The organism is Pseudomonas sp. GM25 (assembly GCF_000282255.1).
Lineage (GTDB): Bacteria > Pseudomonadota > Gammaproteobacteria > Pseudomonadales > Pseudomonadaceae > Aquipseudomonas > Aquipseudomonas aphyarum.
On sequence record NZ_AKJQ01000037.1, the window covers coordinates 57,255 to 113,696 of the forward strand.

Annotated in this window: 53 protein-coding genes (2 of these 53 running past the window's edge); 33 read left to right on the top strand and 20 right to left on the bottom strand. The window is 61.2% G+C overall.

The annotated features are described in order from the left end of the window. The 10 genes from PMI24_RS13365 to PMI24_RS13415 form a co-directional block, all read left to right on the top strand. Window positions 1-667, top strand: partial view of a hybrid sensor histidine kinase/response regulator gene (locus PMI24_RS13365; protein WP_007954681.1) — the 3' end only. It extends 1,628 nt beyond the left edge of the window; the window shows 667 of its 2,295 coding nt (coding positions 1,629-2,295); its start codon lies beyond the left edge, outside the window; it ends in the stop codon at window positions 665-667. Continuing rightward, entirely contained in the window at window positions 664-1,674 is a 1,011-nt protein-coding gene (locus PMI24_RS13370; RefSeq protein ID WP_007954689.1) for a chemotaxis response regulator protein-glutamate methylesterase, read from the top strand. Before PMI24_RS13365 ends, PMI24_RS13370 begins: the two co-directional genes overlap by 4 nt. A 48-nt stretch (window positions 1,675-1,722) precedes the next feature. Beyond that, the gene (locus PMI24_RS13375) at window positions 1,723-2,724 is read left to right on the top strand and encodes a response regulator (RefSeq protein ID WP_007954690.1); all 1,002 of its coding nucleotides are present in this window, start codon (window positions 1,723-1,725) and stop codon (window positions 2,722-2,724) included. 106 nt (window positions 2,725-2,830) lie between these two features. Further along, window positions 2,831-3,926 (top strand): peptide chain release factor 2 gene (gene prfB / locus PMI24_RS13385; protein WP_102621447.1). Its coding sequence is split into 2 segments (ribosomal slippage): window positions 2,831-2,902 and window positions 2,904-3,926, totalling 1,095 coding nucleotides; the frame shifts between segments, so codons are not numbered across the junction. A 69-nt stretch (window positions 3,927-3,995) separates the two neighbouring features. After that, window positions 3,996-5,498, top strand: a complete 1,503-nt coding sequence (gene lysS, locus PMI24_RS13390; protein WP_007954693.1) for a lysine--tRNA ligase — start codon at window positions 3,996-3,998, stop codon at window positions 5,496-5,498. A 118-nt stretch (window positions 5,499-5,616) separates the two neighbouring features. Further along, window positions 5,617-6,321, top strand: a complete 705-nt coding sequence (locus PMI24_RS13395; protein ID WP_045121751.1) for a TetR/AcrR family transcriptional regulator — start codon at window positions 5,617-5,619, stop codon at window positions 6,319-6,321. A 145-nt stretch (window positions 6,322-6,466) separates the two neighbouring features. Further along, window positions 6,467-7,021, top strand: a complete 555-nt coding sequence (locus PMI24_RS13400) for a hypothetical protein (RefSeq protein WP_007954700.1) — start codon at window positions 6,467-6,469, stop codon at window positions 7,019-7,021. Window positions 7,022-7,054: 33 nt separating this feature from the next. Next, window positions 7,055-8,332, top strand: a complete 1,278-nt coding sequence (locus PMI24_RS13405; protein WP_007954701.1) for a flavohemoglobin expression-modulating QEGLA motif protein — start codon at window positions 7,055-7,057, stop codon at window positions 8,330-8,332. 58 nt (window positions 8,333-8,390) lie between these two features. Beyond that, window positions 8,391-9,305 carry an alpha/beta hydrolase gene (locus PMI24_RS13410; protein WP_007954702.1) on the top strand — a complete coding sequence of 305 codons (915 nt, stop codon included), beginning with the start codon at window positions 8,391-8,393 and terminating at the stop codon, window positions 9,303-9,305. Next, entirely contained in the window at window positions 9,302-9,631 is a 330-nt protein-coding gene (locus tag PMI24_RS13415; protein ID WP_007954703.1) for a hypothetical protein, read from the top strand. The genes PMI24_RS13410 and PMI24_RS13415 overlap by 4 nt, the downstream gene beginning before the upstream one ends. A gap of 67 nt (window positions 9,632-9,698) precedes the next feature. Here PMI24_RS13415 and PMI24_RS13420 read toward each other — a convergent pair whose 3' ends face one another. The 3 genes from PMI24_RS13420 to PMI24_RS13430 form a co-directional block, all read right to left on the bottom strand. Beyond that, on the bottom strand, window positions 9,699-10,493 hold the full coding sequence (locus PMI24_RS13420; RefSeq protein ID WP_007954705.1) for an OmpA family protein: 795 nt from the start codon (window positions 10,491-10,493) through the stop codon (window positions 9,699-9,701). Window positions 10,494-10,548: 55 nt separating this feature from the next. Beyond that, on the bottom strand, window positions 10,549-10,953 hold the full coding sequence (locus PMI24_RS13425; RefSeq protein WP_007954708.1) for a DUF4398 domain-containing protein: 405 nt from the start codon (window positions 10,951-10,953) through the stop codon (window positions 10,549-10,551). A gap of 365 nt (window positions 10,954-11,318) precedes the next feature. Then, window positions 11,319-11,663 carry a hypothetical protein gene (locus PMI24_RS13430; protein ID WP_007954711.1) on the bottom strand — a complete coding sequence of 115 codons (345 nt, stop codon included), beginning with the start codon at window positions 11,661-11,663 and terminating at the stop codon, window positions 11,319-11,321. Between the two features lie 214 nt (window positions 11,664-11,877). On the opposite strand from PMI24_RS13430, the gene ppc reads away from it, so the two are divergent. The 7 genes from ppc (at window position 11,878) to PMI24_RS13465 (ending at window position 19,203) form a co-directional block, all read left to right on the top strand. Continuing rightward, window positions 11,878-14,508 carry a phosphoenolpyruvate carboxylase gene (gene ppc / locus PMI24_RS13435; RefSeq protein WP_007954713.1) on the top strand — a complete coding sequence of 877 codons (2,631 nt, stop codon included), beginning with the start codon at window positions 11,878-11,880 and terminating at the stop codon, window positions 14,506-14,508. A gap of 288 nt (window positions 14,509-14,796) precedes the next feature. Further along, window positions 14,797-15,447 (top strand): adenylate kinase, encoded by a 651-nt coding sequence (gene adk / locus PMI24_RS13440; RefSeq protein ID WP_007954716.1) that lies wholly within the window; start codon window positions 14,797-14,799, stop codon window positions 15,445-15,447. 93 nt (window positions 15,448-15,540) lie between these two features. Beyond that, window positions 15,541-16,215, top strand: a complete 675-nt coding sequence (tsaB, locus tag PMI24_RS13445) for a tRNA (adenosine(37)-N6)-threonylcarbamoyltransferase complex dimerization subunit type 1 TsaB (protein ID WP_007954718.1) — start codon at window positions 15,541-15,543, stop codon at window positions 16,213-16,215. A gap of 255 nt (window positions 16,216-16,470) precedes the next feature. Next, complete coding sequence (locus tag PMI24_RS13450; RefSeq protein WP_007954720.1) at window positions 16,471-16,779, top strand: hypothetical protein; 309 nt, start codon at window positions 16,471-16,473, stop codon at window positions 16,777-16,779. Then, window positions 16,779-17,639 carry a DUF72 domain-containing protein gene (locus PMI24_RS13455; protein WP_007954722.1) on the top strand — a complete coding sequence of 287 codons (861 nt, stop codon included), beginning with the start codon at window positions 16,779-16,781 and terminating at the stop codon, window positions 17,637-17,639. Before PMI24_RS13450 ends, PMI24_RS13455 begins: the two co-directional genes overlap by 1 nt. A 32-nt stretch (window positions 17,640-17,671) precedes the next feature. Then, on the top strand, window positions 17,672-18,508 hold the full coding sequence (locus PMI24_RS13460) for an isocitrate lyase/PEP mutase family protein (protein ID WP_007954724.1): 837 nt from the start codon (window positions 17,672-17,674) through the stop codon (window positions 18,506-18,508). A gap of 2 nt (window positions 18,509-18,510) precedes the next feature. Beyond that, a complete protein-coding gene (locus PMI24_RS13465) occupies window positions 18,511-19,203 on the top strand; it encodes an extensin-like domain-containing protein (RefSeq protein WP_007954732.1) in 693 nt (230 codons plus the stop codon). Between the two features lie 4 nt (window positions 19,204-19,207). Here PMI24_RS13465 and PMI24_RS13470 read toward each other — a convergent pair whose 3' ends face one another. Beyond that, the gene (locus PMI24_RS13470; protein WP_007954734.1) at window positions 19,208-19,822 is read right to left on the bottom strand and encodes a hypothetical protein; all 615 of its coding nucleotides are present in this window, start codon (window positions 19,820-19,822) and stop codon (window positions 19,208-19,210) included. A gap of 93 nt (window positions 19,823-19,915) precedes the next feature. Here PMI24_RS13470 and PMI24_RS13475 point away from each other — a divergent pair, with 93 nt between their 5' ends. Then, window positions 19,916-20,698 carry a class I SAM-dependent methyltransferase gene (locus PMI24_RS13475; protein WP_007954738.1) on the top strand — a complete coding sequence of 261 codons (783 nt, stop codon included), beginning with the start codon at window positions 19,916-19,918 and terminating at the stop codon, window positions 20,696-20,698. A gap of 132 nt (window positions 20,699-20,830) precedes the next feature. Here the strand turns inward: PMI24_RS13475 and PMI24_RS13480 are convergent, their stop codons facing one another. Next, window positions 20,831-21,466: a TetR/AcrR family transcriptional regulator gene (locus PMI24_RS13480; protein WP_007954739.1), complete on the bottom strand. Its 636-nt coding sequence runs from the start codon at window positions 21,464-21,466 to the stop codon at window positions 20,831-20,833. A 94-nt stretch (window positions 21,467-21,560) separates the two neighbouring features. Here PMI24_RS13480 and PMI24_RS13485 point away from each other — a divergent pair, with 94 nt between their 5' ends. The 3 genes from PMI24_RS13485 (at window position 21,561) to PMI24_RS13495 (ending at window position 27,390) form a co-directional block, all read left to right on the top strand. Continuing rightward, complete coding sequence (locus PMI24_RS13485; protein WP_007954740.1) at window positions 21,561-22,661, top strand: efflux RND transporter periplasmic adaptor subunit; 1,101 nt, start codon at window positions 21,561-21,563, stop codon at window positions 22,659-22,661. A gap of 6 nt (window positions 22,662-22,667) precedes the next feature. Continuing rightward, window positions 22,668-25,736 carry an efflux RND transporter permease subunit gene (locus PMI24_RS13490; protein WP_007954741.1) on the top strand — a complete coding sequence of 1,023 codons (3,069 nt, stop codon included), beginning with the start codon at window positions 22,668-22,670 and terminating at the stop codon, window positions 25,734-25,736. Window positions 25,737-26,226: 490 nt separating this feature from the next. Further along, on the top strand, window positions 26,227-27,390 hold the full coding sequence (locus PMI24_RS13495; RefSeq protein ID WP_007954742.1) for a Fic family protein: 1,164 nt from the start codon (window positions 26,227-26,229) through the stop codon (window positions 27,388-27,390). Here the strand turns inward: PMI24_RS13495 and PMI24_RS13500 are convergent. The 3 genes from PMI24_RS13500 to plsB are packed head-to-tail and all read right to left on the bottom strand — an operon-like array spanning window position 27,387 to window position 31,054. Beyond that, window positions 27,387-28,076 carry a DUF4197 domain-containing protein gene (locus tag PMI24_RS13500; RefSeq protein ID WP_007954744.1) on the bottom strand — a complete coding sequence of 230 codons (690 nt, stop codon included), beginning with the start codon at window positions 28,074-28,076 and terminating at the stop codon, window positions 27,387-27,389. The two genes, PMI24_RS13495 and PMI24_RS13500, sit on opposite strands and share 4 nt — an antisense overlap. Window positions 28,077-28,099: 23 nt before the next feature. Continuing rightward, window positions 28,100-28,498: a YbaY family lipoprotein gene (locus PMI24_RS13505; protein ID WP_007954746.1), complete on the bottom strand. Its 399-nt coding sequence runs from the start codon at window positions 28,496-28,498 to the stop codon at window positions 28,100-28,102. Window positions 28,499-28,549: 51 nt separating this feature from the next. Then, a complete protein-coding gene (gene plsB / locus PMI24_RS13510) occupies window positions 28,550-31,054 on the bottom strand; it encodes a glycerol-3-phosphate 1-O-acyltransferase PlsB (RefSeq protein ID WP_007954748.1) in 2,505 nt (834 codons plus the stop codon). 237 nt (window positions 31,055-31,291) lie between these two features. On the opposite strand from plsB, the gene PMI24_RS13515 reads away from it, so the two are divergent. Beyond that, window positions 31,292-31,501 carry a cold shock domain-containing protein gene (locus PMI24_RS13515; RefSeq protein ID WP_007954750.1) on the top strand — a complete coding sequence of 70 codons (210 nt, stop codon included), beginning with the start codon at window positions 31,292-31,294 and terminating at the stop codon, window positions 31,499-31,501. 123 nt (window positions 31,502-31,624) lie between these two features. Here the strand turns inward: PMI24_RS13515 and PMI24_RS13520 are convergent, their stop codons facing one another. The 4 genes from PMI24_RS13520 to PMI24_RS13535 form a co-directional block, all read right to left on the bottom strand. Further along, a complete protein-coding gene (locus PMI24_RS13520) occupies window positions 31,625-32,002 on the bottom strand; it encodes a hypothetical protein (RefSeq protein WP_007954752.1) in 378 nt (125 codons plus the stop codon). A gap of 75 nt (window positions 32,003-32,077) precedes the next feature. Beyond that, window positions 32,078-32,887, bottom strand: coding sequence for a putative RNA methyltransferase (locus PMI24_RS13525; RefSeq protein ID WP_007954754.1), 810 nt, complete (start codon window positions 32,885-32,887; stop codon window positions 32,078-32,080). Then, a complete protein-coding gene (gene dapE / locus PMI24_RS13530; protein ID WP_007954755.1) occupies window positions 32,887-34,038 on the bottom strand; it encodes a succinyl-diaminopimelate desuccinylase in 1,152 nt (383 codons plus the stop codon). Before dapE ends, PMI24_RS13525 begins: the two co-directional genes overlap by 1 nt. Before the next feature lie 98 nt (window positions 34,039-34,136). Continuing rightward, window positions 34,137-36,728, bottom strand: coding sequence for a glycosyltransferase (locus PMI24_RS13535; RefSeq protein ID WP_007954757.1), 2,592 nt, complete (start codon window positions 36,726-36,728; stop codon window positions 34,137-34,139). Between the two features lie 274 nt (window positions 36,729-37,002). On the opposite strand from PMI24_RS13535, the gene tcdA reads away from it, so the two are divergent. Then, window positions 37,003-37,821 (top strand): tRNA cyclic N6-threonylcarbamoyladenosine(37) synthase TcdA, encoded by an 819-nt coding sequence (tcdA, locus tag PMI24_RS13540; protein WP_039769652.1) that lies wholly within the window; start codon window positions 37,003-37,005, stop codon window positions 37,819-37,821. 25 nt (window positions 37,822-37,846) lie between these two features. Here the strand turns inward: tcdA and PMI24_RS13545 are convergent, their stop codons facing one another. The 4 genes from PMI24_RS13545 to PMI24_RS13560 form a co-directional block, all read right to left on the bottom strand. Continuing rightward, window positions 37,847-38,251 (bottom strand): SufE family protein, encoded by a 405-nt coding sequence (locus tag PMI24_RS13545; RefSeq protein ID WP_007954760.1) that lies wholly within the window; start codon window positions 38,249-38,251, stop codon window positions 37,847-37,849. Beyond that, the gene (locus PMI24_RS13550) at window positions 38,248-39,453 is read right to left on the bottom strand and encodes an aminotransferase class V-fold PLP-dependent enzyme (RefSeq protein WP_007954761.1); all 1,206 of its coding nucleotides are present in this window, start codon (window positions 39,451-39,453) and stop codon (window positions 38,248-38,250) included. Before PMI24_RS13550 ends, PMI24_RS13545 begins: the two co-directional genes overlap by 4 nt. A gap of 131 nt (window positions 39,454-39,584) precedes the next feature. Then, complete coding sequence (dapD, locus tag PMI24_RS13555; protein ID WP_007954762.1) at window positions 39,585-40,619, bottom strand: 2,3,4,5-tetrahydropyridine-2,6-dicarboxylate N-succinyltransferase; 1,035 nt, start codon at window positions 40,617-40,619, stop codon at window positions 39,585-39,587. A 31-nt stretch (window positions 40,620-40,650) separates the two neighbouring features. Then, complete coding sequence (locus tag PMI24_RS13560; RefSeq protein WP_007954763.1) at window positions 40,651-41,013, bottom strand: ArsC family reductase; 363 nt, start codon at window positions 41,011-41,013, stop codon at window positions 40,651-40,653. A 182-nt stretch (window positions 41,014-41,195) separates the two neighbouring features. Between PMI24_RS13560 and PMI24_RS13565 the strand changes: the two genes are divergently transcribed. Further along, window positions 41,196-42,827 (top strand): Na+/H+ antiporter, encoded by a 1,632-nt coding sequence (locus tag PMI24_RS13565; protein ID WP_007954765.1) that lies wholly within the window; start codon window positions 41,196-41,198, stop codon window positions 42,825-42,827. Window positions 42,828-42,834: 7 nt separating this feature from the next. On the opposite strand, the gene PMI24_RS13570 is transcribed toward PMI24_RS13565, so the two are convergent. The 4 genes from PMI24_RS13570 to map all read right to left on the bottom strand — a co-directional run bounded on the left by PMI24_RS13570 (window position 42,835) and on the right by map (window position 48,498). After that, window positions 42,835-43,563, bottom strand: a complete 729-nt coding sequence (locus tag PMI24_RS13570) for a M12 family metallopeptidase (protein WP_007954766.1) — start codon at window positions 43,561-43,563, stop codon at window positions 42,835-42,837. 166 nt (window positions 43,564-43,729) lie between these two features. Then, complete coding sequence (gene dapC, locus PMI24_RS13575) at window positions 43,730-44,929, bottom strand: succinyldiaminopimelate transaminase (protein WP_007954767.1); 1,200 nt, start codon at window positions 44,927-44,929, stop codon at window positions 43,730-43,732. A gap of 43 nt (window positions 44,930-44,972) precedes the next feature. Continuing rightward, complete coding sequence (locus PMI24_RS13580; RefSeq protein WP_007954768.1) at window positions 44,973-47,675, bottom strand: [protein-PII] uridylyltransferase; 2,703 nt, start codon at window positions 47,673-47,675, stop codon at window positions 44,973-44,975. 40 nt (window positions 47,676-47,715) lie between these two features. Then, window positions 47,716-48,498 carry a type I methionyl aminopeptidase gene (gene map / locus PMI24_RS13585; RefSeq protein ID WP_007954769.1) on the bottom strand — a complete coding sequence of 261 codons (783 nt, stop codon included), beginning with the start codon at window positions 48,496-48,498 and terminating at the stop codon, window positions 47,716-47,718. 374 nt (window positions 48,499-48,872) lie between these two features. On the opposite strand from map, the gene rpsB reads away from it, so the two are divergent. The 9 genes from rpsB to bamA form a co-directional block, all read left to right on the top strand. After that, the gene (gene rpsB, locus PMI24_RS13590; protein ID WP_003222119.1) at window positions 48,873-49,610 is read left to right on the top strand and encodes a 30S ribosomal protein S2; all 738 of its coding nucleotides are present in this window, start codon (window positions 48,873-48,875) and stop codon (window positions 49,608-49,610) included. A 190-nt stretch (window positions 49,611-49,800) separates the two neighbouring features. After that, window positions 49,801-50,664, top strand: a complete 864-nt coding sequence (tsf, locus tag PMI24_RS13595; RefSeq protein WP_007954770.1) for a translation elongation factor Ts — start codon at window positions 49,801-49,803, stop codon at window positions 50,662-50,664. Window positions 50,665-50,875: 211 nt separating this feature from the next. Then, a complete protein-coding gene (pyrH, locus tag PMI24_RS13600; protein ID WP_003222124.1) occupies window positions 50,876-51,619 on the top strand; it encodes a UMP kinase in 744 nt (247 codons plus the stop codon). Beyond that, complete coding sequence (gene frr / locus PMI24_RS13605) at window positions 51,616-52,173, top strand: ribosome recycling factor (protein ID WP_007954771.1); 558 nt, start codon at window positions 51,616-51,618, stop codon at window positions 52,171-52,173. Before pyrH ends, frr begins: the two co-directional genes overlap by 4 nt. Before the next feature lie 14 nt (window positions 52,174-52,187). Further along, on the top strand, window positions 52,188-52,943 hold the full coding sequence (gene uppS / locus PMI24_RS13610; protein WP_007954779.1) for a polyprenyl diphosphate synthase: 756 nt from the start codon (window positions 52,188-52,190) through the stop codon (window positions 52,941-52,943). After that, a complete protein-coding gene (locus PMI24_RS13615) occupies window positions 52,943-53,749 on the top strand; it encodes a phosphatidate cytidylyltransferase (RefSeq protein ID WP_007954781.1) in 807 nt (268 codons plus the stop codon). The genes uppS and PMI24_RS13615 overlap by 1 nt, the downstream gene beginning before the upstream one ends. After that, the gene (ispC, locus tag PMI24_RS13620) at window positions 53,746-54,936 is read left to right on the top strand and encodes a 1-deoxy-D-xylulose-5-phosphate reductoisomerase (RefSeq protein ID WP_007954783.1); all 1,191 of its coding nucleotides are present in this window, start codon (window positions 53,746-53,748) and stop codon (window positions 54,934-54,936) included. The genes PMI24_RS13615 and ispC overlap by 4 nt, the downstream gene beginning before the upstream one ends. A gap of 53 nt (window positions 54,937-54,989) precedes the next feature. Continuing rightward, window positions 54,990-56,342: a sigma E protease regulator RseP gene (gene rseP / locus PMI24_RS13625; RefSeq protein ID WP_007954785.1), complete on the top strand. Its 1,353-nt coding sequence runs from the start codon at window positions 54,990-54,992 to the stop codon at window positions 56,340-56,342. A 74-nt stretch (window positions 56,343-56,416) separates the two neighbouring features. Further along, window positions 56,417-56,442, top strand: partial view of an outer membrane protein assembly factor BamA gene (bamA, locus tag PMI24_RS13630; RefSeq protein WP_007954787.1) — the 5' portion only. It continues 2,350 nt past the right edge of the window; 26 of the gene's 2,376 nt are visible here — the first part of the coding sequence; the start codon lies at window positions 56,417-56,419; its stop codon lies off the right edge, out of view.

Consider the following 56,442-nt stretch of genomic DNA (forward strand, 5'->3'; position numbering starts at 1 on the left):
GGCCAGTCAGAACAGCGGCGATACCCTGAAAGTCGTGGTGATCCGCGAGCGCGATGCAATCTACGGCGTGGCGGTCGAGCGCTTCATCGGCGAGCGCACGCTGGTGGTGCTGCCGCTGGACGAGCGGCTGGGCAAGGTGCAGGACATTTCCGCCGGGGCCTTGCTCGACGATGGCTCGGTGGTGCTGATCGTCGACGTCGAAGACATGCTGCGGTCGGTGGACAAACTGCTCAACACCGGGCGTCTGGAACGCATCGCGCGTCACGGCCATCAGGCCGCAGAAGCGGCGCGCAAACGGATTCTGGTGGTCGACGATTCGCTGACCGTGCGCGAACTGCAACGCAAGCTGCTGCTCAATCGCGGCTACGACGTGGCCGTTGCGGTGGACGGCATGGACGGCTGGAACGCCCTGCGCTCCGAGGATTTCGATCTGCTGATCACCGACATCGATATGCCGCGCATGGACGGCATCGAACTGGTCTCGCTGCTGCGCCGCGACAACCGTCTGCAATCGCTGCCGGTGATGGTGGTGTCGTACAAGGATCGCGAGGAAGACCGGCGCCGTGGACTGGACGCCGGCGCCGACTATTATCTAGCCAAGGCCAGTTTTCATGACGACGCCCTGCTCGACGCGGTGGTTGAGCTCATCGGAGGAGCGCGGGCATGAAGATCGCAATCGTCAATGACATGCCTCTGGCGGTGGAGGCCCTGCGCCGTGCGCTGGCCTTCGAGCCGGCGCATCAGGTGGTGTGGGTCGCCAGCAACGGCGCCGAAGCAGTGCGCCTGTGCGCGGAAAACACTCCGGACCTGATCCTGATGGACCTGATCATGCCGGTGATGGACGGCGTCGAGGCCACCCGCCGGATCATGGCCGAAAGCCCGTGCGCGATCGTCATCGTCACAGTGGACCGCCAGCAGAACGTGCACCGGGTGTTCGAAGCCATGGGCCACGGCGCGCTGGACGTGGTCGACACCCCGGCCATCGGCGGTGGCAATCCTCAGGAAGCGGCGGCACCGCTGCTGCGCAAGATCCTCAACATCGGCTGGTTGATCGGCGAGAAAACCGCCCGCTCGCGCCCCGCACCTGCGACACCACGCAGTACTGCCTCGCGCCAGCGACTGGTGGCGATAGGCTCTTCGGCCGGTGGCCCGGCGGCGCTGGAAGTCTTGCTCAAAGGCCTGCCGCGCCACTTTTCGGCGGCCATCGTGCTGGTGCAGCATGTCGACCAGGTGTTTGCCGCCGGCATGGCCGAATGGCTGGCCAGCGCCAGCGGCCTCGACGTGCGTCTGGCCCGCGAAGGCGAACCGCCGCAGGCCGGCGCGGTGCTGCTGGCCGGCACCAACCACCATATTCGTTTGCTCAAGAACGGCACGCTGGCTTACACCGCCGAGCCGGTCAACGAGATCTACCGCCCCTCGATCGACGTGTTTTTCGAAAGCGTCGCCAACTACTGGAACGGTGACGCAGTAGGGGTTTTATTGACAGGGATGGGACGCGATGGGGCTCAAGGGCTTAAGCTCATGCGCCAACAGGGTTACCTGACCATCGCGCAGGATCAGCAGAGCAGTGCGGTGTACGGCATGCCCAAGGCTGCCGCAGCCATCGACGCGGCCGTAGAAATCCGTCCACTGGAAAAGATAGCGCCACGATTGCTGGAGATTTTCCCCAAATGAACACATCCATCCGCAATCCTGGCCCCCGCAGCACTCAGGTGACCGCCCATGAATGACTTACAGATCGATGACATCAAAACCGACGAGAACGCCGCCATGGTGTTGTTGGTGGACGATCAGGCGATGATCGGCGAAGCCGTGCGCCGTGGGCTGTCGAATGAAGAGAACATCGACTTCCACTTCTGCTCCGACCCGCATCAGGCCGTGGCCCACGCGGTGCGGATCAAGCCGACCGTGATCCTGCAGGATCTGGTGATGCCCGGCCTCGACGGCCTGAGCCTGGTGCGCGAGTACCGTAATCACCCGGCGACCAAGGACATTCCGATCATCGTCCTGTCGACCAAGGAAGACCCGCTGATCAAGAGCGCGGCGTTCTCGGCCGGGGCCAACGATTACCTGGTGAAACTGCCGGACAACATCGAACTGGTGGCGCGCATCCGTTATCACTCGCGCTCCTACATGACGTTGCTGCAACGGGACGCGGCGTACCGCGCGTTGCGGGTCAGCCAGCAGCAATTGCTCGATACCAACCTCGTCCTGCAACGCCTGATGAACTCCGACGGCCTGACCGGATTGTCCAACCGCCGGCACTTCGACGAATACCTGGAGCTGGAATGGCGCCGCTCGCTGCGCGACCAGAGCCAGTTGTCGCTGCTGATGATCGACGTTGATTACTTCAAGTCCTACAACGACACCTTCGGCCACGTCGAAGGCGACGAAGCCTTGCGCAAGGTCGCCACGGCGATCCGTGAGGCCAGTGCCCGGCCGTCCGATCTGCCGGCGCGTTATGGCGGCGAAGAATTTGCGCTGGTGCTGCCCAACACCTCGCCGGGCGGGGCGCGACTGGTGGCGGAAAAGCTGCGCCAGACAGTCGCGGCGCTGAAGATTCCGCACAATGCCCCGGCCGAAGGGGCGAGCCTGACCATCAGCATCGGCCTGGCAACCATGGTGCCGGAGTCGGGCAGCGACTGCCGGTTGCTGATCTCGGCGGCGGACCGTGGCCTGTACCTGGCCAAGAACAACGGGCGCAATCAGGTGGGGATCGAATGAACCATTGGGTTCATTCGCCTCAAGAGCCGCCAGACGGGCTGCCGTGACAGCTTGATTACGTTATACTCGCCGGCTTTCAAAAGTTCGCCAACGAGTGCTGCCCGTCATGGAAATCAACCCGATCCTGAACACCATCAAGGACCTGTCCGAGCGCTCCGAAACTATTCGGGGGTATCTTTGACTACGATCAAAAGCATGAGCGTCTGATCGAAGTCAATCGCGAGCTTGAAGATCCTGCAGTCTGGAACAAACCTGAATATGCCCAGGAACTGGGCCGCGAGCGCGCTGCGCTGGCGCAGATCGTCGACACCCTCGACGAACTGAACGGTGGCCTGGCCGATTGCCGCGAGCTGCTGGACATGGCCGTTGAAGAGAACGACGAGGGCGCGGTCAACGACGTCGTCGAAGTCCTTCAAGGTCTCGAAGAGTCCCTGTCCAAGCTCGAATTCCGCCGTATGTTCAGCCACGAGATGGACCCGAACAACGCCTACCTGGACATCCAGGCCGGTTCCGGCGGCACCGAAGCCCAGGACTGGGCCAACATCCTGCTGCGCATGTACCTGCGCTGGGCCGACAAACGCGGTTTCGACGCGACCATCATGGAACTGTCGGCCGGTGAAGTCGCCGGGATCAAGGGTGCGACCGTGCACATCAAGGGCGAATACGCCTTTGGCTGGCTGCGTACCGAGATCGGCGTGCACCGTCTGGTGCGCAAGAGCCCGTTCGACTCCGGCAACCGTCGCCACACTTCGTTCTCCGCGGTTTTCGTCTCGCCAGAGATCGACGACAAGGTGGAAATCGAAATCAACCCGGCAGACTTGCGGATCGACACCTATCGTTCCTCCGGTGCCGGTGGTCAGCACGTAAACACCACCGACTCGGCCGTACGTATCACCCACGTACCGACCAACACCGTGGTGAGCTGCCAGAACGAACGTTCCCAGCACGCCAACAAGGACACCGCCATGAAAATGCTGCGGGCCAAGTTGTACGAGCAGGAAATGCAGAAGCGCAATGCGGCGTCCCAGGCGCTGGAAGACACCAAGTCGGATATCGGCTGGGGTCACCAGATCCGTTCGTACGTGCTCGATGCGTCGCGGATCAAGGATCTGCGCACCAACATCGAACGCAGTGACTGCGACAAGGTGCTCGACGGCGACATCGACGAATACCTGGAAGCCAGCCTGAAATCGGGCCTGTAAGCTTTCACCCGACCTCAAGTCCCCCGTCATCGGCGGGGGCAACGAACCTGTGATGGAATATTTAAAGACATGAGCGACCAACAACTCGACCCGCAAGCCCTGCAACAGGAAGAAAACTCCCTGATCGCCCTGCGCAAGGAAAAGCTTGCTGCCGAGCGCGCCAAGGGCAATGCCTTCCCGAACGACTTCCGCCGCGAAAACTACTGCGAAGCACTGCAGAAACAGTACGCGGACAAGACCAAGGAAGAGCTGGCAGAGGCTGCGATCCCGGTCAAGGTTGCAGGTCGCATCATGCTCAACCGTGGCTCGTTCATGGTGATCCAGGACATGACCGGTCGCATCCAGGTCTACGTCAACCGCAAGACCCTGTCCGAAGAAACCCTGGCCGCGGTGAAAACCTGGGACATGGGCGACATCATCGCCGCCGAAGGCACCCTGGCCCGTTCCGGCAAGGGCGACCTGTACGTCGAGATGACCAGCGTGCGCCTGCTGACCAAATCCCTGCGCCCGCTGCCGGACAAGCACCACGGCCTGACCGACACCGAACAGCGCTACCGTCAGCGCTACGTTGACCTGATCGTCAACGAAGACGTGCGCCAGACCTTCCGCGTCCGTTCGCAAGTGATCGCGCACATCCGCAGCTTCCTGATGAAGCGCGACTTCCTCGAAGTCGAAACGCCGATGCTGCAGACCATTCCTGGCGGCGCCGCGGCCAAGCCGTTCGAAACCCACCACAACGCGCTGGACATGGAAATGTTCCTGCGTATCGCGCCGGAGCTGTACCTCAAGCGTCTGGTGGTTGGTGGCTTCGAAAAAGTGTTCGAGATCAACCGCAACTTCCGTAACGAAGGCGTTTCGACTCGTCACAACCCTGAATTCACCATGTTGGAGTTCTACCAGGCTTACGCCGACTACGAAGACAACATGGACCTGACCGAAGAGCTGTTCCGCGAACTGGCGCAGCTGGTTCTGGGCAGCACCGACGTGCCGTACGGCGACAAGGTGTTCCACTTCGGCGAGCCGTTCGTGCGCCTGTCGGTGTTCGACTCGATCCTCAAGTACAACCCTGAGCTGACCGCCGATGACCTGAACGACATCGACAAGGCGCGCGCCATCGCCAAGAAGGCCGGCGCCAAGGTGCTGGGCTTCGAAGGTCTGGGCAAGCTGCAGGTGATGATTTTCGAAGAACTGGTCGAGCACAAGCTGGAACAGCCGCACTTCATTACCCAGTACCCGTTCGAAGTGTCGCCGCTGGCCCGTCGCAACGACGACAACCCGAACGTCACCGACCGCTTCGAGCTGTTCATCGGCGGCCGTGAAATCGCCAACGCCTACTCCGAGCTGAACGACGCGGAAGACCAGGCCGAGCGCTTCATGGCCCAGGTGGCCGACAAGGACGCCGGCGACGACGAAGCCATGCACTACGACGCCGACTTCGTTCGTGCGCTGGAGTACGGCATGCCGCCAACGGCCGGTGAAGGTATCGGCATCGATCGTCTGGTGATGCTGCTGACCAACTCCCCGTCGATCCGCGACGTGATCCTGTTCCCGCACATGCGGCCACAAGCGTAAGTGTTTCAATAAAAAAGCCGCCTGAAATGGGCGGCTTTTTATTGCCTGTCTGGTACAAACGTATCAAATGGTTAATTTTGAAGAAAACAACAGAGGTATGCCTGTCGTGATCGGTGCAATGGCTCAAGAGGGTGCAGCGGGAATCGCCACTGCGGTCGCTGAAAGTGTTCAGTACCAGGGCCGCAAGGCCAGCCGGCAGGGCAGTGAACAGCGTCGACAGGACATTCTCGATGCGGCGATGCGCATTGTCGTGCGCGACGGCGTACGCGCCGTGCGTCACCGTGCGGTGGCGGCCGAGGCCGGTGTGCCGCTGTCGGCCACCACGTATTACTTCAAGGACATCGATGACCTGCTCACCGATACCTTCGCCCAGTACGTCGAACGCAGTGCGGCCTACATGGCCAAGCTGTGGATCAACAACGAAGGCCTGCTGCGCGAGATGGTGGTCAGCGGCGACGGCAGCCCGGAGTCGCGTTCGCAACTGGCCGACGATATCGCCCGGTTGATGGCCGACTACGTGCACCGGCAACTGGTCAACCGTCGCGAGCATTTGATGGCTGAACAGGCGTTCCGTCAGGAAGCACTGCTCAACCCGCGTCTGGCGGTATTAGTGCGCTCCCATCAGCAGATTCTGTTGCAAGGCACCTGCCAGTTGTTCCAGGTATTGGGCTCGCGCGAGCCGCAGCAGGATGCCAAGGTGTTGACGGCGATTATCGGACGGATGGAATATCAGGGCCTGCTCAACGACGCCGAGCCTTTGGCCGAAGAGGACATGCTCGGCATTCTGACGCGCTATATGCACCTGGTACTCGCGTCGGTGTAATTCTCGACCCTGATCGTTCCCACGCTCTGCGTGGGAATGCCGCCATGGACGCTCCGCGTCCAATGTGACGCAGAGCGTCACTGTATGCATTCCCACGCGGAGCGTAGGAACGATCAGAAGAAACGGGTGTTCTAGGGAGTGTCGAATGAAAGCCTGGCGTGGCGTGCTGATCGCCTTGTCGTTCCTGCTGCTCAGCGGTTGTCTGGTGACCTTTCGCGAACCGCTGCCTGCCAGTGAACCGGCGCCCAAGGGCCTGCTCGGCAAATGGTCGAGCACCAATGCCTGGGGCGAGCCGATGAATCTGGAGCTGACGCGTCTGGGCAACGACCGCTATCAGGCGGTTGCGTACTTCAAAGCCAAACCCCGCGAGCGTGAAGCCTATCCGTTCACAGTGTCGCGCCACGGCAACCGCTGGTACCTGTCGGCGAAGGTGCCGGCGCGATACGGCGGGCACTTCACCATTGCCGGTTTCGAGATCACCGACAAGCGCGAACTGGTGATCTACAACCTCGACCTCGAACAGATCAACCAGGCCATCGCCCAGAAGACCCTCGACGGCCAGGGCTTCCAGACCGATGACGGCGACGGCGTGCAGGTCGACAGCCCGCTTGAAAAGGTCTTTGCTTACCTCGACGACCCGGCCAATTCCGACGTTTTCGTCGAAGCGGCGCGCTATCAGCATCAGGCCAAAGCCAAATAATTCAGTTCGTCACGTTTTCTACAGGAGTTTCGGGTGGACGATTACCAGCAGACGATACGCATTCTGTCCGATCGCATAGTGCTGGCGCAGACGCCGATCCGCGTGCTCGACGCGGTCAAGTGGGACGAGAACATCCGCAAGGGGTTCCTCAAGGCCAAGGGCAAGGAATTGCCGGCGGTGGATCGCGACTACTACCTCAACCGGCCGCTGTCCTTTGATTCGAGCAAGGTGAAGCTGGAATTCCAGAACATCGAACGGGACATCACCCGTCAGCTCGGCCAGTTCAACCCGGTTGGCCAGATCATGCGCCGCATGTGCAAGGAATACCGGATGGTGGTACGCATGCTCGAAGCGCGCGGCACCGAAGATTTCGGTCTGATTTCCCAAGAGCTGTACGGCGCCGCGTCCGATGCGTTCCACGCCGGTGACCCGACCCTGGCCGACCTTGGCCTGATGATGTCGGATTACCTGAACAACATCGACGGCCGTGGCGACCTGAAGGACGAACCGAAGATCCTCACCGCCAAGGACGCCGTGCATCTACTGCAAACCCGCCTGAACAAGGTGTTCGGCGAGGCCGAGGAAACCATCCGCGTGTTCGAGTCCGACGGTATCGTCGCCGACGCGGCGGCGGGCGCCGACTACATCAAGATCCGCACCGACGCGATGTTCAACGACCGCGACGTGCGCGCGCTGGAAGTCCACGAAGGCCTGGTGCACGTCGGCACCACGCTCAACGGTTTGAACCAGCCGATCTGCACCTTCCTGTCCAAAGGCCCGCCCTCGTCGACGGTGACTCAGGAAGGCCTGGCGATCCTGATGGAAATCATCACCTTCGCCTCCTACCCAAGCCGCCTGCGCAAACTGACCAACCGCACCCGCGCCATTCACATGGTCGAGGAGGGCGCGGACTTCCTGCAGGTGTTCGAGTTCTTCCGCGAGCAGGGCTTCGAAATGGCGGAAAGCTACGGCAACGCCAGTCGGGTTTTCCGTGGATCGACGCCGACCGGTCTGCCATTCACCAAAGACTTGTCCTACCTCAAGGGCTTCATCATGGTTTACAACTACATTCAGTTGGCCGTGCGCAAGGGCAAGCTTGAGCAGATCCCGTTGCTGTTCTGCGGCAAGACCACGCTTGAGGACATGCGAACCCTGCGTCAGCTGGTGGACGAAGGCCTGGTGGTGCCGCCCAAGTACCTGCCGGACCAGTTCCGCGACATGAACGCGTTGTCGGCGTGGATGTGCTTCTCCAACTTCCTCAATCACTTGAGCCTGGACCGGATCGAGGCGGATTACTCCAACATCCTGTAACTCCATTGATGGTTCCCACGCTGCGCGTGGGAATTCGAACTTCGCGAGGTTTCACCGGATGAGAATCCTCGGCATCCTTTGCCTGCTCCTGACCCTCGGCGGTTGCAGCTCCTTGCTGTTCTATCCCGAACCAGGGCAGATCTTCACCCCGGAAAAGGCCAAACTCGAATACCGCACCGTCACCCTGACCACCGCCGACGGCCTCAAACTGAACGCCTGGTGGCTGCCGGCCAAGCCCGGGGTCGAGGTCAAGGGCACGGTGTTGCACCTGCACGGCAACGGCGGCAATTTGCCGATGCACTTGGGCGGGAGCTGGTGGTTGCCGAAAAACGGCTATCAGGTGCTGCTGGTGGACTATCGCGGTTACGGTTTGTCCGAGGGCGAACCGAGCCTGCCGGCGATCTATCAGGACATCGATGCCGCCTTCGCCTGGCTCGACAAGGCGCCGGAAGTCAAAGGCAAACCGCTGGTGCTGCTGGGTCAGAGCCTGGGCGGGGCGATGGCGGTGCATTGGCTGGTGCAACATCCGCAAAGGCAAAAACAGCTCAAGGCGCTGGTACTCGACGGCGTGCCCGCCAGTTACCGCAGCGTCGGCCAATACGCCCTCAGCACCTCGTGGCTGACCTGGCCGTTTCAAGTACCGCTGTCGTGGCTGGTGCCGGACGGCGACAGTGCGATCAACGCCATGCCGCAGCTCAACGGCGTGCCGAAACTGATCTTCCACAGCCTCGACGATCCGCTGGTGCCCCTTTCCAACGGCATCCGTCTGTATCAAGCTGCGCCGCCACCGCGCGTGCTGCAACTGACCCGTGGCGGACACGTGCAGACCTTCGGCGACCCGGTCTGGCGTCAGGTGATGCTGCGCTACCTCGACGATCCCGAACACTTCAACGGCCTGCGCCGCCTCGGCGAGATCCCGAATTATCCAACACCCCCGAATTCTGAAGACGAACCACCAGAGAGTCCGCAATGAGTGAAGAACGTAACGCCATCCCGCTGATCATCACCGGCATCTGCAGCATCCTCGGCACCGTCGGCGCCCTGTGGTACTACGGCTACCTGCACTTCGCCAAACCCGAGGATGCGTTGCTGCTCAACGAATTCACCATGCTCAAGACCATTCCCGGCGAAGACTACAAAGTCTCCCTGACCCCGGCGCCGCAAGTGGCGCAGTGCATCGATGGCGTGCTGGTGCTGTTCGACACCGAACAGAAAGGCCTGACCGGGGTGCTGGTCAATGCACAGAAAAAAGCTGTGCGCTGCATGGGCGAAGAGACGCCGCAGAAGCTCGAAGAGTAAATCTGCGTCAGACAAAAAAGCCCCGCCTGATCACTCAGGCGGGGCTTTTCATTTACAGCTCAGCACATCAGTGCGCGGTCGAGCTCACGGCCGAACGCGGTACCACTGGCTGGTTGTCGTTGGAAATGGTCACTTCCACCCGACGGTTCATGGCACGGCCCGAGACGGAGGTGTTATCCGCTACCGGGTATTCCTTGCCGTAACCCTGGGCAACGATGCGCGACGGATCGACACCCATCTTGATCAGTGCAACCTGCACCGAAGTCGCGCGACGCTCGGACAGCGACTGGTTGTAGTTCGCTGCGCCAGTGCTGTCGGTGTAGCCCTCGACGATCACTTTGCGATCAGGGTTTTCCTGGAGGAATTGCGCCAGTTTGTTGATGTTCACCAGACCGCTGGATTTCAGGTCGGCCTTGTTGGTGGCGAACAGCACGTCACCGAAGGTGACCAGCGTACCGCGATCGGTCTGCTTGGCGTTGAGGCTGTCCTGCAGCTGCTTGATCTGCTGATCGCGAGCGTCCAGACGGGCCTGGGCACGTTGGGCGGCGGCGTTCTTCAGGTTGTTTTCAGCGGTGCGCAGGGCAATGGTCTGCTTGGCCACTTCCACGCGCTGGTTGGTCAGATAAGCCAGTTGGTCGACCTTGTGCTGGTCTTCCTTGTCCAGATAAGCCTTGTCGGCCTTGTCCAGGTAATCGCTGGCATCCTTGGTTTCCAGCGCCGCGACTTTGCTCGCCTGCGGGTTGGCTTGCAGGCCGGCGTAGTTGGTGCGCGCCTGTTCCAGGTTCGGGTTCGGCGGCGTCGAGCAGGCAGCCAGGGCAACGCTTGCGGCCAGGAGAGCGGGGATCATCAGTTGTTTACGCATAATCGTTCGTCCTTTCTATCGATAAGAGTTTCAGCCTTGCGGTCGGGATGCGCGCTTACTGCACGGTGCGCTGACTTTCCTGACGCAGTTCCTGAACACCTTTCTGGGAATCCTTCACAGCTTGTTCGGCTTTCATCGCCTGAGCCTTGCGTTCAGCGACGCGGGCGTCCCACTCGGCCTGTTCGGACAATGTGCGAGCCTCGTCATACTTCTTGTCGTGCATGGCGATTTCGGCTTGTTTCAGTTTGTCCTGCGCCTGCTTCATTTCCACGGCGGCGAATTCGGTACCGCCGGCGCTGACCGCGCTGTTGACCGCCGATTGAGTCACGGCGTACTGCTCGGTCGGTGGATTGCCGGCGCAACCGGCCAGCACGAAGCTGGTGCCGATGGCGAGAGCGGCCAGTTTCAGACCGCGCAGGTGGGAAAACGAGGTTTGGGTCTTCATGGTCTTCAACTCCATTGGTTAACTCCTTGAAAGCTTCGAAATCCATCCTGGTAGCGGAGCCGCAACCGTCATGTGCAAGTGCGTTTTGAAACGCTCGTTCCAGGCGTGGTTACCTGTTCCGACCGAAGGCATTTTTCAAAAGTTCAGAAAAGATGGCTCATCGCCAAAAAATATTCTGACCAATTGGACAAGGCTCTAAACCGGGAACTTTGACGGGGGAGAGTGGTACGCGCGGGCGAAAAATGGCGTAAAGCGGAGGGAAAATACAGTCCCTGTGGGAGCTGGCTTGCCAGCGATGAGGCCATCAAATTCAACCCGTTTGCGGCTGAACTGATGCCATCGAGGGCAAACCGTTTCCCACAGTTTTGAAGGGTCAGGGATCAGTGTTTCTGCTTGCCGGCAGCGGCCGACAAGTCATGCAGATGACGCCGCGACAACGCGAGAAAACGCGGAGTCGGGCCGACATCTTCATACAACGGATCGCCTTCCTCGTCGGTGGCGACCACGTTCGAACCTTTCACATACGGCAGGCTCGCTTCGAACTCTTCGAGGGCGGCGCCGATCAGCTCGCCGAGCAGTTCTTCGGCGTGGCGTTTGGGGTACATCTCGGCGATCGCCGCCAGCCGTGCGGCAGCTTCCACATCCAGATGAATCGTGTAGCCGGTATCGGTCAGGCGACCCTTGGCGGTTTCTTCCCAATGCTGGGCGAGTTCACGGATTTTCATAAAAACCTCATGTCGCACCTGCTCATGGCAGGTCTTGGTGAGTGTCCGGCGTCAGCCGGCGGCAAGCCGTTGTGCGGCTTACTGTTGAGACTAGCTTCAACCCTCAAGGTTTAAAGTCCCTTCGTCGTCTGCTTGTAAGAAGCGTCCCAGAGCGGCACTCTCTGTTCATCCACTCACTTGCGATCCGTCACCGATTACTGCTGGAGAGATGCTGATGACCGATATTGATGCACGCTTGCGCGAAGACGTTCACCTGCTCGGTGAGCTGTTGGGCAACACCATCCGTGACCAGTACGGCGAGGCGTTTCTCGACAAGATCGAGCAGATCCGCAAGGGCGCCAAGGCCGACCGGCGCGGCTCGATGGACGCCGAACTCAGCGCCAGCCTCAATCAATTAAGCGAAGACGAACTGCTGCCGGTGGCGCGAGCGTTCAACCAGTTTCTCAACCTGGCGAACATCGCCGAGCAGTACCAGCTCATCCATCGCCGGGAAGAGACTCAGGCCGCGCCGTTCGAATCGCGCGTGCTGCCGGAACTGCTCGCCCGCCTGCGCAACGAAGGGCACAGCGCCGAATCCCTGGCCCGGCAACTGGCGCGGCTGGAAATCGAACTGGTGCTCACCGCGCACCCGACCGAAGTGGCTCGCCGCACGCTGATCCAGAAGTACGACGCGATTGCCGCGCAACTGGCAGCCCAGGATCACCGCGACCTGACCACGGCCGAGCGCGAGCAGATCCACAACACCCTGCAACGCTTGATCGCCGAAGCCTGGCACACCGAAGAAATCCGCCGCACCCGGCCCACCCCGGTGGACGAAGCCAAGTGGGGTTTTGCGGTGATCGAGCATTCGCTGTGGCAGGCGATTCCCAACCATATGCGCAAGGCCGATCAGGCTCTGTTCGCCGCCACCGGTTTGCGCTTGCCACTGGAAGCTGCGCCGATCCGCTTCGCTTCGTGGATGGGCGGCGACCGTGACGGCAACCCGAACGTGACCGCTGCCGTGACCCGCGAAGTGCTGTTGCTGGCGCGCTGGATGGCGGCGGATCTGTACCTGCGTGATGTCGATCACCTGGCCGCCGAGCTTTCGATGCAGCAGGCCAGCGAAGCGCTCAAGGCTCGGGCCGGCGACAGTGCCGAGCCGTATCGTGCGGTGCTTAAGCAATTGCGTGAGCGGCTGCGCGCCACGCGTAACTGGGCCCATGCGTCGCTGACCGCTACTACGCCGGCCCCGGCGGATGTGCTGCACAACAATCGCGACCTGCTCGATCCGCTGGAGCTGTGTTTCAACTCGCTGCATGAATGCGGCATGGGCGTGATCGCCGATGGGCCGTTGCTCGATTGCCTGCGTCGGGCCGTGACCTTCGGCCTGTTCCTGGTGCGCCTCGATGTGCGTCAGGATTCGTCCCGCCACAGCGCAGCCATGACCGAAATCACCGATTACCTCGGCCTCGGCAAGTACGAAGAGTGGGACGAAGAACAGCGCATCAGCTTCCTGACCCGCGAACTGCAAAACCGTCGGCCATTGCTGCCGGCGCATTTCAAACCCTCGGCCGACACCGCCGAAGTGCTCGCCACCTGCAAGGAAATCGCCGCCGCACCGGGCGCTTCGCTGGGCTCCTACGTGATCTCCATGGCCGGTGCCGCTTCCGATGTGTTGGCGGTGCAATTGCTGCTCAAGGAATCCGGCGTCCTGCGGCCGATGCGCGTGGTGCCGCTGTTCGAAACCCTCGCCGACCTCGACAACGCCGGCCCGGTGATCGAACGTCTGTTGCTGCTGCCGGGTTATCGAGCGCGACTGCAAGGCCCGCAGGAAGTGATGATCGGCTATTCCGACTCGGCCAAGGACGCCGGCACCACCGCGGCGGCGTGGGCGCAATACCGGGCTCAGGAACGGCTGGTGGAAATCTGCCGCGAGCAGCAAGTCGAACTGCTGCTGTTCCACGGTCGCGGTGGCACCGTGGGCCGTGGCGGCGGCCCGGCGCACGCGGCGATTCTGTCGCAGCCGCCGGGTTCGGTGGCCGGGCGTTTCCGCACCACCGAGCAGGGGGAAATGATTCGATTCAAATTCGGCCTGCCGGACATCGCCGAACAAAACCTCAATCTGTATCTGGCCGCCGTGCTCGAGGCGACCCTGTTGCCACCGCCGCCACCGACCCCCGAATGGCGGCATTTGATGGACGAACTGGCGGCTGACGGTGTCGCCGCTTACCGTGCGGTGGTGCGGGAGAATCCGCAGTTCGTCGAGTATTTCCGCCAATCCACACCGGAGCAGGAGTTGGGCCGCTTGCCATTGGGCAGCCGTCCGGCCAAGCGCCGTGCGGGTGGCATCGAGAGCCTGCGGGCGATTCCGTGGATCTTCGGCTGGACCCAGACTCGCCTGATGCTGCCGGCCTGGCTCGGCTGGGAAACCGCATTGAGCAAGGCGCTGGAGCGCGGCGAAGGCGAATTGCTCGGGCAGATGCGCGAGCAGTGGCCGTTCTTCCGCACGCGCATCGACATGCTGGAGATGGTGCTGGCCAAGGCCGACGCCGACATTGCACTGTCCTACGACGAGCGTCTGGTGGAGTCGGACTTGCTGCCTTTGGGTGCGCACTTACGCGACCTATTGTCGCAGGCGTGCTCCGTAGTCCTCGGCCTGACCGGTCAGTCGCAGCTACTGGCACATAGCCCGGATACCCTGGAATTCATCCGTCTGCGCAACACCTACCTCGACCCGCTGCATCTATTGCAGGCCGAATTGCTGGCGCGTTCGCGGCAGCAAAATGTCGAGCAGGGCAGCCCGGTGGAACAGGCGTTACTGGTGTCTGTGGCGGGGATTGCCGCCGGTTTGCGAAATACCGGCTAAGGTTTTCTGCGTGGGGCGGGGCACCCGGGGCGAACCTCGGGCGCCGTTTATTGGCCGTGGGAAAAATGCGGTCAGGCGACAGTTAATGATGGGGTTGCGACTTGGGGAACCGCGTCGCAAGGTCGCGGCGGGCGCCGGTTTCTCCGACTTTTGGCGTCTTGTGTGGGCGCAGCCTGCTGTGTATCTTGATCAGCCTTTGGCCGTTTGGGCGGCCACGACCCGTTTTATGAGATTGGCCCCACGAGGCGAATCCGTTGTTTTTTATATAAAAAATTGAGGAGCACATCGATGCGCGTCATTCTGCTGGGAGCTCCCGGGGCCGGTAAAGGTACTCAGGCTAAGTTCATCACCGAGAAATTCGGCATTCCGCAAATCTCCACCGGCGACATGCTGCGTGCTGCGGTCAAGGCCGGCACCGAGCTGGGCATCAAGGCCAAGAGCATCATGGATGCCGGCGGCCTGGTGTCGGATGACCTGATCATCGCGCTGGTCAAGGACCGTATCGCTCAAGCCGATTGCGCCAAGGGTTTCCTGTTCGATGGCTTCCCGCGCACCATTCCTCAGGCTGAAGCGCTGGTGACTGCCGGTGTCGAGCTGGACGCCGTGGTCGAAATCGCCGTTGAAGACGAAGAAATCGTTCAGCGTATCGCCGGTCGTCGCGTTCACGAGGCCAGCGGCCGCGTTTACCACATCGTCTACAACCCGCCGAAAATTGCCGGTAAAGACGACATCACCGGCGAAGAGCTGGTGCAGCGCAAGGACGACACCGAAGAAACCGTGCGTCATCGCCTGTCGGTCTACCACTCGCAGACCAAGCCGCTGGTGGAGTTCTACCAGAACCTGTCCGCCAAGAACGGTGGCAAGCCGAAGTACAGCCATATCCCTGGCGTCGGTTCGGTTGAAGCGATCACCGCCAAGGTGCTTGAAGCGCTGAGCTGAAAAACCTGATCCGCTGCATCATCCACGGCCCGCTTGCGGGCCGTAGTTGTTTATACTGGCGCACTTTTCCCCACCTGATTTACGGACACATCGATGAGCACCTTGCTGGCCCTGGACACCGCGACTGAAGCTTGCTCCGTTGCCTTGCTGCATGACGGCAAGGTCACGAGCCATTACGAGGTGATCCCGCGCCTGCATGCGCAGAAACTGCTGCCGATGATCCAGCAACTGCTGGCCGACGCCGGCACCACCCTGCAAGCGGTGGACGCCATCGCTTTCGGCCGTGGCCCAGGCGCATTCACCGGTGTGCGGATTGCCATCGGCGTGGTGCAAGGCCTGGCGTTCGCGCTGGATCGCCCGGTGTTGCCGGTGTCGAACCTGGCCGTGCTGGCGCAACGGGCTTATCGCGAACACGGCGTGAGTCAGGTCGCGGCCGCCATCGATGCGCGGATGGATGAGGTGTATTGGGGCTGCTACCGCGAGACGGCCGGGGAGATGCGTCTGGTCGGCGCCGAGGCGGTGCTGCCGCCGGAAGTCGCCGCGCTGCCGGACGATGCTTCGGGTGACTGGTTCGGTGCCGGCACTGGCTGGGGTTATGGCGAGCGTATCGCCGTGAATCTGAGCGGTTCCGATGCGGGCATGCTGCCCCATGCTGAAGATCTGCTGACCTTGGCGCGATTCGCCTGGGAGCGCGGTGAGGCGATTCCGGCAGACGACGCCCAGCCGGTTTACCTGCGCGACAAAGTGGCCACCCCGAAAGCCCGCTGATTCATGCTAGATCCTGTGGGAGCGAGCTTGCTCGCGAATGCGGTGGGTCAGTCGCCATCAATGGTGACCATAACCATGTTTTCGCGAGCAAGCTCGCTCCCACAGGTTTAGTGATTACCTCAACAAAGCCAATCGTCCGTTTCTAACCCCGCGCTTTAAACCTTTTGTCTTTTATGTGTTCTAGTTATCACTCGGCGATTTGCTAAGTCGGTCAGGTGCCGCTAAATTGCCATCATCGATACCGAGCATGACTTTATGCGTATAGACGGCGTTTCCACTCATTCCTACCCCATCAAGCGCAAGCCTCGCAAAGGCAATCCGGCGCTGGATGAGTCCGTCGACGATATCGACGGCGAGCTGGAATTCCCGACCGAAGAGCAACTGGCTGCCCGTGCCGCCAAAGCCACCGCGCAACGCCTGAGCAATCTGCCCGCCCGCCAACAAGACATGATTTATCACCGCGCGATGAAGAAAAGCGTGGCCATGGCCCTGGCCAGCTACCTGAGCACCGCCGGTTTTGTCGATTGGGATGCAGACGTGCTGGGCCTCGATCTGTACATCTGATGGATCTGCCTTACTACCTCGGTTGCCCGTCCTGGAGCGAAAACGCCTGGCGCGAGTATCTGTATCCGGTAGACGCCAAGACCTCCGACTTCCTCGGACTCTATTCACAAGTGTTCAACGCCGTGGAAGGCAACACGACCTTCTACGCCAGCCCTTCGCCAGCCACCGTGCAGCGCTGGGCCGAGGTGATGCCGGAGCACTTTCGTTTCACCGCCAAGTTTCCAGGTGACATCAGCCACAGCGGCGACTTGCGCGATCAACTGACCGCCGCCGAAACCTTCCTCCAGTTGCTCAAGCCGCTCGGTGAGCGCGTCTCGCCAATGTGGCTGCAACTGTCGAAAAGCTTCACGCCACACCGCTTGCCGGAGCTTGCTGCATTCATCGATGCGCTGGATTGTCCGCTGGCAGTGGAAGTGCGCCACGAACAGTTCTTCGCCAAGGGTGAGAGTGAGCGACTGCTCAACCGGCTGTTGCTGGATCGCGGCGTGGAGCGCATCTGTCTCGATCCGCGCGCGCTGTTCAGTTGCCTGTCCACCGAATCGTCAGTGATCCACGCCCAATCGAAAAAGCCCCGCGTACCGACGCGTCCGGCAGCGTTCACTCAATTCCCGCAGGTGCGCTTCATCGGCCATCCGGAGCTTGAGGCCAACGATCCGTTCCTGGTGCCGTGGGTGGCGAAGATCGCCGAGTGGATCGAAGAGGGCCGCACGCCGTACATCTTCCTGCACACCGCCGATAACATTCTTGCCGCGAAGCTGGCACAACGTTTTCACGCACAACTGATGCAACGTTTGCCTGGCCTGCGATCCTTGCCTGAGCTATACAGAGAACCCGCCGCCGAGCAACTTGGCCTGCTCTGAGGCGGATTTCTTTCCTGCCCAGGAGCCTGCCGATGGACGCTCAAGCCCGTCAACAACAAGCCCGTAAAGCCGAAACCTTCAAAGCCCTGCACGAACGCCCCGGGATTTTCGTGATTCCCAATCCATGGGATGCCGGTTCCGCGAAGATGCTCGCCAGTCTCGGCTATCAGGCGCTGGCGACCACCAGCGCCGGTTATGCGTTTTCCCAAGGCAAGCCCGATGGCGGCCTGAGTCTCGACGATACGCTGGCCAATGTCCGGGCGATTGTCGCGGCCACCGATCTGCCGGTTGCAGTGGATCTGGAAAACGGCTTCGCCGACGCCCCGGCCGAATCGGCGCAAAGTCTGATCCGCGCAACCGAGGCGGGCGCGGTGGGCGGTTCGATCGAAGATGCCACCGGCCGGGAAGACTCGCCGATCTATTGCTTCGAACACGCGGTGGCGCGGATCGAAGCCGCCGTCGCTGCGGTGCGCACCTTGCCGTTTCCCTTCACCCTGACCGCCCGTGCGGAAAACTACCTGCACGGCAATCCCGATATCAACGACACCATCCGCCGCTTGCAGGCCTTCGCCGAAGCCGGCGCCGACGTGCTGTACGCGCCAGGCCTGCGCACCGCCGAAGAAGTTCTGGCTGTGGTGCGCGCGGTGGCGCCGAAACCGGTCAATGTGTTGATGTCCGGCGGCTTGAAACTGACGGTGCAGCACCTGGAAGAGATGGGCGTGAAGCGGATCAGCACCGGTTCGGCGCTGGCACTGGCGGCGTTCGGCGAGTTTTTCCGCGCGGCTGAAGAAATCCAGCAGTCCGGCACGTTCACCTTTACCTCTCGTTCGATGCCGTACGCCAAGGCCAATCAATTCTTCAAGGGATGAGCATGGGGCGCTGGCTGCTGTTGGCAGGACTGCTGATCATCGGTGGCGCCCTGATCGGCGTCTGGCGTGGTTGGCTCGATGTGCCGCCGCAGTGGAACCCGTGGGCGCCACTGGACGTGCAGGCGACGCCCAACTGGCTCACGGGCTACAAGTTGATGCGCCTGCGCAGCGATCCGCTCTTGTGCGAGCAGGCATTGGGCAGCTCCGGCCTGCGGATTTCGCCACAGGCCGACAGTCCCGATGCCAAATGCCCGCTGATCGGCGCCTTGCGCGTGCAGGGCGGCGGGGTGGGGCTCAGCAGCAGCTTTCTCGCCAGTTGCCCGTTGGCGGTGGCGTTTGCGATGTTCGAGCGCCATACGCTGCAACCGGCGGCGCAGCAGGTCTACGGTCAATCGGTGGCGCGGGTTGATCACCTCGGCAGCTTCGCCTGCCGCAACGTCTACAACCGCGAGAACGGCGCGCTCAGTCGTCATGCCAGCGCCGATGCACTGGACATCGCCGGCTTCCGCATGGCGGATGGTCGCGCGATCAGCGTGCTCAAGGACTGGCCGAAGCAAAATCAGGACGCGCAGTTTCTACGTCAGGTGCGCGATGGTGCCTGCGAGGCGTTCAGTGTGGTGTTGAGTCCGGACTACAACGCCGCTCATCGCAATCACTTTCATGTCGATGTCGGGCGCTGGAGCGTGTGTCGCTGAGGGATCAGGCGGCGATGCGCAGGTTCTGCTGAACGATTGGGCGCACCCAGCCGTTATCGAAGTCCAGGGCTTTCTGCTGCTCGACGATTTCTTCCGGCGGGAACGGCGGGTAAGGCTGCAGCAGGTCCAGGTCGAACTCGGCAATCGGCAGGTACAGCGGTTTTTTCTGCGGGGCAGGGCCTGGTTCCGGAATCGGCTGGCCGTTGTTGATCACCACCGGACGAACCCAGCTGCTGTCGAAATCCTGCTGCTTTTGCTGAGTCTTGATTTCTTCTGCGGGGAACGGAGGGTACGGCTCGGCCAGTGTCATGTCGATTTCGGCGATCGGCAGGAACAGCGGCTCCGGCGGACGCACCTCGGTTTCAACCACATCGCATTCACGCTGGCTGACGATGTGCGCGTGCAGCTCGCTGCCAACGGTCGGTTCTTCAGGGCTTTGCAGATCGACCGGCGGGAAAGTGCCGCAGGCCGGCACCACATCACTCGATTGTTCGGCCAGTGCCTGGGCAAAGAAATCCTGCCACAGGTGGCTGACGCCGCCCAATGCTTGAGTGTTATGACGGCTGAAGTCGCCTGTGGGCGAAATGTAGCCAATCGATGTGGGAAGAATGCCTGACATTTTTTTCGGTTGACGCTCAGCTCTGGCAAAATGCGCGTTGATTGGGTTATCGGCGGATTTTGCCGATCCTTAACTTTTTTGAGCGTGTTTTCCATGATTGAGCAACCCGCGGCCTGCCGCATCCATGTCGAGGCCCTCGGCCCGACGTTCGAAGCGCAGGCCGAGCAGTGGGCGCAGCGCCTGAACCTGCCATTGCAGGTGGCTGACGGCGAGTTTGCCCTGCAGGTCGGCGAGCAGGGTTTGCAGCTGCAACAACTGGGGCCGGATGCGCCGGGCCCGGTGCGGGTCGACTTCGTAGAAGGTGGCGCTGCCCATCGCCGGTTGTACGGCGGTGGCAGCGGGCAGATGATCGCCAAGGCGGTCGGCATTGCCCAAGGCGTACGTCCACGGGTGCTGGATGCGACGGCGGGGCTCGGGAAAGATGCGTTCGTGCTGGCCAGTCTCGGTTGCGAGATGAGCCTGATCGAGCGCCAGCCATTGATCGGCGCGTTGCTGGAGGATGGTCTGGCCCGTGCGGCGGAAGACTTCGATGTGGCGCCGATTGTGGCGCGGATGAAGCTGCTCAAGGGCAACTCGATCGAGGTGATGCGTAATTGGGAGGGCGAGCCTCCGCAGGTGATCTACCTCGACCCGATGTTCCCGCATCGTGAGAAAACCGCACTGGTGAAGAAGGAAATGCGCTTGTTCCGCCCGTTGGTGGGCGATGATCCGGATGCACCGGCGTTGCTGGAAGCGGCGTTGGCGCTGGCCACGCACCGGGTGGTGGTCAAGCGCCCGCGCAAGGCGCCGTGCATCGAAGGGCCGAAGCCGAGTCATGCGCTGGATGGCAAATCCAGCCGATACGACATCTACCCGAAGAAAGCGCTCAAGGCCTGAGACCTAGTCGTCCCCAATCGCTGGCAAGCCAGCTCCCACAGGTTCAGTGGTGTGCACACAATCAGTGATCACACCTCGATCCCTGTGGGAGCTGGCTTGCCAGCGATAGCGTCAGGACAGACACCGCAGAAACTAGGGTCGAAAGGCCCGCATGAACAGCCCGACCACTTCCTGCACATGACTTTCCGCCGCCTCGCCGGTCAGTGGCTCACCGCAGCCGTACAACAGGCGGAAATTCCCGGCGCCCTTGATCAGGCAAAAGAAATGCTCGGCGGCGTTGTGCGGGTTATCGATGCTCAGCACGCCGGTTTCGTGAATCCGCCGCAGCAACCGTTCCATCCCCTGCACCATGCGCTGCGGGCCGGCCTCGAAGAAGATCAGCGACAGCTTCGGATCCTGACTGCCCAGCGCCATGATCAAACGATGCAGGTTCACCGATTCATCGCTGTTGATCAGGTGGTGAAAGCCTCGCGCAATGTTCAGCAACACATTTTCCACCGCAATGCCGTCCGGCAATTCGAAGAACAGCGGCGGCAATTGCTCCTCGCATTTGGCCACTACGGCGGCGGAAAACAGCGTCTCCTTGTCGTTGAAATGGCTGTAGACCGTCAGCTTCGACACGCCAGCCTCGGCGGCCACCGCGTCCATGCTGGTGTTGGCATAGCCATGACTCAGGAACAGGATTTTCGCCGCCTCGAGAATCGCCTGGCGCTTGGCCGGATCCTTCGGTCGGCCGGGGCCGTTTGGAGTGGAAAGATTGTTCGACATTCTTCGCTTTTAATACTGGACTGGTGAGTTTGCTATTAATAACATACCGGCCAGTATAATTATTCCAAGCCTCCTTAGCGAAAGGTCCTTCACCATGTTCCGCCATGCGTTGTCCTTTGCGGTGCCAGTCAGTCTGGCGTTTTTATTGTCGGCGTGTGGCAAGGAAGAGGTGACGCAAGTCAGCGTGCGACCGGCCATGGTGGTGCAGCCAGAGCCTTCGGCGCAGGCGATGGAAAGTTATCCGGGCGAGGTTCGCGCCCGCTACGAACCCGATCTGGCGTTCCGCATCGGCGGCAAAGTCAGCCGACGACTGGTCGAAGAAGGCCAGCGCGTAAAGGCCGATCAACCCCTCGCCGAACTCGATCCGCAGGATGTACGCCTGCAACTGGAAGCCACCCGGGCCCAGGTCGCGGCCGCCGAAGCCAACCTGAATCTGGTGCGCGCCGAGCGTGACCGCTACAAGACCTTGATGGAACGGCAGATGGTCAGCCGCTCGGCCTACGACAATGCCGAGAACCTCTACCGCTCCGGCGAAGCCCGCCTCAAACAGATCAAAGCCGAATTCAACGTCTCGACCAATCAGGCCAGTTACGCCGTGCTGCGCGCGCCACAGGATGGCGTGGTGGCCAAGCGTTCGGTGGAAGTCGGGCAAGTGGTCGCCGCCGGGCAAACCGTTTTCACTCTCGCCACTGACGGCGAACGGGAAGTGCTGATCAGCCTGCCGGAGCAGAGCTTCGGCCGCTTCAAGGTCGGCCAGCCGGTCTCGGTGGAGCTGTGGACGCAACAGAACCAGCGCTTCGCCGGGCAGATCCGCGAGCTGTCGCCGGCCGCCGATCCGAAATCCCGCACCTTCGCTGCACGCATTTCATTCACCTCCGGCAAGGTCCCGGCAGAACTGGGCCAGAGTGCCCGGGTCTTCGTGCAGACCGCCGATGTCATCCCGCTGTCGGTGCCGCTCTCGGCGCTGACGGCCGAAAACGGCGCGACCTACGTCTGGGTCGTCAGCGCCAACAACACGTTGAAAAAGACCCCGGTGCGCACCGGCCCGTTCGGTGAGAAAACCGTGCCGGTGCTCGAAGGCCTGAACGCCAGCGACTGGGTGGTCGCCGCTGGCGTGCATGTGTTGCTGGAAGGGCAGCAGGTGCGTCCGGTGGATCGCTCCAACCGCGTGGTCAATCTGGCGGACAAGGAGTAATCCCCGATGGGTTTCAATCTTTCCGCCTGGGCGCTGCGCAATCGCCAGATCGTACTGTTCCTGATGCTTTTGCTGGCGATCGTCGGCGCCTTGTCCTACACCAAGCTCGGCCAGAGCGAAGACCCGCCGTTCACCTTCAAGGCGATGGTCATCCAGACCCGCTGGCCCGGCGCAACGGCCCAGGAAGTCTCGCGTCAGGTCACCGAGCGCATTGAAAAGAAGCTGATGGAAACCGGCGAGTACGAGCGGATTGTTTCGTTCTCGCGCCCCGGTGAATCCCAGGTCACGTTCATCGCCCGCGACTCCATGCATTCGGTGGAGATTCCGGACCTCTGGTATCAGGTGCGCAAGAAGGTCAGCGACATTCGTCAGACCCTGCCGCCGGGGATTCAGGGACCGTTTTTCAACGATGAGTTCGGCACCACCTTCGGCAATATCTATGCGCTGACCGGCGACGGTTTCGACTACGCGGTGCTCAAGGATTACGCCGACCGCATCCAGATCCAGCTGCAACGGGTCAAGGATGTGGGCAAGGTCGACCTGCTCGGTTTGCAGGACGAGAAGATCTGGGTCGAATTGTCCAACGTCAAACTCGCCACCCTCGGCTTGCCGCTGGCAGCAGTACAGCAAGCGCTGGAAGAACAGAACGCGGTGTCCACCGCCGGCTTCTTCGAAACCGGCAGCGAGCGATTGCAGCTACGGGTCTCGGGGAATTTTCAGACGGTCGACGAGATCAAGAACTTCCCGATCCGGGTCGGTGATCGTACGTTCCGCATCTCCGATGTCGCTGACGTGCGGCGCGGTTTCAACGATCCTCCGGCACCGCGCATGCGCTTCATGGGCGAAGACGCCATCGGTCTTGCGGTGGCGATGAAGGACGGCGGCGACATTCTGGTGCTGGGCAAGGCTCTGGAAATCGAGTTCGCCCGCATTCAGAAAAACCTGCCGGCCGGCATGCAGTTGCGCAAAGTCTCCGACCAGCCCGCCGCAGTGAAAACCGGCGTGGGCGAGTTCGTCCAGGTGCTGGTCGAAGCGCTGGCCATCGTGCTGCTGGTGAGTTTCTTCTCCCTCGGCGTGCGCACCGGCATGGTGGTGGCGCTGACCATTCCGCTGGTGCTGGCGATGACCTTCGCCTGCATGTATTACCTCGGCATCGGCCTGCACAAGATTTCCCTCGGCGCGCTGGTGCTGGCGCTGGGTTTGCTGGTGGACGACGCGATCATCGCCGTGGAAATGATGGCGATCAAAATGGAGCAGGGCTTCGACCGGATCAAGGCTGCCAGTTATGCCTGGACCAGCACCGCGTTCCCGATGCTCACCGGTACGCTGATCACCGCCGCCGGCTTCCTGCCGATTGCCACGGCGCAGTCCGGCACTGGCGAATACACCCGCTCGATCTTCCAGGTGGTGACCATCGCCTTGCTCGCATCCTGGGTGGCGGCCGTGGTGTTCGTGCCGTATCTGGGGGAAAAGCTCCTGCCGGATCTGGCGAAAATTCATGCAGCCAAACACGGTACGGCTGACGGTCAGACCGACCCCTACGGCACGCCGTTCTACCAACGGGTGCGGCGTCTGGTGGAGTGGTGCGTACGTCGACGCAAAACCGTGATCGTGCTCACCGTGCTGCTGTTCGTGGCGTCGGTGGCGTTGTTCCGTTTCGTGCCGCAGCAATTCTTCCCGGCTTCCGGGCGACTGGAATTGATGGTCGATCTGAAACTCGCCGAAGGCGCCTCGCTGGCCAATACCACGGGCGAGGTCAAACGGCTGGAAGCGATGCTCAAGGATCACGCCGGCATCGACAACTATGTCGCTTACGTCGGCACCGGTTCGCCACGTTTCTACCTGCCACTGGATCAACAGCTGCCGGCGGCGAGCTTCGCCCAGTTCGTCGTACTGGCGAAAACCATTGAGGAGCGCGAAGCGCTGCGCACGTGGCTGATCGACACCTTGAACGAGCAGTTCCCGTCCCTGCGCTCGCGGGTCACGCGTCTGGAAAACGGCCCTCCGGTCGGTTACCCGGTGCAGTTCCGCGTCACCGGCGAGCACATCGAAGAAGTCCGGGCTCTGGCGCGCAAGGTCGCGGCCAAGGTGCGTGAGAATCCGCATGTGGTGAACGTGCATCTGGACTGGGAAGAACCGAGCAAGGTCGTGTACCTGAACATCGATCAGGATCGCGCCCGGGCGTTGGGCGTGAGCACGGCGAATCTGGCGAAATTCCTCCAGAGTTCGCTGACCGGTTCCAGCGTCAGCCAGTACCGCGAGGATAACGAACTGATCGAAATCCTCCTGCGCGGCACCGTGCACGAGCGCACCGAACTGTCGTTGCTGCCGAGTCTGGCGGTGCCGACCGACAACGGTCGCAGCGTCGCGCTGTCGCAGATCGCCACGCTGGAATATGGCTTCGAGGAAGGCATCATCTGGCACCGCAATCGTCTGCCGAACGTGACCGTGCGCGCCGACATCTATGGCAAGGAGCAGCCGGCGACGCTGGTGAAGCAGATCATGCCGACGCTTGATCCGATCCGTGCCGAATTGCCGGACGGGTATCTGCTGGATGTCGGCGGTACGGTGGAGGATTCGGAGCGTGGGCAGAAGTCGGTGAACGCCGGCGTGCCGATGTTCATTGTCGTGGTGCTGACGTTGCTGATGGTGCAGCTGCGCAGTTTCTCACGCACGGCGATGGTGTTTCTGACGGCGCCGCTGGGGTTGATCGGGGTGACGCTGTTTCTGCTGGTGTTCCGTCAGCCGTTCGGGTTTGTGGCGATGCTCGGCACGATCGCGCTGTCGGGGATGATCATGCGTAACTCGGTGATTCTGGTGGATCAGATCGAGCAGGATATTGCGGCAGGGCTCAGGCCCTGGCAGGCGATTATCGAGGCGACCGTGCGGCGGTTCCGGCCGATTGTGTTGACGGCTTTGGCGGCGGTGCTGGCGATGATTCCGCTTTCTCGCAGTGTGTTTTTTGGGCCGATGGCGGTGGCGATTATGGGGGGGTTGATTGTGGCTACTGCTTTGACGCTTTTGTTTTTGCCGGCGTTGTATGCGGCTTGGTTCCGGGTGCGTAAGGAGGCTTGAGGCTCTTTGAGCGTGGCGGCCTTTGGGCCGGCCAGGCTCTTGGGGTTTTGGGTGAATATCCGTTTCTGCGGGTGTTGCGGCTGGCGGTTTCGCCCTTACGGCGAGTCCCTTTGGCAAACGCCCCAAAGGAACCAAAGGTCTGGGCCCCGGCGTTCGGCCCCTCGCTGGGGCTCGGGGTTCCTTCGTTCCGGGATTCATCCGGGGGCATCGCCTCCGGTTTGCTTCGCTGCACCTCCTCTCGATGTGTTCGACTTCGTCGAACGGCGCTACGCGCCCACCCCCGGATGAATCCCTCCACTCAGCCGGCCGAAGGGGCCGGCACGTCAAGAGCGTTACTCGAGCTAACGCTCATTGTGGTTTACGCCTTTATTTGCTCGTTGTAGGAGGGTGGTTGTCTCCTACATGTTTTTCAGACGGCTCCGATATTGAGTCGCTGTGTTGGCGGTGCTGTACTCGAGGCTGTTTTTCAGCCTTGTTTGAGTCAGCTTTGATGAAGAAACCGCCGGTATTGAAGGGTCGGGCCGATCCGGTCTTTGAGTTGTTGATGCGCGCGCCTCACAAGCAGCGTCTGGCGGATTATCTTGCGCTGCTCAAGCCGCTGGATGACCAGGGGCGGTATCTGCCTTTTGAGGATTTGCGGTATCGCTGGGCCAGTGGGCTGGATTCGCGTTTGTGTTGGGCGTTGGTCAAGAAGGCGCGGGTCGCTCAGTACATTCAGCTTCTGCCTTTGGGGGAGCCGGCGCAGTGGGGGAAGTTTGTGCCGACGCCCACCGCGCAGAAGACCCTTTCAGTGGTAGATCGGCAAACTACGACGGCGTCGCTGGAGTACATGACCAGCCAGATAGGCGAGCGGGCGCATTTCAGTTATTTGCTTAACGATCTGATCGAGGATGAGGCGATCAGCAGCAGTCAGCTGGAGGGCGCCGCGACCACTACCCGTGTTGCCAAGGACATGCTCAAGCAGCGGCGTCAGCCCCGGACGCCGGATGAGCGGATGGTCATGGGTAATTACCGGATGATGAATTTCGTCTGGGAAAAACGTTACGAGCCATTGAGCGTGGAGTTGATAGCGTCAATCCATCGAGTTGGTGTCGAGGGCATTGATGACGAGCAGTATGACCCAGGGCTTTTCAGGACCAACGATGAAGTGGTGGTGCAGGACGGCGAAGGGAATACCGTGCACTCGCCACCGCCTGTGGCCGGACTGGTGAGGCGACTGGATTTGCTCTCGCAGTGGATCAATCAACCACAGGGTTCACCTCGGCAAAAAAACTACCTGCATCCGCTGATCAAGGCGATCACGCTGCACTTTGCCCTGGGTTACGAACATCCGTTTCGCGACGGTAACGGGCGGGTCGCCAGGGCGCTGTTTTACTGGTTCATGTTCAAGCATGAGTTTTCGGCGTTCCGCTATATCGCGATCAGTCTTTTACTGCGCAACGCGCCTGTGAAGTACGGGCGGTCGTATTTGCACAGCGAGGCTGATGAACTCGATCTGACGTACTTCATCGAGTTTCAGTGTTCGGTGATTCTGCGGGCGGTGGAGGGGTTTACCGATGTATATCGCAAGAGTGTGGCGTACAGCGATATTGGACGGCGGAACGGATTGAATAACGGGAGTGAGACAGCTCACACCCGTATCGTGTCGGCTTAGAGCGTACCGAACACCTTTTTCGCCAGACTCGTCGCCGCAGCGGCCGGGTTCTTGCGGATGGTTTCTTCCTGTTTGCCGATCATTTCGAACAGGCCGTTGAGCGCTTGTTCGGTCACGTAGCTTTCGATGTTGGCGCTCTTCGCATCCACCACGCCGAAGGTCGCGGCCTGGCCGGCGAAGGTGTTGTATTTCTGGGCTACACCGACCTTGTCGGTTGCCTGTTTGACGATCGGCAGGAATTTGGTGCGGATCTGTTCGCGGCTGGATTTGTCCAGGTACTGGGTGGCGGAGTCGTTGCCGCCGCTGAGGATGCCTTTGGCGTCTTCCACGCTCATTTTCTTCACGGCGTCGACGAGGATCGGCTGGGCCTGGGTGACGGCGGTTTCCGCGGCCTTGTTCATGGCGGTTTCCAGTTCGTCGACCTGGGCGCCCATGCCGAAGGCTTTCATCTTGCCTGCGACTTTGCCGAGTTTGCCCGGCAGTTCGATTTTCACGTCCGGGTTGTTGCTGAAGCCGCCCGGGGTGCCGAGTTGTTTGACGGCCAGTTGCGCGCCCTGGGTCAGGGCATCCTTGAGGCCGCCGGTGGCGTCGCCTTGCGACAGGTCGCTGAGGGACAGGGCCAGTGCGTTGGCGGAGATCATCAGGCCCGCGCACAGGCTGGCGAAGCGAAGGGTAGGACGGAGCATGAAAGCTTCCTTGTTCAAAAGAATTAGCGGGCGGCGTCGACGCGGATCTTCAGCGGCTGCGGATCCTTGCCATCAAGCTGCACGGAATGGTTTTCGGTGGTGATGAACATCAGCTCGCCGTTGACTTCAATGCGTGCGCTGACCGAGTAGCGGTGGCCGGGTTTGACCTGGGCCGGATCGTAGCTCAAGTGGAACGGCAGCGGCACCTGGCCTTTGACCGGGCCTTTCTGTTCGTCGAGTACCACGGCCGGAGCATCGGCCAGCGAGACGTCCTGCAGGCTCACGCTCAGGGTCGCACTTGGCGGCAGGGCGATGCGTTGCAGGTAGAACACTTCGCCGTCGAGGCTGACTTTGCCGGCCGGTGCGGTCGACTGGCAGGCGCTGAGTAGCGTGGCGGCGGCAAGCAGGGAAAGTTTTTTCATCGGAGATCTCCGTATCGACGGCGCCAGAAGAAGCCTGGCGCCTGTAGGAATTTAGTCGCTTTGCACAGGGGCGGCGACCTGATCGGCCGCATCTTCGCTGCGATGCAGGGCTACCTGACGGATCGACAAGCGAATCTCCGCCGGCAGCACCCGTTTGGCCGCACCTTCGGCCAGTTCGCCGAGCAGTTCGTGGTAGCTCAACTTGCCGGCTTCGTCGCGACGCAGTACGTCGAGGTCGAGCAGGGTCTGGATGAAATGGCGGAACAGGCTCTTGTCGAAGAATTCCGGCGCGTTGAGGCCATGCAGGATCGACAGGCGCTGGGCCATGACCGTGCACAGGTCTTCCAGTTCTTCGGCGCTGATGGTGTTCTGGCCTGCGTTGAGTAGCAACGACACGGTCATGTAGAAGCGTTGCAGGGTCTGGGCGATGCTCTTCGACAGCAGGGTCAGGAGCACGAAATGCCGCGAGCTTGGCGCCGGGCGCAAGTACACGTCTTTCTCGAAACGCAGCAGGCCTTGTTCGACGAACGCGTCCAGCCACTGATCGATCACCGCGTCCAGTTCGTCCAGGGTCCAGCGGATGAACAGCTCCGATTGCAGGTACGGATACAGCGCGCGGGTGTAGCGCAGGATCTGTTCGCGGCTCATGCGCGAGGCGCTCTGGAAGAAACTCGCCAGCAGCGCCGGCAGGGCGAAGATGTGCAGCACGTTGTTGCGGTAGTAGGTCATCAGGACGGCGTTTTGCTCGTCCAGGTACAGAATCTTGCCCAGCGCATCGTTCTGCTCGGACAGCAGATCCATGTCCTTCACGTGCTCGATCAGCGCCCGGCCATCGCCTTCCGGCAACGTGGTATGCGGCGAGTACGGAACCTTGCGCAGCAATGCCAGATACAGATCCAGCACTCGCGCCATGGCTCGATCGTCGAGTGCCAGTCGGGTGGTCGACAGCAGCGCCAACGCCACCAGGTTGACCGGGTTGATCGCCGCTGCTTCGTTCAGGTGCTGCGCGACTTTCTCGCCGAGGCGGTTGGTGGTTTCGTTGAGCCAGGCCGGTTTGTACTGCGGGCCGAGTTCCTGCTGGCGCCAGTCCGGCTGTTCGCTGTCGAGGAATTCGGCGAGTTTGATCGGCTCGCCGAAGTTCACCGCCACCTGGCCAAAGCGCTGCTTGAGCGCGCCGATGACTTTGAAGATGTCGAAGATCGATTCTTTCTTCTTGCTCGCGCCACGCAGTTCGCCGAGGTAGGTCCGGCCTTCGAGCACGCGCTCGTAACCGATGTACACCGGCACGAACACGATCGGCATCCGCGACGAACGCAGGAAGCTGCGCATGGTGATCGCGAGCATCCCGGTTTTCGGTTGCAGCATGCGCCCGGTGCGGGAGCGACCGCCCTCGACGAAGTACTCGACCGGGAACCCTTTGGTGAACAGGGTGTGCAGGTATTCGTTGAACACCGAGGTGTACAGCGGATTGCCCTTGAACGTGCGGCGCATGAAAAACGCGCCGCCACGGCGCAGCAGGCTGCCGATCACCGGCATGTTCAGGTTGATCCCGGCGGCGATGTGCGGCGGGGTCAGGCCGTTGCGGAACAGCAAGTACGACAGCAGCAGGTAGTCGATGTGGCTGCGGTGGCACGGCACGTAGATTACTTCGTGACCCTGGGCGACCTTCTGCACGCCTTCGATGTGGTTGACCTTGATCCCGTCGTAGATCTTGTTCCAGAACCAGCTCAGCACCACTTCCAGAAAACGGATCGCGGTATAGGTGTAGTCCGAAGCGATCTCGTTGCCGTAGCGCAGGGCCTGGGCCTTGGCTTTTTCCGGGGAGATGTTTTCGCGCTCGGCTTCGTCGAGGATCGCTTGCTTGACCAGCGGTTGGTTGAGCAGGCCTTTGACCAGGTTGCGGCGGTGGGAAATGTCCGGGCCGATCACCGCAGCTTTCAGATTGCGGAAGTGCACCCGCAGGATCCGCTGGGCCATGCGCACGGTGCGTTCGTGGCCCTTGTTGTGTTCGATCAGCTCGCGCAGGTGGATCGGCGCCGAGAATTGCACGCGGGTCTTGCGCCCCAGAATCATGATGCTCAGCAGGCGACGCAGACGCCCGGTGACGGCCCAGCTGTCGGCGAACAGCAGTTTCCACGGGCTGTTTTCGCTGTCCGGCGACTGGCCCCAGAACACGCTGACCGGAATGATCTGCGCGTCTTCGGCAGCATTCTGGCTCAGGGCGCTGACCAGTCGGGTCAGGGTTGGTGGCGCACCGCGCTTGTCCTGGCGGCCGAGCCAGTCCGGATCCGGCGTCAAGTAGAAGAACGCCGCCGGTTCGATCAGCGAACCCACGGACACCGGCAGCACCGGGCGCGGCAGGCCGGCCTTGGTGCACTCGGTGTCGACAACCGCCAGATCAGTCAGCGATGGATTTTGCAGGACGTAGAACACCGGACGACTGCGGTCGAGGTTGAGGGTGAACGACGACTGGTTGATCGTCTCGGAGCGAACCCAGAGATACAACAGTCGGCGCAAGGTGCCAAACACAAGACGGCGGAACGGGGAACGGGTCATACGGCTTCTGCGTGAGTGGATAAACCGAGCGTTTGCTCGGGCGGTCGACAGTTTGCCGTATTGGGCGAAAATCGGCAAAAAAGCGGCGAAGTAATCTCCTGTTGAGAGTTTTGCCGCCTGTCATATACTCGGCGATCTGTCGCCGGGGCCCTTTTATGGACGTCGGACGCAGGCTGACGTTCCTCAAAGGCTTTCCTGCGAAAAGCCTGTTCAATAATAAAAAAGGAGTATGAACAGATGGCAACACGTGAAACCGGCAACGTGAAGTGGTTCAACGACGCCAAGGGCTACGGCTTCATTCAGCGCGAAGACGGGGTGGACGTGTTCGTGCACTACCGCGCGATCCGCGGCGAAGGCCACCGTTCGCTGACCGAGGGTCAGCAGGTTGAATACGCGGTGGTGGAAGGGCAGAAGGGGTTGCAGGCTGAAGACGTTGTAGGTCTGTAATGATCGTTCCCACGCTCTGCGTGGGAATGCCTCAATGGACGCTCTGCGTCCGCTTTGGGACGCGGAGCGTCCCGGGCTGCATTCCCACGCGGAGCGTGGGAACGATCAAGCTTGAAGCTGCTTTTATGCAGTTTTCCAGGTGATTTCTTCTTCACCGTCGGCGCTGATGCGAATCCAGCGATCCGCCGTTTCCTCACCTTCTTCTTCAACCCACGTCCCCGGCGCGCAGCGCACCTCAACGTTCAGCGCAGCGAACGCGGCGCGGGCGCAGGCGATGTCGTCGTCCCACGGCGTCTGGTCGCTTTCCAGGTACAGGCTGTTCCACTTGCCCACGGCTTTCGGCAGCCAGGTCACCGGGATGTTGCCGGCCTTGCACTTGTAAGTCTGGCCTTTCTGTACCCAGTCGCTGCAAGGGCCGAGGGCGGCGCCCAGCCAGGCGGAAATGGCCTTGTGGTCGACGTCGGCGTCTTTCAGGTAAATCTCGATGTCCGGTTGGCGCATGGATGTCCTCACTGCGGGTCTGAAAAATCCATTCGCGGATTTAGCCGGCCCCGGGTCGTTGCCCGAGACCAAAAGTTATTGAAGAACGAAATAATCGTAGCGCATCGAGACGGTGGTCACGAACGGCTCGGGCTGTTCGATGACCGCCGCGCGGCGCTCGGCACTGGCGCGCCAGCCGTGGGGCGTCATCGCCAGCAGGTTGGCGCGATCCTCGGGCTTGTCCAGCGTCAATTTGAATTCCAGGGTTTCACTGTGCGCCAGCGCCATGCCTTCCGGCACCAGGGCCAAATGCTTGTCGTCGGTGTATTCGCGCACTTCGTCGTACAGGCGCTCGCGCAGTTCCATCAGATGGCCGCTGGTCGGGCCGACTTTCATCAGACCGCCGCCGACGCTGAGCAGACGCTTGGCTTCTTCCCAGTCCAGTGGACTGAAAACGCTGGCCAGAAACTGGCAGCTGCCGGAAGCCAATGGCACACGGGCCATGCTGGCGATCAACCAGGTCAGCGCCGGATTGCGTTTGCAGGCGCGCTTGACCGCCTCTTTCGAGATGTCCAGTGCGTAACCGTCAGCATCGGGCAAAGCCTCGGCGATCTGCGCGGTGTAGTAACCCTCGCCACAACCGATATCGACCCAGCGCGCCGGCGCATAACCCGCCGCCAGCTCCGCCAGGCGCTTGGCCACCGGCGCGTAATGCCCGGCGTTCAGAAAGTCGCGGCGGGCCTCGACCATCGCCTGGTTGTCGCCGGGATCGCGGCTGTTCTTGTGCTGTACCGGCAGCAGGTTCAGATAACCCTGACGCGCGCGGTCGAAGCGGTGGCCGGCGGGGCAGACCACGCCGTTGTCCACCGCGTTCAGCGGTTCACTGCAGATCGGGCACGCAAGCATCAGGCGAGCAACTTGATCAGGGTCTGGTAGTAGATCTCGGTCAGCACGTCGAGATCGGCCGCCAGCACGCGCTCGTTGACCTGGTGGATGGTCGCGTTGACCGGGCCCAGCTCAACAACCTGCGTGCCCATGGTCGCGATGAAACGACCGTCGGAGGTACCGCCGCTGGTGGACGCCTTGGTCTCGCGGCCGGTGATCTGCTTGATGCTCGACGACACCGCGTCGAGCAGCGCGCCCGGCTCGGTGAGGAACGGCAGACCGGACAGCGCCCAGTCGATGTGCCAGTCCAGACCGTGCTTGTCGAGGATGTCGGCGACGCGTTTCTGCAGGCCTTCAACGGTCGACTCGGTGGAGAAGCGGAAGTTGAACAACGCCACCAGATCACCCGGAATCACGTTGGTCGCGCCGGTGCCGGAGTTGACGTTGGAAATCTGGAAACTGGTCGGCGGGAAGAAGTCGTTGCCGTGATCCCAGTGCTCGGCAGCCAGCTCGGCGAGGGCCGGGGCAGCGAGGTGGATCGGGTTTTTCGCCAGGTGCGGATAGGCCACGTGGCCCTGCACACCGCGTACGGTCAGTTTGGCGCCGAGGGAGCCGCGACGACCGTTCTTCACCACGTCGCCCACCAGCGTGGTGCTCGACGGTTCGCCGACGATGCACCAGTCCAGACGCTCGTTACGGGCTGCCAGACGCTCGACCACAGCCTTGGTGCCGTGATGCGCCGGGCCTTCTTCGTCGCTGGTGATCAGGAACGCAACCTTGCCCTTGTGATCCGGGTAGTCGGCGACAAAGCGCTCGGCGGCGACGGTCATCGAGGCCAGGCTGCCTTTCATGTCCGCCGCGCCGCGGCCGCAGAGCATGCCGTGCTCGTCGATCACCGCGTTGAACGGGTCGATCTGCCAGGCGGTCACCGGGCCGGTCGGCACCACGTCGGTGTGGCCGGCGAAGCACAACACCGGGCCGTCGCCTTTACCGTGAGTCGCCCAGAAGTTATCCACATCTTCGATGCGCATCGGTTCCAGCTGGAAACCGGCATCGCCCAGGCGCTGCATCATCTGCTTCTGGCAATCGGCGTCGACCGGCGTCACGGACGGACGGCGGATCAGGTCGATGGCGAGTTGGAGGGTCGGCGAAAGGTCGGCGTGGGCCGTCATGGAAAACTCCGAAAGCTGGGGGGCAAGGCGCGCAAAATGGCGGTTATCTTAAAGCAAAACGGCGACCATTGGCCGCCGTTTAGTGCATCCGGAAGGATTTAGACCACCGGTGCCGGTTCAGGCGCAGCCGTTGGTTTTGGCAGCGACGACAGGAACGCCATGATCAGCGCCGCCACGTACGGCAGCGACTGCACCAGCAGCATGGCCACCCAGAAGCGCATGTCGTTGCTCGGAATGCCCTGCACCAGGAAGATTCCCAGCGCCGCGCCCCACAACAGCAGCATGATGAACAGCTCTTCCCGGGCCTCGGAAATCGCCACCCAGAAACCATGGTTGTCGGCGTTTTTCGGGGTGCGGAAGAACGGAATGCTGCTGGTGAAGAAGCCGTACAGCACCGCTTTGGCGATGGTGTGCGACAACGCCAGACCGGCCAGTGCCGCGCAGAACGCATCCTTGAGGTTCACGCCCACGGCGCGACGGTACAGGAAGATGATCTTGCCGACCTTGAACACGAACAGCGCCAGCGGCGGGATTGCGAAAATCAGCAGCGGCGGATCGACTCGTTGCGGCACGATGATCATCGCCGCCGACCACAACAGCGCGCCGACGGTGAAGAAGATGTTCATGCCGTCCGCGACCCACGGCAGCCAGCCCGCGAGGAAGTGGTAACGCTGGCCGCGAGTCAGCTCGGTGTCCTTGCCGCGGAGCAGGCTGCGGGTGTGGCGTTTGATGATCTGGATCGCACCGTAGGCCCAGCGGAAACGCTGCTTCTTGAAGTCGATGAAGGTGTCCGGCATCAGACCCTTGCCGTAACTGTCGTGGTAATACGCCGCCGACAGGCCTTTCTCGAATACCCGCAGACCAAGCTCGGCGTCTTCACAGATGCACCAGTCGGCCCAGCCCAGTTCTTCCAGAACCGAACGGCGGGTCATGGTCATGGTGCCGTGCTGGATGATCGCGTCGCGGTCGTTGCGGGTGACCATGCCGATGTGGAAGAAACCTTTGTATTCGGCGTAGCAGAGCTTCTTGAAGGTGCTTTCGTTCTGGTCGCGATAGTCCTGCGGCGACTGCACCACGGCGATTTTCGGGTCGGCGAAGTGCGGCACCATGTGCTTGAGCCAGTTCGGGTGCACGCAGTAGTCGGAGTCGATCACCGCGATCACTTCGGCATCCTTGGCGGTGTGCGGGATCAGGTAGTTCAGCGCGCCGCCCTTGAAACCGGCCAACGGCGAGACGTGGAAGAACTTGAAGCGCGGGCCGAGGGTTTCGCAGTAGTCGCGCACCGGTTCCCAGACCGCCGGGTCCTTGGTGTTGTTGTCGATGATCAGGACTTCGAAGTCCGGATAGTCGAGGTTGGCCAAAGCGTTGAGGGTCTGTTTGACCATCTCCGGCGGCTCGTTGTAGCAGGGCACGTGGATCGAGACTTTCGGGCGGTAATCCGAATCGCCGATCACCGGCAGGAATTCACGGCGACGCTTGTGAATCCACACCGCTTCGGCCAGTTCGTGGGCCTCGGTCAGCAACACGATGAACACCCCGAGCGCACCGAGCGCCAGCAGGAAGCCCACCGTCAAGCTGAACCACGTGCTGTATTGCTGGCTGTAGTCGTAACCGATCCACACCAGCACCGAACCGCACAGGAACGCGATAAAGGTCAGGAAGGTACGGCCGCGCTGACGCAGGGCCGAGCCGTCGATCATCAGCAGGGTCAGCGACAACAGCGCCAGCACCACCGAGCCGATGGCCAGCACGCGCCATTGCGGGATCGCCACCACCGGGCCTTCGAAGTTGAATTTCTGCTGGCGTGCGGCGTTGAACACGCCCCAGTAAGCGCCGACCGAACCTTCGTCACTCGCCTTCCACGGCTGGTCGAACGCTTCGATCACGAAGTAGTTGAAACCCTGACGATTAAGTTTGTTGACCAGCGTACGGAGGTAGATCGCCTGATCCGCCGGCGACGCATCGGCGCCACCGCGCATGCGACCGTTGCTCGGCCAGCCGACTTCGGACAGTAGCAGCGGCTTTTTCGGGAACATTTTTTTCAGGTCGCGGGCGCGGTCGAAAACGAACTGCCCGGCCTTGTCCACCGGAATGAATTCCCAGTACGGCAGAACGTGGGCGGCAATCAGGTCGACGTGTTTGGCCAGCTCCGGGTGCTCTTCCCAGACGTGCCACTGTTCGGAAGTGGTGACCGGCACTTTCACGGCCGCGCGCACGCGGTCGAGCAGCACGCTGAGTTGTTCGGCGGTGATTTCCTTGCGGAAGATTGCTTCGTTGCCGACGACCACGCGAACCACGCTGCGCGAGGTGTTGGCCAGTTCGATGGCGCGGGTGATTTCCCGCTCGTTACGCTCCTGGTCGGGGCTGATCCAGATCCCCAAGGTCACGCGAAGGCCGAACTCTTCCGCCAGTTTCGGGATGTCCTGCAGGGAGCCGTCGACCGAGTAGATGCGGATGTTGTCCGTCAGCTTGCTCATGATCTCCAGGTCGCGGCGCATTTCATCGTCGGACGGATACTGATCCTTCTGTGGGAACTGTCCCTGCTGGAACGGTGAATAGGAGAAACCGGAGATCTGCTCCGGCCAGTTCGGCGCGGAGACGGGGCGATTGATCAGCGCCCAGAAACCGGTAAACAGGGCGGCGATTGCCAGAACCACCACCAGGTTGAGTCCAAATTTACGCGATGACATAGCTGTGTCGGGTTCCAAAGGCTGTGGAACGAAGGGTCGGCTGGTTGACGCCAAGAGGGCGCGCATCCTACACCGGCAGTTCGCCGAGTCCTACAAGAGACAGGGAAATGCCGGACGTTGGGCAATCCAACCTGACTTAAGTTCTTTCGTTTCAGCGTGTAAGACAAATCTTTGTTACGTGCAGCTTTAATTAAAGCAGGCGCGTTCGCCGTTCATAGCGCAAAGATGCTCTTGGCCGCCGACGGCCCTATAATGCGCGCCGGTTTTTAGGGTAATGGTCATGAGTACAGAAGATCCGCGGTTTGCAGGCATCGCCCGTTTGTATGGCATCGAGGGCCTCGAGCGCCTGCGTGCAGCCCACGTGGCGATTGTCGGCGTTGGCGGCGTCGGTTCCTGGGCGGCGGAAGCCATGGCCCGTTGCGGGGTGGGCGAGATTTCGCTGTTCGACCTCGACGACGTCTGCGTCAGCAACGCCAACCGCCAGTTGCATGCGCTGGACAGCACCGTCGGCAAACCCAAGGTCGAGGTGATGGCCGAGCGTCTGCGCGGGATCAACCCGGACTGCAAGGTGCACGCTGTGGCGGACTTCGTCACCCGCGACACCATGGCCGAATACATCACGCCGAACATCGACTGTGTGATCGACTGCATCGACGCAGTCAACGCCAAGGCTGCGCTGATTGCCTGGTGCAAGCGCCGCAAGATCCAGATCATCACCACCGGCGGCGCCGGCGGGCAGATCGATCCGACGCTGATTCAGGTCTGCGACCTCAACCGTACGTTCAATGATCCTTTGGCCTCGAAAGTGCGCTCGACGCTGCGCCGCGACTACGGCTTCTCGCGCACCGTGACCCGCCATTACAGCGTGCCGTGCGTGTTTTCCACGGAACAGCTGCGCTATCCGAAACCGGACGGCAGCATCTGCCTGCAGAAGAGTTTTGTCGGCGATGGCGTGAAGCTGGACTGCGCTGGCGGATTTGGCGCGGTGATGATGGTGACGGCGACGTTCGGCATGGTCGCGGCGACCAAGGCTGTGGACAAGATTGTGGCGGGTGTTCGGCGCCCGGCGGATCGGGTCAAGCCTCAGGCCTGAAGTATAGGGCTGCGCAGCAGCCCTTTTACTGCGCCAACTCGTTCATCCGCTTGAGCACGGCATTCAAGCCATTGCTGCGCGAAGGCGACAACTGCCGCGACAGTCCCAGCTGATTGAACCAGTCCGGCAGATCAACCAACTGCAATTCGCCAGCGGTCAAACCGTTGACCCGCAACAGCAACAACGCCACCAACCCGCGAATCATCCGCGCATCGCTGCTCGCTGCGAATTGCCAGCGGTCGTCGCGCAACTCTCCAACCAGCCACACCTGGCTTTCACAGCCATGCACTCGATTGGCGTCACATTTGTCCGCATCGCTCAACGGCGGCAGACGATCACCAAACTGCATCAACAGCCGCGCCCGCTGTTCCCAGCCAGCGGCGTTCTGAAACGTTCGCAGCGCTTCGGCGGCCTCGACCGGCAGGCTCATCGCAACAACTCCAGCGCCTGATCCAGCGCTTCAAAGAAGCGCTCCAGATCCTCGGAATCGTTGTACAGCGCCAGCGACACACGGATCGCCCCGGCCAGTTCGAAACGCTTGAGCAGCGGCATCGCGCAGTGATGCCCGGCACGCACGGCGATGCCCTGTTCGGTCAGCAAGTGCGCCAGATCGGCGTTGTGCACGCCTTCGACGACAAAACTGGCCAGCGCCAGCTGCGGTTTGCCCAGCAGACGGATGCCGTTGCGGGCCGCGAGGCCACGTAACAGGTAATCGTGCAGTGCTGCTTCGTGGGCGGACACCGCGTCCTGATCCAGACCCGCGAGGTAGTCGAGAGTCGCACCAAGTCCGATCACACTGGCAATCGGCGGCGTTCCCGCTTCGAAGCCCAAGGGAGCGGGGCGGAAACGCGCGTCGTGGTAATTGGCTTCCAGCACCATCTCGCCGCCGAACTGCCACGGGCGAAGTTGCTCCAGCGCTGCGTTGCGCCCGAACAGCACGCCGAGGCCATCGGGGCCGTACAGCTTGTGGCTGGAAAACACGTAAAAGTCGCAACCTAGCGCCTGCACGTCATGCCGGCCGTGAACCACGCCTTGAGCGCCATCGACCACGGTCAGCGCGTTGTGCGCCTTGGCCATCGCCAGCAATGCCGGCAACGGTTGCCAGGCGCCAATCACGTTGGACAACTGACTGACCGCCAGCAGACGTGTGCGCGGGCCGATCAGGTGAACGGCAGCAGCGAGGTCGATCACGCCGTCCTCGTCCAGCGGCAGAATTACCAACTTCAGATCGCGACGTTGCGTCAGTTGCTGCCACGGCAGCAGGTTGGCGTGATGCTCCAGGGCGCTGATGACAATTTCATCGCCCGGATGGAAAAGATGTTCCAGGCCATAAGCCAGGAGATTCAGCGCACTGGTGGCGCCGTGGGTGAAGATGATCTGCCCGCTGTCACCGGCATTCAGCCACTGGGCAACCTTCAGGCGGCTGTCCTCGAACGCCTGCGTGGCATGGGCGCCGGGCAGATGCTGGGCACGATGCACGTTGGCCGCGCCATTGGCGTAGTAATGCGCCAGCGCGTCGAGCAGGGCCTGGGGTTTTTGCGTGGTGGCGGCGTTGTCCAGGTAAGTCTGGTCTTGCCGTTGCAGGGCGGCGATGGCCGGGAAATCGGCGCGCCAGGGGGAGGGAATCATCATCTGTTCAGCCCTGTGAACTTGGGCGGGTGTACACAAAACACTGTGGGAGCGAGCTTGCTCGCGAAGGCGTCCTTGAGGACGCCAAAAAGCTTCGCGAGCAAGCTCGCTCCCACAGGTTATCAATGTGCTGCTTAGTTGTGAGCGTGCAGCGCTTCGTTCAGTTCGATCGCCGATTTGTGGGTTTTGCATTCCACAGCGCCGGTTTCCGAATTGCGACGGAACAGCAGGTCGGTCTGACCGGCCAGTTCACGGGCCTTGACCACTTTGACCAGGTTGTTGTGCTCGTCCAGCAGCGCGACTTTAGTGCCGGCGGTCACGTACAGGCCCGACTCGACGGTGTTACGGTCGCCCAACGGGATACCGATACCGGCGTTGGCGCCGATCAGGCAGCCTTCGCCGACCTTGATCACGATGTTGCCGCCGCCCGACAGGGTGCCCATGGTCGAGCAGCCGCCGCCCAGGTCCGAACCCTTGCCGACGAATACGCCAGCGGAGACGCGGCCTTCGATCATGCCCGGGCCTTCGGTGCCGGCGTTGAAGTTGATGAAGCCTTCGTGCATCACGGTGGTGCCTTCGCCCACGTAAGCGCCCAGACGCAGACGCGCTGCGTCGGCGATACGCACGCCGGCCGGTACTACGTAGTCGGTCATTTTCGGGAACTTGTCCACCGAGAACACTTCCAGCAGCTCGCCGCGCAGACGGGCTTCGAGTTGCAGCTCGGCCAGTTCGCTGAGGTCGATCGCGCCCTGGCTGGTCCAGGCCACGTTTGGCAGCAGCGGGAAGATCCCGGCCAGGCTCACGCCGTGCGGCTTGACCAGACGATGGGACAGCAGGTGCAGCTTGAGGTAAGCCTCAGGGGTCGAGGTCAGTTGAGCATCTTCGGCCAGCAGGGTGGCGACCAGCGGCTTGTGGCTTTCAGCCAGGCGGGTCAGCAGCTTGCCTTGTACCGCGTCAATGCCTTTCACGGCTTCAGCCAGTTGGGCGGCTTGTGCGGTGGTGAAGGTGATGGCCTGGTTGCCTTCGGTGTAGCCGAGGATCGGTGCAACAGCGGCAACCAGTTCGGCCGAAGGGTTCAACAGCGGCTGGGCGTAGAACACTTCCAGCCATGCGCCTTGACGGTTCTGGGTGCCGACGCCGAAGGCAATACTGAACAGGGAGTTGGACATGTGAATACCTCTACAAAAAGTGACGGGCTGCTTACTTGAGGGCGGCCGCGTAGATATCTGGCTTGAAGCCAATCAGGGTTCGGTCACCGAGATCGAGCACCGGGCGCTTGATCATCGAGGGTTGAGCGAGCATCAGTTCGATGGCTTTCGACTGGTCGAGATCGGCTTTGCATTCGTCGTCGAGTTTGCGAAAGGTCGTGCCTGCGCGGTTCAACACCGTTTGCCAGCCATGCTCGTTACACCATTGGGTCAGGTGTTCACGGTCGATGCCGGCGGTCTTGTAATCGTGGAAGTCATAGCTGACAGCGTGTTCATCGAGCCAGGTGCGCGCCTTTTTCATGGTGTCGCAGGCTTTGATGCCGAAAAGGTGCAACGTTTTGCTTGAAACGGTCAAGGAATTGCCCCCTTTACAGGTGCTGGAAAAAAATGGTGTCGGATTATGCCATGACCAGACGGTTTCGCGGCGCCGAGGTTGCTTTTGCTGTGGGCGCCTGCGACATAGGTGCAACGGTCAGCCACAGCCTAAGCGGCTAATATGGCAGTTCAACGCTGTCGATTGTCCGGGATTTCCGCTTTATGCAAACCGCTTATACCGTCTTGATCCTGCTGATGCTGGTCAGTGTCTCGCGCCTGGTGGGACGGGTGATTCCGCTGCCGCTGCCACTGGTGCAGATCGCCGCCGGCGCCTTGCTGGCCTGGCCGACCCTCGGCCTGCACGTGGCCCTCGATCCCGAACTGTTCCTGTTTCTGTTCCTGCCGCCGCTGCTGTTTTCCGATGGCTGGCGCATGCCCAAGCGCGAATTGTGGCGCCTACGCGGGCCGGTGCTGACGCTCGCGGTGGGGTTGGTGCTGTTTACCGTGGTCGGCGCCGGTTACTTCATTCATTGGTTGCTGCCGACAATTCCATTGCCGGTGGCCTTTGCGCTGGCGGCGGTGCTGTCGCCGACCGACGCCGTGGCGGTCTCGGCCATCGCGCAAAACCGTTTGCCGACGCCGCTGATGCATATGTTGCAAGGCGAGGCGCTGATGAACGATGCCTCGGGTCTGGTGACGTTCAAGTTCGCGCTGGTCGCGGCGATCACCGGTGCATTTTCACTGGCCAATGCCAGCCTGACATTCGTGTTGGTGGCGGTCGGCGGGCTGGCGGTCGGTGTGGCGCTGAGCTGGCTGGTCGGCCGGTTACGCGCCTGGATGATTGCCCGGGGCTGGGACGATCCGGCGACTCACGTGGTGTTCATGTTGCTGCTGCCATTCGCCGCTTACGTGCTGGCCGAACGGCTCGGCGCGTCGGGCATTCTTTCGGCAGTGGCGGCGGGGATGATGCAGAGCTGGCTCGATCTGCTGCCGCGCCAGACCAGCACGCGTTTGCTCAACCGCAGTGTCTGGTCGTTACTGGAGTTCGCCTTCAATGGCCTGATCTTCCTGCTGCTGGGGCTGCAACTGCCGGACATCATTAAAGCGGTGGTCAGCCACGAGACGTCATTGTGGCCCACCCTGTTTTATCGCTGTCTCGACGTGGTGGCGATTTTCCTGGCACTGGTGCTGTTGCGCTTCATCTGGGTGCAGAGCATCTGGCGTCTGTCGGTGTTGTTGCGCCGTCTGCGCGGCAAGGGTGATCTGACGCAAGTGCCGACCGCACGTTCCTGCTGGCTGCTGACCGTCGGTGGCGTGCGCGGTGCGGTGACCCTGGCAGGCGTGATGTCGGTGCCGATGCTGATGGGCAGCGAGGCGTTCCCCGAGCGTGATCTGCTGATCTTCATCGCCGCCGGGGTGATCCTGTTGTCACTGGTGGCGGCCTGTATTGCGCTGCCGTTGCTGTTGCGCGGCATCGAAAAGAGCCCGGACGACAAACGCCGTCAGGAAGTGCGCGACGCCTGGCGCAAGACCGCCGAAGCGGCGATTCATGCGCTGGAGACCGAAGAGGTCAACCCGCAGGATGCCGCGCAAGCCGCGCTGGCAGCGGAGCTCAAGGCGCGGATCATGTCCGAGTATCGCCATCAACTGGAGGTGTTCAACGATTCGGCCGAAGCCCAGGCGCTGGCGTTCCAGATGGATCTGCTGGAGCGCCGTCTGCGACTCAAGGCGCTGCGCGCGCAACGCCTCGAGTTGTACAGCCTCAGCCGTCAGCACCAGATCGGTGATGACGTGCTGAGGGAAGTTTTGGGCGAGCTCGACTTGAGTGAGGCTAACCTGGGGCAGGTCAAATAGGAAAACCCTACTTGGGATAGAGCAATCTCATCAGGCGTTTGTCTTTCTTGCTGATCGTGCGGTTGATCGGCACCTCCCAGTTGCCCACGGTCAAAGTGTTGGCCACGGGGTGGTGCATGATCGACCTGCGGTCGTAGGCGGTGTAGATCGCGTCCAGCGTATCGAAGGAGGCGAACAGGTTTCTGTCGACCTGCTCCTCGGTCAGCGGGTTCATCTCGCGATTTTTGTAGAACTCATACACCTTGGGTTTATCCCACGGAATCTTTGCCTGTGGGTGCTGATGTTCATGCAGCGCGCCCAGCGCATGCCCGAACTCGTGCATCACGATCACTTCGAAGTCCTGGTGATCCGGCTTTACGCCTAGGTTCATGGTCGGATAGTCCGGATGAATCAGCAGCGCATCGGTGCCGAGCATCGAACTGTTGTCGTTGTTTTTAGTGGCGATGCGGATGTCGCCCAGCAGGTCATCGACGAATTCGAACGTGAGGTTGATGTACGGCAACCACTGGCTGGCGGCGTCGATGATCTTCTTTTTGTGATCGGTATCGGGCGCATCCAGGAAGGCGATCTTCAGCGTGCGGCCGTTGGCCCACAGCTTTGAATAGTTGACGACGGAGCGCTTGCGGCGAGTGCCGGTCGCGGTGCCGGCATTGGCCGGGTTTTCGTTGATGGCGGCTATATACGCCGCCTGATCGTCGGGCCATTGATTGAGTTGGCAATCGAGCAGTTCTGTCATTTTTCACTTCTTCCATGAAGTCAAAGGTCGGTTTTTAGTGATGCGCAGCGAACGGCGCCGCTCAAGACTAACGTCTGGCGCGCGGGGAGTGGGGTAGAAAAGGAGGGGAACTGTTACGTGATATTTGATCGCCCGTGCCGGATTGCCCGGCACGGGCTTTCAGGTATTACTTGTGGCGCAAAACGAAATCGCGGATGCGTTCGGCAGCCTCGACGCATTCCGCCAGCGGCGCAACCAGCGCCATGCGCACGCGCCCGGCACCCGGATTGACGCCATCGACGTCGCGGGAAAGGTACGAACCCGGCACCACGGTCACGTGCTCTTCGGCAAACAGATCACGGCAGAACGCGGCATCGTCACCTTGCACATTCGGCCACAGATAGAAGCTGCCATCGGGGCGCTGCACGTCCATCACCGGGCTGAGGATCGCCAGCACGGCATCGAACTTCTCGCGATACAGCGCACGGTTGGCGCGTACGTGTACTTCGTCATTCCACGCAGCAACGCTGGCCAGTTGGGTCTGAACCGGCATCGCGCAGCCGTGGTAGGTGCGGTACAGCAGAAAGCCCTTGAGGATGTCGGCATCGCCGGCAACGAAACCGGAGCGCAGGCCCGGCAGGTTCGATCGCTTGGACAGGCTGTGGAACACCACGCAACGCTTGAAGTCCTTGCGACCCAGTTCGGCGCAAGCGCTGAGCAGGCCCGGCGGCGGAGTCTGTTCGTCGAAGTACAGCTCGCTGTAGCACTCGTCGGCGGCGATCACGAAGTCATATTCGTCAGCCAGGGCGATCAGCTTTTTCAACACGTCGACCGGAATCAGCGCACCGGTCGGGTTGCCCGGCGAGCACAGGAACAGGATCTGGCAGCGTTTCCAGATCTCCGGCGACACCGCGTCGAAGTCCGGGTTGAAGCCGTTTTCATCCAGGCATGGCAGGTAATGCGGCTTGGCGCCGGCGAGGAACGCTGCGCCTTCGTAGATCTGATAGAACGGGTTCGGACTGACGACCAAGGCGTCGTCGCCACGGTTGACCACGGTCTGGGTGAAGGCGAACAGCGCTTCACGGGTGCCGTTGACCGGCAGCACGTTGCGCGCCGGGTCGATCCAGCCGCTCGGCACGCTGAAGCGACGCTCGCACCAGGCGGCGATGGCTTCGCGCAGGGCCGGAATGCCGAGGGTGGTCGGGTACACCGCCATCTGATCCAGATTGTTCGCCAGCGCCTCGGCGACAAAGCTTGGCGAGCGGTGCTTCGGTTCGCCGATGGACAGCGCGATCGGGCGCTTGTCCGGGTTTGGCGTGACGCTGCCGAGCAGGGCGCGGAGCTTTTCGAACGGGTAGGGCTGAAGCTGGGACAGAGCGTTGTTCATCGGTGCGGGATCTCGTGCAAAGCGGTTGAATCCGGGCGCGCAATCAAATGCTGATGCGCGACAGTTTGATATCGGGTTCCTGATTGACGCTCAGCTGTTCGACGATGGCATCCTGCAAACGGCTGCACAGCAGCGGGTCGGACAGCGGTTGATTGTGGGCGTCGGTGATGAAGAACACGTCTTCCACCCGCTCGCCCAGGGTGGCGATCTTAGCGTTCTGCAGCGACAGATCGAACTCGAGGAAAATCCCGCCGACCCGTGCCAGCAGGCCCGGGCGATCTGGCGCAGTGAGTTCCAGCACGGTCACCGGACGCTGGGCGTCGTTGTGGATCGTCACCTGCGGGGCGAACGCGAAATGCTTCAGCTGGCGCGGCACCCGACGCTGGATGATCGTCGGGTAGTCAGCCGGGTTGCGCAGGGCTTCGGTCAGGCCGTCGCGAATCTGTTTGACCCGGACCGGATTGTCGCCGATCGAGTCGCCATCAGTGTCGAGCACGATGTAGGTGTCGAGGGTGAACTGGCTGCTGGACGTGATGACCCGGGCGTCGTGAATGTTCAGGTTGAGCTGGTCCATCGCGGCCACGGTCACGGCGAAGAAGTCGTGCTGGTCCGGCGCGTAGATGAAGATCTGCGTGCCGCCCTCGAACTCGCGCTGGGTGGTTTCCTTGATCAGCACCAGCGGACCGCCGTCGGCCGGTTGCTGAAGGATGGCGTCGGTGTGCCAGGCCACGTCGCCGGCGGTGTGGCGCAGGAAGTAGTCATCGCCCAGTTGCGCCCACAATTGCTCGACGTCATCCGGATCGGTGCCGCCGCGTACCAGGATGTCCAGCGCCGCGCTCTGGGTCTGGCGGATCTGCTCTTCGCGATCCACCGGATTCTCCAGGCCACGGCGCAGGGCGCGCTTGGTCTCGGTGTAGAGCTGGCGCAACAGGCTGGCACGCCACGAGTTCCACAGAGTCGGGTTGGTCGCGTTGATATCGGCCACGGTCAGCACGTACAGGTAGTCGAGACGGGTTTCGTCACCGACCGCCAGCGCGAAGTCATGGATGACCTGCGGGTCGGACAAGTCCTTGCGCTGGGCAGTGGTCGACATCACCAGGTGGTTCTGCACCAGCCAGACGATCAGGCGGCTGTCCCACACCGGCAGTTGGTGACGCTGGCAGAACGCCTCGGCATCGACCGCGCCGATCTCCGAGTGATCGCCATGCCGGCCCTTGCCGATGTCGTGGTACAGGCCGGCCATATAAATGAGTTCAGGCTTGGGCAGTTTGGCCATGAGCTTGGCGGCCAGCGGGAATTTCTCCGACACCTGGGTGTACTGCAACTTGCGCAGGTGTTTGATCAGGTTCAGCGTGTGCGCATCGACTGTATAGATGTGGAACAGGTCGTGCTGCATCTGCCCGACGATGAAGCCGAACTCTGGCAGATAGCGCCCGAGGATGCCGTAACGGTTCATCCGCCGCAGGTTGCGGTGGATGCCGATCTTGCACTTGAACAGTTCGATGAACAGGCTGGTATTGCGGATGTCGTTGCGGAAGTTGTCGTCGATCAGATGACGGTTTTCCCGCAGCAGACGAATGGTGTCGGCGCGTACGCCTTTGATTTCCGGCTGCTGGGCCATCAGCACGAAGATCTCGAGCATGGCAAACGGCGTGCGGCGGAACACGTTGTCGTTGCGTGCCTCGATGTAGCCGTCGTGCAGCTGGAAGCGCGAGTTGATCGGCTGCGGCGGGGCTTCGTCTTCCGGGGCGAGGATGACTTCCTCGAAGTGCTGGATGATCAGGTCGCTGAGCTGGGCAATGCTCATCACAACGCGGAAGTACTGCTGCATGAAGTTTTCGACAGCCTGTTTGGCGTCGTCGCCTTCAAAACCCAGCAGCCCGGCAATGGTGCGCTGGTGATCGAACAGCAGGCGGTCTTCGGAGCGACCGGCCAGCATGTGCAGGGCGTAACGCACCTTCCAGAGGAATTCCTGGGAGGAAGCCAGCAGGGCGTTTTCACTCTCGACCAGAAAGCCTTCGCCGGCCAGGGCGCGCAGGTTCAGGGTGCCGTACTGACGACGGGCCACCCACAGAATCGTCTGAATATCCCGCAGTCCGCCGGGCGAGCCTTTGACGTTGGGTTCCAGGTTGTATTCGGTGTCGTTGTACTTGTGGTGGCGAGCCTTCTGCTCGGCGCGCTTGGCCAGGAAGAAATCCTTGCTCGGCCACATATGTGCGGTGCTGGTGACATCGAGCATGCGCTGGCGCAGGCGTTCGGGGCCGCAGATGGTGCGGCTTTCCATCAGGTTGGTGACCACCGTCAGGTCGGCGCGGGCCTCTTCGGCGCATTCGTCGACGGAGCGAACGCTCTGACCGACTTCCAGGCCGATGTCCCACAGCAGCGTCAGAAAACGCTCGATGGAATCGCGGAAGATTTCGTGATCGGCGCTGTCCAGCAGGATCAGCAGGTCGATGTCGGAATAGGGGTGCAATTCGCCGCGACCGTAGCCGCCGACCGCGACCAGCGCGATGTCGGCGTCTTCGCTCCAGTCGAACTGGTCCCAGGCCTTTTGCAGGATGTTGTCGACGAACCATGCGCGGTCTTCGATCAGTCGCCGGATGTCGCGACCGGCCCGAAAGCGTGCATCGAGCACTTCGCGGGCCTGGCGGATCGCCTTCTTGAACGCCGCGATGGGACTCGCTTTCAGGGCCAGTTCAGCCTGGAACTGGCCGCGGTCGAAGAGTTCGGGATCCACCTGCGGCATCGATTGGCTTTCCTTCTATAGGCTGGGAGCGGTGTCTGGATCAGGCCGAGATGCGCGGGATGGTGTCGTCGTTGCGCAGGGTGAAGATCTCGTAGCCGGTGTCGGTGACAAGCAAAGTGTGTTCCCACTGTGCCGACAGCTTGCGATCCTTGGTGATCGCGGTCCAGCCGTCGCCCAGTACTTTGGTGTCGGCCTTGCCCTGGTTGATCATCGGCTCGATGGTGAAGGTCATGCCGGCCTTCAGTTCCATGCCGGTGCCGGCGCGGCCGTAGTGCAGGATCTGCGGTTCTTCGTGGAACACCTTGCCGATGCCGTGACCGCAGAACTCTCGCACCACCGAGAAGCCGTTCTTTTCAGCGTGCTTCTGGATGATTTCACCGATGTCGCCGAGGCGGCAGCCGGGTTTGACGATCTCGATCGCCTTGTACATGCATTCCTGGGTGACCTGCGACAGGCGCTCGGCCCAGACCGGCACGGTGCCGACATGGAACATGCGGCTGGTGTCGCCGTGGTAGCCGTTTTTGATCACGGTGACGTCGATGTTCAGGGTGTCGCCGTTTTTCAGCGGCTTGTCGTTCGGGATACCGTGGCAGACCACGTGGTTGATCGAAGTGCAGATCGACTTCGGGTAGCCCTTGTAGTTGAGCGGGGCAGGGATGGCCTGCTGCACGTTGACGATATAGTCGTGGCAGATCTGGTTCAGCTCATCGGTGGTCACGCCCGGCTTGACGTGTTCGGCAATCATTTCCAGCACATCGGCGGCCAGTTTGCCGGCGACACGCATGCCAGCGATGTCCTCGGGGGTTTTGAGGGTGACGGTCATACAGGCTCTCTCTGCGCTCGGCGGCGCTTGCTGATACGAACAGGGGCGCGGCTGTAGATTTGGCGGCCCCGAAAAACGCGATTCTAACAGACCAAAGGCGCAAATCCGCGCCTGCGTGCATCGCTTCTCTCTATACAATGCGGTGCATTGTCCCGATTCCAAGGGGCTGGCGCGCATGTCCCTGACGCGATTGCAGATTCCGGGTTCCGTTTGCGTCGTCCCTGTGGTATAAAATGCGCCGCTTTCCGGGGATAGCCCCGAGAGCATTAACCCACACACGTGTCGACACGATGGCCTGGGTGCCTTTGATCCTCGGATCAATGGTTGGTCATTGGGATACGTGGAGGCCCAACCCGACTTATCAAGGAACTATCATGTCCCAAGTCAACATGCGCGATATGCTGAAGGCCGGTGTGCACTTCGGTCACCAAACCCGTTACTGGAATCCGAAAATGGGTAAATACATTTTCGGCGCGCGTAACAAGATTCACATCATCAACCTTGAAAAAACCCTGCCAATGTTCAACGAAGCTCTGACTTTCGTAGAGCGTCTGGCCCAGGGCAAAAACAAGATTCTGTTCGTCGGCACCAAGCGTTCCGCTGGCAAGATCGTTGCTGAAGAAGCAGCACGTTGCGGTTCGCCGTACGTCGATCACCGCTGGTTGGGCGGCATGCTGACCAACTTCAAGACCATTCGTGCTTCCATCAAGCGTCTGCGTGACCTTGAAGTACAAGCCGAAGACGGTACTTTCGCCAAGCTGACCAAGAAAGAAGCGCTGATGCGCTCCCGTGACCTGGAAAAGCTGGATCGCTCCCTGGGCGGCATCAAGGACATGGGCGGTCTGCCAGACGCACTGTTCGTGATCGACGTTGACCACGAGCGCATCGCGATCACCGAAGCCAACAAGCTGGGCATCCCGGTCATCGGCGTTGTCGATACCAACAGCAGCCCGGAAGGCGTTGACTACATCATCCCAGGCAACGATGACGCAATCCGCGCTATCCAGCTGTACATGGGTTCGATGGCTGACGCAGTGATCCGCGGTCGCAACAACGTTGCTGGCGGTACTGTAGAATTCGCAGCTGAAGAAACTCAGGCTGCAGCTGAGTAATTGACGCCCTGGCGTTGACTCAGTAAGCAAAAAGGGGGCTTGGCCCCCTTTTTGCCACCTCGAAAACCATTTGTCGGCAGCGCAGCTACAGCATCTGTAACGTGCAGCGGCTACAAACGGGTTCGGGAAGAATTGAACGCCCGTTCGATCGGGTGGAATGGTTGAAAACCTATCCAAGAGGAATTTGAAAATGGCAGCAATTACTGCAGCGTTGGTTAAAGAACTGCGCGAGCGTACCGGCGAAGGCATGATGGATTGCAAGAAAGCCCTGGAAAAGGCTGACGGCGATATCGAAAAAGCCATTGATGACATGCGTGCTTCGGGCGCCATCAAGGCTGCCAAGAAAGCCGGTAACGTTGCCGCTGAAGGCGCTATCGCCATCAAGGCCGACGACAAGGCAGCCGTGCTGCTGGAAGTCAACTCGCAGACCGACTTCCTGGCCCTGCAAGACGACTTCAAAAACTTCGTTGCTGCCAGCGTAGAAAAAGCCTTCGCCGAGAAACTGACCGACGCAGCTCCGCTGATCGCCGCTCAGGAATCGGCTCGTGAAGCCCTGGTTGCCAAAGTAGGCGAAAACGTCAACATCCGTCGTCTGGTACGCGTAGAGGGTGACGTTGTCGGCACCTACCTGCACGGTAACAAGATCGGTGTTGCTGTTGTCCTGAAAGGCGGTGACGTCGAGCTGGCCAAAGACATCGCAATGCACGTTGCTGCAAGCAACCCTGAGTTCCTGCTGCCTTCGCAAGTCTCCGACGAAGCTATCGAGCGTGAAAAAGCTGTGTTCCTGCAGCTGAACGAAGAGAAGATCAAAGGCAAGCCAGAAAACATTGTTGAGAACATGGTCAAAGGCCGTATCAGCAAGTTCCTGGCAGAAGCGAGCCTGGTTGAGCAGGCGTTCGTCAAGAACCCTGAAGTCAAGGTTGGCGAACTGGCCAAGAAAGCCGGTGCTGAAATCGTTTCCTTCACCTACTTCAAAGTAGGCGAAGGCATCGAGAAGCCGGTCGACAACTTCGCTGAAGAAGTTGCTGCCCAGCTGGCTGCCGCCAAGCAATAAGACGGTTTTTCAACTGTCGCCCGAAAGAGGCTGCCCGCTCACGCGCGCAGCCTCTTTTCAGATAGGGTTACCAATTTTTAATTGGTTTCCCCTTGGAACTGACTTACAAAGCCATGTTCCGATGGCGCTGAAGCAGCGCCAAGCTAGAGTGAACGCCAGCTGTAAACAGCTCGCAAAGAATTTTTAAAATACGCCGCAGGAGAGATTCGCAATGGCTCAGCAGGGCAGTGGTTATCAGGCTCGCTATAAACGCATTCTACTCAAGCTTAGCGGCGAGGCCCTGATGGGCTCGGAAGAGTTCGGGATCGATCCGAAGGTGCTGGATCGCATGGCGCTGGAAGTCGGCCAACTGGTCGGCATCGGCGTTCAGGTCGGTCTGGTGATCGGTGGTGGCAACCTGTTCCGCGGTGAAGCGCTGAGCAAGGCCGGCATGGATCGGGTCACGGGCGACCACATGGGCATGCTGGCCACTGTGATGAACGCCCTGGCCATGCGCGACGCGCTGGAACGTGCCAATATCTCGGCGATCGTGATGTCGGCCATCTCCATGGTCGGTGTGACCGATCACTATGACCGTCGCAAGGCCATGCGCCACCTGAACTCCAAGGACGTGGTGATCTTCGCGGCAGGTACCGGCAATCCGTTCTTTACCACGGATTCGGCAGCCTGCCTGCGCGCCATTGAAATCGACGCTGATGTCGTGCTCAAGGCGACCAAGGTCGATGGCGTCTACACCGCTGACCCGTTCAAAGACCCGCATGCCGAGAAGTTCGATCATCTGACATACGATGAAGTACTGGATCGCAAGCTGGGTGTAATGGATCTGACGGCTATCTGCCTGTGCCGCGATCACAAGATGCCGCTGCGCGTATTTAACATGAACAAGCCCGGTGCCCTGCTGAACATTGTGCACGGCGGCGCAGAAGGGACTTTGATCGAGGAAGGCCAACAATGATCAACGAAATCAAGAAAGACGCCCAAGCGCGTATGCAGAAATCCCTGGAGTCTCTGAACCACGCGTTCGGCCAGATTCGTACCGGCAAGGCTCACCCGAGCATCCTCGGCAGTGTCATGGTGCCTTACTACGGCACTGACACCCCGCTGAGCGGCGTTGCCAACGTCACCGTGAAAGACTCGCGCACCCTGCAGGTCGTGGCGTTCGAGCGCAACATGCTCGCTGCCGTCGACAAGGCAATCCAAAGCGCCGGTCTGAACCTCAACCCGACCAACCTGGGTGAGTTGCTGTTGATCCCTATGCCGGCCCTCACCGAGGAAACGCGTAAAGGCTTCACCAAGCAGGCGCGTAGCGCTGCTGAAGACGCGCGTGTTGCTGTGCGCAATATTCGTCGTGATGCCTTGGGCGAGCTCAAGAAACTGGTCAAGGACAAGGAAATCAGCGAAGACGAAGAGCGTCGTGCCATCGCTGATATCGATAAGCTGACCAAAGAATCCGAGGCCCAGATCACCAAGGCTACGGACGAGAAAGAAAAAGACCTGATGGCCGTATAAGGGTCGAGTTTTAAATGGACAAGACCAAGCAGACTGCGCCGTCCGCGGTGCCGCGCCATGTCGCGATCATCATGGATGGCAATAATCGCTGGGCGAAAAAACGCTTCATGCCGGGTGTCGCCGGGCATAAAGCGGGCGTGGATGCTGTACGGGCGGTGATTGAGGTGTGTGCCGAGGCCAAGGTCGAGGTGCTCACCCTGTTCGCTTTTTCCAGTGAAAACTGGCAGCGCCCGGCCGATGAGGTCAGCGCCTTGATGGATCTGTTCTTCAAGGCGTTGCGTCGCGAGGCCAAGCGCCTGAACGACAACAACATCAGTCTGCGCATCATCGGTGACCGTACGCGGTTCCATCCGGAGCTTCAGGCAGCCATGCGTGAAGCGGAAGCGATGACTGCCGGTGCCAACCGTTTCATCCTGCAGATCGCCGCCAACTACGGTGGTCAGTGGGACATTGCGCAAGCGGCGCAGCGTCTGGCGCGTGAAGTTCAGGCCGGTCATCTGCGGCCGGAAGACATCACGCCGGATCTGCTGCAGACCTGTCTGGTCACCGGTGATCTGCCGTTGCCCGACTTGTGCATCCGCACCGGTGGCGAGCACCGCATCAGCAATTTCCTCTTGTGGCAGCTGGCTTACGCCGAGTTGTACTTCTCCGACCTGTTCTGGCCGGACTTCAAACACGAAGCCATGCGCAATGCGCTGGCCGATTTCGCTTTGCGCCAGCGTCGCTTCGGTAAAACGAGTGAGCAGGTTGAAGCTGGAGCCCGGGTTTAATGCTTAAACAACGCATCATCACTGCACTGATTCTGCTGCCGATCGCTCTGGGCGGGTTTTTCCTGCTCGAAGGTTCCGGTTTTGCCCTGTTCATCGGTCTGGTCGTGAGTCTGGGGGCCTGGGAATGGGCGCGTCTGGCCGGCTTTACCGCTCAGGCATTTCGTGTCGGCTACGCGGCGGTGGTCGCGCTGATGCTGTTCGTCATGTACATCCTGCCGGGGCTGGCGCCTTGGGTGCTGGGCGCTTCGGTGATCTGGTGGGCACTGGCGACGTGGCTGGTGTTGACGTACCCGCGTTCCAGCGAGCGCTGGTCCAGTGCCGCCAGCAAGCTGGTGATCGGTTTGCTGATTCTGTTGCCCGCCTGGCAAGGGCTGGTGCAGATCAAGCAATACCCGCTCGGCAACTGGCTGATCATGGCTGTGATGGTGCTGGTCTGGGGTGCTGATATCGGGGCGTATTTCTCCGGTCGCGCGTTCGGCAAGCGCAAGCTGGCGCCGCAAGTCAGTCCCGGCAAAAGCTGGGAAGGCGTGTATGGCGGTCTGGCGCTGAGTCTGGTCATCACCACCCTGGTCGCGCTGTTCCGTGACTGGACGGTGGCGCAACTGTTCAAGGGCTTGATCGGCGCTGCGGTGATTGTCTTCATCTCGGTGGTGGGCGATCTGACCGAAAGCATGTTCAAGCGTCAGTCCGGCATCAAGGACAGCAGTAATCTGCTGCCTGGCCATGGTGGCGTGCTGGATCGCATCGACAGCCTGACGGCGGCGATCCCGGTGTTCGCGGTGCTGTTGTGGATGGCGGCATCGTGAGTCGCCCACAACAGATTACCGTCCTCGGCGCGACCGGTTCGATCGGTCTGAGCACCCTGGATGTCATCGCCCGGCATCCGGAGCGTTATCAGGCTTTCGCCCTGAGCGGTTTTACGCGTCTGAGCGAACTGTTTGCCCTGTGTGTTCGCCATCTCCCGAAATATGCAGTAGTGCCGGAAGCCGGCGCTGCTCGCAGTTTGCAGGACGATTTGCGTGCGGCGGGCCTGTCGACGCAGGTGCTGGTCGGCGAGGAAGGCTTGTGTCAGGTCGCTGCCGCGCCGGAGGTGGATGCCGTCATGGCCGCCATCGTCGGTGCTGCCGGCCTGCGCCCGACTCTCGCGGCTGTGGAGGCGGGCAAGAAGATACTTCTGGCCAACAAGGAAGCGCTGGTCATGTCCGGCGCCTTGTTCATGCAGGCCGTGCGCAAGAGCGGTTCGGTCCTGCTGCCGATCGACAGCGAGCACAACGCGATTTTCCAATGCATGCCGCAGGACTTTGCTCGCGGGCTGGGCAGCGTTGGCGTCCGTCGGATTTTGCTGACAGCCTCTGGTGGCCCGTTCCGGCAGACGCCGATGGCCGAACTGGCGCATGTTTCACCCGATCAGGCGTGTGCGCACCCGAACTGGTCCATGGGTCGAAAGATCTCCGTGGATTCGGCCAGCATGATGAACAAAGGGCTTGAGTTGATCGAGGCCTGCTGGTTGTTCGATGCCAAGCCTTCGCAAGTCGAAGTGGTGATTCATCCGCAGAGCGTGATTCATTCGCTGGTCGATTATGTGGACGGTTCGGTGCTGGCGCAGTTGGGTAATCCCGACATGCGCACCCCGATTGCCAACGCCCTGGCCTGGCCTGAGCGCATTGACTCGGGCGTCGCGCCGCTGGATCTGTTCGCTGTTGCGCGCCTGGATTTCGAAGCCCCCGACGAAGAGCGCTTCCCGTGCCTGCGTCTGGCGCGACAGGCTGCCGAGGCGGGAAACAGCGCCCCGGCCATGCTCAATGCAGCGAATGAAGTGGCGGTTGCCGCGTTTCTCGACGGACGGGTTCGCTACCTGGAAATCGCGAGTATCATCGAGGAAGTCTTGAACCTCGAGCCTGTGGTGGCCCTGGACAATCTCGATGCGGTGTTCACCGCTGACGCGACTGCCCGGACATTGGCCGGACAGTGGTTGAGTCGTCACGGCCGATAGGTCTTGCAACACATGGCTTCACGCGGCACTGGACAGGATTGCGGAGAAAGTAGATGAGCGCGCTCTATATGATTGCCGGCACCCTGATCGCTCTGGGTGTGCTGGTCACCTTTCACGAATTCGGCCATTTCTGGGTCGCGCGTCGCTGTGGCGTCAAGGTTCTGCGTTTCTCCGTGGGCTTCGGCATGCCGCTGCTGCGCTGGCATGACAAGCAGGGTACCGAGTTCGTGGTCGCTGCCATTCCGCTGGGTGGTTACGTCAAGATGCTCGATGAGCGCGAAGGCGAAGTACCGGCCGATCAGCTCCATCAGTCATTCAATCGCAAGTCTGTTCGTCAGCGTATCGCCATTGTGGCGGCCGGCCCTGTGGCCAACTTTTTGCTCGCGCTGGTGTTCTTCTGGGTGCTGGCCATGCTCGGCAGCGAGCAGATTCGCCCGGTCATCGGTTCGGTGGAGTCCGGCAGCATCGCCGCAACGGCTGGGCTGAGCGCCGGTCAGGAGATCGTCGCGATCGATGGCGAGCCGACCTCGGGCTGGGCTGCGGTCAACCTGCAACTGGTGCGACGTCTCGGGGAAAGCGGTTCCTTGCAGGTACTGGTGCGCGAGCAGGGCTCTACGGCGGACACGCCTCGTGAACTGGCACTCGATAAATGGCTCAAGGGGGCTGACGAGCCGGATCCGATTCGCTCTCTCGGCATTCGCCCTTGGCGCCCGGCATTGCCGCCGGTGCTGGCCGAACTCGACCCGAAAGGTCCAGCCCAGGCAGCCGGGCTGAAAACCGGCGATCGCCTGCTGACGCTGGATGGCAAGGCGCTGGATGACTGGCAGCAGGTGGTCGACACCGTTCGTACGCGTCCTGATACCAAAATCGTGCTGCGCGTCGAGCGCGACGGTGTTCAAATCGACGTCCCTGTGACACTGGCCGCGCGTGGCGATAAAAAGTCTCCAAGCGGTTACCTGGGGGCGGGTGTGAAGGCTGTCGACTGGCCGCCGGAAATGATCCGCGAGGTCAGTTACGGGCCTTTGGCGGCAATTGGCGAGGGTGCCCGTCGCACCTGGACCATGAGCGTCCTGACGCTGGATTCACTGAAGAAAATGCTCTTCGGCGAGCTCTCGGTAAAAAACTTGAGTGGACCGATAACCATTGCTAAAGTGGCGGGCGCTTCTGCCCAGTCGGGCGTCGCTGATTTCCTGAATTTCCTTGCTTATCTGAGTATTAGCCTGGGGGTTCTGAATTTGCTGCCCATTCCTGTACTGGATGGGGGGCATTTGTTGTTTTATCTGATCGAGTGGGCGCGTGGTCGTCCCTTGTCGGATCGGGTGCAAGGTTGGGGGATACAGATCGGTATCAGTTTGGTGGTCGGGGTGATGTTGCTTGCTCTGGTCAACGATCTGGGTCGTCTGTAACGCTTCGCTGAATTGCGAATCTGCCGCATTTTGCGGCAGTTTGTTTATTGCCAGTTGGAATAAGAAAGGACTTCATGAAACGTCTGCTGCTAACTGCGGT

Bases quoted from the DNA above. Each gene is read 5' to 3' on its own strand.
- PMI24_RS13370 (WP_007954689.1), top strand. From the start codon at position 664: ATGAAGATCGCAATCGTCAATGACATGCCTCTGGCGGTGGAGGCCCTG.
- PMI24_RS13375 (WP_007954690.1), top strand. From the start codon at position 1,723: ATGAATGACTTACAGATCGATGACATCAAAACCGACGAGAACGCCGCC.
- lysS (WP_007954693.1), top strand. From the start codon at position 3,996: ATGAGCGACCAACAACTCGACCCGCAAGCCCTGCAACAGGAAGAAAAC.
- PMI24_RS13395 (WP_045121751.1), top strand. From the start codon at position 5,617: ATGGCTCAAGAGGGTGCAGCGGGAATCGCCACTGCGGTCGCTGAAAGT.
- PMI24_RS13400 (WP_007954700.1), top strand. From the start codon at position 6,467: ATGAAAGCCTGGCGTGGCGTGCTGATCGCCTTGTCGTTCCTGCTGCTC.
- PMI24_RS13410 (WP_007954702.1), top strand. From the start codon at position 8,391: ATGAGAATCCTCGGCATCCTTTGCCTGCTCCTGACCCTCGGCGGTTGC.
- PMI24_RS13415 (WP_007954703.1), top strand. From the start codon at position 9,302: ATGAGTGAAGAACGTAACGCCATCCCGCTGATCATCACCGGCATCTGC.
- PMI24_RS13420 (WP_007954705.1), bottom strand. From the start codon at position 10,493: ATGCGTAAACAACTGATGATCCCCGCTCTCCTGGCCGCAAGCGTTGCC.
- PMI24_RS13425 (WP_007954708.1), bottom strand. From the start codon at position 10,953: ATGGAGTTGAAGACCATGAAGACCCAAACCTCGTTTTCCCACCTGCGC.
- PMI24_RS13430 (WP_007954711.1), bottom strand. From the start codon at position 11,663: ATGAAAATCCGTGAACTCGCCCAGCATTGGGAAGAAACCGCCAAGGGT.
- ppc (WP_007954713.1), top strand. From the start codon at position 11,878: ATGACCGATATTGATGCACGCTTGCGCGAAGACGTTCACCTGCTCGGT.
- adk (WP_007954716.1), top strand. From the start codon at position 14,797: ATGCGCGTCATTCTGCTGGGAGCTCCCGGGGCCGGTAAAGGTACTCAG.
- tsaB (WP_007954718.1), top strand. From the start codon at position 15,541: ATGAGCACCTTGCTGGCCCTGGACACCGCGACTGAAGCTTGCTCCGTT.
- PMI24_RS13450 (WP_007954720.1), top strand. From the start codon at position 16,471: ATGCGTATAGACGGCGTTTCCACTCATTCCTACCCCATCAAGCGCAAG.
- PMI24_RS13455 (WP_007954722.1), top strand. From the start codon at position 16,779: ATGGATCTGCCTTACTACCTCGGTTGCCCGTCCTGGAGCGAAAACGCC.
- PMI24_RS13460 (WP_007954724.1), top strand. From the start codon at position 17,672: ATGGACGCTCAAGCCCGTCAACAACAAGCCCGTAAAGCCGAAACCTTC.
- PMI24_RS13465 (WP_007954732.1), top strand. From the start codon at position 18,511: ATGGGGCGCTGGCTGCTGTTGGCAGGACTGCTGATCATCGGTGGCGCC.
- PMI24_RS13470 (WP_007954734.1), bottom strand. From the start codon at position 19,822: ATGTCAGGCATTCTTCCCACATCGATTGGCTACATTTCGCCCACAGGC.
- PMI24_RS13475 (WP_007954738.1), top strand. From the start codon at position 19,916: ATGATTGAGCAACCCGCGGCCTGCCGCATCCATGTCGAGGCCCTCGGC.
- PMI24_RS13480 (WP_007954739.1), bottom strand. From the start codon at position 21,466: ATGTCGAACAATCTTTCCACTCCAAACGGCCCCGGCCGACCGAAGGAT.
- PMI24_RS13485 (WP_007954740.1), top strand. From the start codon at position 21,561: ATGTTCCGCCATGCGTTGTCCTTTGCGGTGCCAGTCAGTCTGGCGTTT.
- PMI24_RS13490 (WP_007954741.1), top strand. From the start codon at position 22,668: ATGGGTTTCAATCTTTCCGCCTGGGCGCTGCGCAATCGCCAGATCGTA.
- PMI24_RS13495 (WP_007954742.1), top strand. From the start codon at position 26,227: ATGAAGAAACCGCCGGTATTGAAGGGTCGGGCCGATCCGGTCTTTGAG.
- PMI24_RS13500 (WP_007954744.1), bottom strand. From the start codon at position 28,076: ATGCTCCGTCCTACCCTTCGCTTCGCCAGCCTGTGCGCGGGCCTGATG.
- PMI24_RS13505 (WP_007954746.1), bottom strand. From the start codon at position 28,498: ATGAAAAAACTTTCCCTGCTTGCCGCCGCCACGCTACTCAGCGCCTGC.
- plsB (WP_007954748.1), bottom strand. From the start codon at position 31,054: ATGACCCGTTCCCCGTTCCGCCGTCTTGTGTTTGGCACCTTGCGCCGA.
- PMI24_RS13515 (WP_007954750.1), top strand. From the start codon at position 31,292: ATGGCAACACGTGAAACCGGCAACGTGAAGTGGTTCAACGACGCCAAG.
- PMI24_RS13520 (WP_007954752.1), bottom strand. From the start codon at position 32,002: ATGCGCCAACCGGACATCGAGATTTACCTGAAAGACGCCGACGTCGAC.
- PMI24_RS13525 (WP_007954754.1), bottom strand. From the start codon at position 32,887: ATGCTTGCGTGCCCGATCTGCAGTGAACCGCTGAACGCGGTGGACAAC.
- dapE (WP_007954755.1), bottom strand. From the start codon at position 34,038: ATGACGGCCCACGCCGACCTTTCGCCGACCCTCCAACTCGCCATCGAC.
- PMI24_RS13535 (WP_007954757.1), bottom strand. From the start codon at position 36,728: ATGTCATCGCGTAAATTTGGACTCAACCTGGTGGTGGTTCTGGCAATC.
- tcdA (WP_039769652.1), top strand. From the start codon at position 37,003: ATGGTCATGAGTACAGAAGATCCGCGGTTTGCAGGCATCGCCCGTTTG.
- PMI24_RS13545 (WP_007954760.1), bottom strand. From the start codon at position 38,251: ATGAGCCTGCCGGTCGAGGCCGCCGAAGCGCTGCGAACGTTTCAGAAC.
- PMI24_RS13550 (WP_007954761.1), bottom strand. From the start codon at position 39,453: ATGATGATTCCCTCCCCCTGGCGCGCCGATTTCCCGGCCATCGCCGCC.
- dapD (WP_007954762.1), bottom strand. From the start codon at position 40,619: ATGTCCAACTCCCTGTTCAGTATTGCCTTCGGCGTCGGCACCCAGAAC.
- PMI24_RS13565 (WP_007954765.1), top strand. From the start codon at position 41,196: ATGCAAACCGCTTATACCGTCTTGATCCTGCTGATGCTGGTCAGTGTC.
- PMI24_RS13570 (WP_007954766.1), bottom strand. From the start codon at position 43,563: ATGACAGAACTGCTCGATTGCCAACTCAATCAATGGCCCGACGATCAG.
- dapC (WP_007954767.1), bottom strand. From the start codon at position 44,929: ATGAACAACGCTCTGTCCCAGCTTCAGCCCTACCCGTTCGAAAAGCTC.
- PMI24_RS13580 (WP_007954768.1), bottom strand. From the start codon at position 47,675: ATGCCGCAGGTGGATCCCGAACTCTTCGACCGCGGCCAGTTCCAGGCT.
- map (WP_007954769.1), bottom strand. From the start codon at position 48,498: ATGACCGTCACCCTCAAAACCCCCGAGGACATCGCTGGCATGCGTGTC.
- rpsB (WP_003222119.1), top strand. From the start codon at position 48,873: ATGTCCCAAGTCAACATGCGCGATATGCTGAAGGCCGGTGTGCACTTC.
- tsf (WP_007954770.1), top strand. From the start codon at position 49,801: ATGGCAGCAATTACTGCAGCGTTGGTTAAAGAACTGCGCGAGCGTACC.
- pyrH (WP_003222124.1), top strand. From the start codon at position 50,876: ATGGCTCAGCAGGGCAGTGGTTATCAGGCTCGCTATAAACGCATTCTA.
- frr (WP_007954771.1), top strand. From the start codon at position 51,616: ATGATCAACGAAATCAAGAAAGACGCCCAAGCGCGTATGCAGAAATCC.
- uppS (WP_007954779.1), top strand. From the start codon at position 52,188: ATGGACAAGACCAAGCAGACTGCGCCGTCCGCGGTGCCGCGCCATGTC.
- PMI24_RS13615 (WP_007954781.1), top strand. From the start codon at position 52,943: ATGCTTAAACAACGCATCATCACTGCACTGATTCTGCTGCCGATCGCT.
- rseP (WP_007954785.1), top strand. From the start codon at position 54,990: ATGAGCGCGCTCTATATGATTGCCGGCACCCTGATCGCTCTGGGTGTG.